Origin of the sequence: Mycolicibacterium austroafricanum, from assembly GCF_902705885.1 — a bacterium.
Taxonomy (GTDB): Bacteria; Actinomycetota; Actinomycetes; order Mycobacteriales; family Mycobacteriaceae; genus Mycobacterium; species Mycobacterium vanbaalenii_A.
In genome coordinates this window covers 54,865-110,864 of the sequence record NZ_CACSIP010000015.1, presented here as the reverse complement: position 1 = coordinate 110,864, position 56,000 = coordinate 54,865, and the positions used below count along the sequence as shown (strand labels likewise).

The 56,000-nt window shown below is 67.3% G+C and carries 55 protein-coding genes and 1 pseudogene (1 of these 56 running past the window's edge); 22 read left to right on the top strand and 34 right to left on the bottom strand.

The features are described 5' to 3' along the window. Nucleotides 1-1,146 (top strand): annotated as a pseudogene (mycP, locus tag BEMPMBAN_RS12255) (type VII secretion-associated serine protease mycosin); its annotated part reaches 66 nt to the left of the window's first position; the annotation flags it as partial. Here mycP and eccB read toward each other — a convergent pair. Both eccB and BEMPMBAN_RS12245 read right to left on the bottom strand, forming a co-directional pair. Next, complete coding sequence (eccB, locus tag BEMPMBAN_RS12250; RefSeq protein WP_159230641.1) at nt 1,099-2,511, bottom strand: type VII secretion protein EccB; 1,413 nt, start codon at nt 2,509-2,511, stop codon at nt 1,099-1,101. The pseudogene mycP and the gene eccB overlap by 48 nt on opposite strands. 49 nt (nt 2,512-2,560) lie before the next feature. Next, the gene (locus BEMPMBAN_RS12245; RefSeq protein WP_159230660.1) at nt 2,561-3,112 is read right to left on the bottom strand and encodes a CGNR zinc finger domain-containing protein; all 552 of its coding nucleotides are present in this window, start codon (nt 3,110-3,112) and stop codon (nt 2,561-2,563) included. Between the two features lie 87 nt (nt 3,113-3,199). On the opposite strand from BEMPMBAN_RS12245, the gene BEMPMBAN_RS12240 reads away from it, so the two are divergent. The 4 genes from BEMPMBAN_RS12240 (at nt 3,200) to BEMPMBAN_RS12225 (ending at nt 6,313) form a co-directional block, all read left to right on the top strand. Beyond that, the gene (locus tag BEMPMBAN_RS12240) at nt 3,200-4,231 is read left to right on the top strand and encodes an EamA family transporter (RefSeq protein WP_159230640.1); all 1,032 of its coding nucleotides are present in this window, start codon (nt 3,200-3,202) and stop codon (nt 4,229-4,231) included. 46 nt (nt 4,232-4,277) lie between these two features. Continuing rightward, on the top strand, nt 4,278-4,877 hold the full coding sequence (locus BEMPMBAN_RS12235) for a cutinase family protein (RefSeq protein ID WP_159230659.1): 600 nt from the start codon (nt 4,278-4,280) through the stop codon (nt 4,875-4,877). Between the two features lie 106 nt (nt 4,878-4,983). After that, nucleotides 4,984-5,568, top strand: coding sequence for a cutinase family protein (locus BEMPMBAN_RS12230; RefSeq protein WP_159230658.1), 585 nt, complete (start codon nt 4,984-4,986; stop codon nt 5,566-5,568). Nucleotides 5,569-5,629: 61 nt separating this feature from the next. Beyond that, nucleotides 5,630-6,313, top strand: coding sequence for a cutinase family protein (locus BEMPMBAN_RS12225; protein WP_159230657.1), 684 nt, complete (start codon nt 5,630-5,632; stop codon nt 6,311-6,313). On the opposite strand, the gene truA is transcribed toward BEMPMBAN_RS12225, so the two are convergent. The 8 genes from truA to infA form a co-directional block, all read right to left on the bottom strand. Then, entirely contained in the window at nt 6,310-7,221 is a 912-nt protein-coding gene (gene truA, locus BEMPMBAN_RS12220; RefSeq protein ID WP_159230656.1) for a tRNA pseudouridine(38-40) synthase TruA, read from the bottom strand. The two genes, BEMPMBAN_RS12225 and truA, sit on opposite strands and share 4 nt — an antisense overlap. A gap of 10 nt (nt 7,222-7,231) precedes the next feature. Then, nucleotides 7,232-7,831 carry a 50S ribosomal protein L17 gene (gene rplQ, locus BEMPMBAN_RS12215; RefSeq protein WP_159230639.1) on the bottom strand — a complete coding sequence of 200 codons (600 nt, stop codon included), beginning with the start codon at nt 7,829-7,831 and terminating at the stop codon, nt 7,232-7,234. Nucleotides 7,832-7,889: 58 nt separating this feature from the next. Continuing rightward, a complete protein-coding gene (locus BEMPMBAN_RS12210; protein ID WP_159230638.1) occupies nt 7,890-8,942 on the bottom strand; it encodes a DNA-directed RNA polymerase subunit alpha in 1,053 nt (350 codons plus the stop codon). Nucleotides 8,943-9,019: 77 nt separating this feature from the next. Then, complete coding sequence (gene rpsD, locus BEMPMBAN_RS12205) at nt 9,020-9,625, bottom strand: 30S ribosomal protein S4 (RefSeq protein ID WP_159230637.1); 606 nt, start codon at nt 9,623-9,625, stop codon at nt 9,020-9,022. A 16-nt stretch (nt 9,626-9,641) separates the two neighbouring features. Beyond that, nucleotides 9,642-10,058 (bottom strand): 30S ribosomal protein S11, encoded by a 417-nt coding sequence (rpsK, locus tag BEMPMBAN_RS12200; RefSeq protein WP_159230636.1) that lies wholly within the window; start codon nt 10,056-10,058, stop codon nt 9,642-9,644. A gap of 6 nt (nt 10,059-10,064) precedes the next feature. Then, entirely contained in the window at nt 10,065-10,439 is a 375-nt protein-coding gene (gene rpsM, locus BEMPMBAN_RS12195; RefSeq protein WP_159230635.1) for a 30S ribosomal protein S13, read from the bottom strand. Nucleotides 10,440-10,622: 183 nt separating this feature from the next. Beyond that, entirely contained in the window at nt 10,623-10,736 is a 114-nt protein-coding gene (gene rpmJ / locus BEMPMBAN_RS12190; RefSeq protein ID WP_003879483.1) for a 50S ribosomal protein L36, read from the bottom strand. 37 nt (nt 10,737-10,773) lie between these two features. Beyond that, nucleotides 10,774-10,995: a translation initiation factor IF-1 gene (infA, locus tag BEMPMBAN_RS12185; protein ID WP_003418601.1), complete on the bottom strand. Its 222-nt coding sequence runs from the start codon at nt 10,993-10,995 to the stop codon at nt 10,774-10,776. Between the two features lie 222 nt (nt 10,996-11,217). Here infA and BEMPMBAN_RS12180 point away from each other — a divergent pair, with 222 nt between their 5' ends. From BEMPMBAN_RS12180 to BEMPMBAN_RS12170, 3 genes are read left to right on the top strand one after another with little or no spacing between them, the layout of a single operon-like run. Then, nucleotides 11,218-11,760 carry a hypothetical protein gene (locus tag BEMPMBAN_RS12180; protein ID WP_159230634.1) on the top strand — a complete coding sequence of 181 codons (543 nt, stop codon included), beginning with the start codon at nt 11,218-11,220 and terminating at the stop codon, nt 11,758-11,760. Between the two features lie 4 nt (nt 11,761-11,764). Continuing rightward, entirely contained in the window at nt 11,765-13,210 is a 1,446-nt protein-coding gene (locus tag BEMPMBAN_RS12175) for a flotillin family protein (protein WP_159230633.1), read from the top strand. After that, nucleotides 13,207-14,079: a universal stress protein gene (locus tag BEMPMBAN_RS12170; protein ID WP_159230632.1), complete on the top strand. Its 873-nt coding sequence runs from the start codon at nt 13,207-13,209 to the stop codon at nt 14,077-14,079. Before BEMPMBAN_RS12175 ends, BEMPMBAN_RS12170 begins: the two co-directional genes overlap by 4 nt. Nucleotides 14,080-14,095: 16 nt before the next feature. Here BEMPMBAN_RS12170 and BEMPMBAN_RS12165 read toward each other — a convergent pair whose 3' ends face one another. Beyond that, nucleotides 14,096-15,715, bottom strand: a complete 1,620-nt coding sequence (locus BEMPMBAN_RS12165; protein WP_234897428.1) for an HAD hydrolase family protein — start codon at nt 15,713-15,715, stop codon at nt 14,096-14,098. Between the two features lie 32 nt (nt 15,716-15,747). Then, the gene (locus BEMPMBAN_RS12160) at nt 15,748-17,019 is read right to left on the bottom strand and encodes an alpha/beta hydrolase family protein (protein ID WP_234897427.1); all 1,272 of its coding nucleotides are present in this window, start codon (nt 17,017-17,019) and stop codon (nt 15,748-15,750) included. A gap of 160 nt (nt 17,020-17,179) precedes the next feature. On the opposite strand from BEMPMBAN_RS12160, the gene BEMPMBAN_RS12155 reads away from it, so the two are divergent. The 6 genes from BEMPMBAN_RS12155 to rfbC all read left to right on the top strand — a co-directional run bounded on the left by BEMPMBAN_RS12155 (nt 17,180) and on the right by rfbC (nt 23,484). Further along, nucleotides 17,180-17,638 carry a DUF5709 domain-containing protein gene (locus tag BEMPMBAN_RS12155; protein ID WP_159230630.1) on the top strand — a complete coding sequence of 153 codons (459 nt, stop codon included), beginning with the start codon at nt 17,180-17,182 and terminating at the stop codon, nt 17,636-17,638. Nucleotides 17,639-17,692: 54 nt separating this feature from the next. Next, nucleotides 17,693-19,357, top strand: coding sequence for an NAD(P)/FAD-dependent oxidoreductase (locus BEMPMBAN_RS12150; protein WP_159230629.1), 1,665 nt, complete (start codon nt 17,693-17,695; stop codon nt 19,355-19,357). Nucleotides 19,358-19,509: 152 nt separating this feature from the next. After that, a complete protein-coding gene (locus tag BEMPMBAN_RS12145) occupies nt 19,510-20,988 on the top strand; it encodes an ATP-binding protein (protein ID WP_159230628.1) in 1,479 nt (492 codons plus the stop codon). 60 nt (nt 20,989-21,048) lie between these two features. Beyond that, complete coding sequence (locus BEMPMBAN_RS12140) at nt 21,049-21,906, top strand: LLM class F420-dependent oxidoreductase (protein WP_159230627.1); 858 nt, start codon at nt 21,049-21,051, stop codon at nt 21,904-21,906. Nucleotides 21,907-21,916: 10 nt separating this feature from the next. Further along, nucleotides 21,917-22,912, top strand: coding sequence for a dTDP-glucose 4,6-dehydratase (rfbB, locus tag BEMPMBAN_RS12135; RefSeq protein ID WP_159230626.1), 996 nt, complete (start codon nt 21,917-21,919; stop codon nt 22,910-22,912). Beyond that, nucleotides 22,909-23,484 (top strand): dTDP-4-dehydrorhamnose 3,5-epimerase, encoded by a 576-nt coding sequence (rfbC, locus tag BEMPMBAN_RS12130; RefSeq protein ID WP_159230625.1) that lies wholly within the window; start codon nt 22,909-22,911, stop codon nt 23,482-23,484. The genes rfbB and rfbC overlap by 4 nt, the downstream gene beginning before the upstream one ends. Before the next feature lie 12 nt (nt 23,485-23,496). Here the strand turns inward: rfbC and BEMPMBAN_RS12125 are convergent, their stop codons facing one another. The 9 genes from BEMPMBAN_RS12125 to BEMPMBAN_RS12085 all read right to left on the bottom strand — a co-directional run bounded on the left by BEMPMBAN_RS12125 (nt 23,497) and on the right by BEMPMBAN_RS12085 (nt 34,025). Continuing rightward, nucleotides 23,497-25,278 carry a dihydroxy-acid dehydratase gene (locus tag BEMPMBAN_RS12125; RefSeq protein ID WP_234897426.1) on the bottom strand — a complete coding sequence of 594 codons (1,782 nt, stop codon included), beginning with the start codon at nt 25,276-25,278 and terminating at the stop codon, nt 23,497-23,499. Continuing rightward, nucleotides 25,275-27,017 carry a phytoene desaturase family protein gene (locus tag BEMPMBAN_RS12120; RefSeq protein ID WP_159230624.1) on the bottom strand — a complete coding sequence of 581 codons (1,743 nt, stop codon included), beginning with the start codon at nt 27,015-27,017 and terminating at the stop codon, nt 25,275-25,277. Before BEMPMBAN_RS12120 ends, BEMPMBAN_RS12125 begins: the two co-directional genes overlap by 4 nt. Beyond that, complete coding sequence (locus BEMPMBAN_RS12115) at nt 27,018-27,344, bottom strand: RedY/HapK family protein (protein ID WP_234897425.1); 327 nt, start codon at nt 27,342-27,344, stop codon at nt 27,018-27,020. A gap of 1 nt (nt 27,345) precedes the next feature. Then, a complete protein-coding gene (locus BEMPMBAN_RS12110) occupies nt 27,346-28,782 on the bottom strand; it encodes an aminobutyraldehyde dehydrogenase (RefSeq protein WP_159230622.1) in 1,437 nt (478 codons plus the stop codon). 31 nt (nt 28,783-28,813) lie between these two features. Next, nucleotides 28,814-29,329 (bottom strand): TetR/AcrR family transcriptional regulator, encoded by a 516-nt coding sequence (locus BEMPMBAN_RS12105; RefSeq protein ID WP_159230621.1) that lies wholly within the window; start codon nt 29,327-29,329, stop codon nt 28,814-28,816. A 151-nt stretch (nt 29,330-29,480) separates the two neighbouring features. Next, entirely contained in the window at nt 29,481-31,028 is a 1,548-nt protein-coding gene (locus BEMPMBAN_RS12100) for an APC family permease (protein ID WP_159230620.1), read from the bottom strand. Between the two features lie 95 nt (nt 31,029-31,123). After that, nucleotides 31,124-32,128, bottom strand: coding sequence for a 4-hydroxy-2-oxovalerate aldolase (dmpG, locus tag BEMPMBAN_RS12095; protein WP_159230619.1), 1,005 nt, complete (start codon nt 32,126-32,128; stop codon nt 31,124-31,126). Beyond that, nucleotides 32,125-33,057, bottom strand: a complete 933-nt coding sequence (locus BEMPMBAN_RS12090; RefSeq protein ID WP_159230618.1) for an acetaldehyde dehydrogenase (acetylating) — start codon at nt 33,055-33,057, stop codon at nt 32,125-32,127. The genes dmpG and BEMPMBAN_RS12090 overlap by 4 nt, the downstream gene beginning before the upstream one ends. Before the next feature lie 5 nt (nt 33,058-33,062). After that, nucleotides 33,063-34,025: a hypothetical protein gene (locus BEMPMBAN_RS12085; RefSeq protein WP_159230617.1), complete on the bottom strand. Its 963-nt coding sequence runs from the start codon at nt 34,023-34,025 to the stop codon at nt 33,063-33,065. Between the two features lie 156 nt (nt 34,026-34,181). On the opposite strand from BEMPMBAN_RS12085, the gene BEMPMBAN_RS12080 reads away from it, so the two are divergent. The 4 genes from BEMPMBAN_RS12080 (at nt 34,182) to mmsB (ending at nt 38,677) form a co-directional block, all read left to right on the top strand. Then, entirely contained in the window at nt 34,182-34,955 is a 774-nt protein-coding gene (locus BEMPMBAN_RS12080) for an IclR family transcriptional regulator (RefSeq protein WP_159230616.1), read from the top strand. 103 nt (nt 34,956-35,058) lie between these two features. Further along, nucleotides 35,059-36,594, top strand: a complete 1,536-nt coding sequence (locus tag BEMPMBAN_RS12075; RefSeq protein ID WP_159230615.1) for a CoA-acylating methylmalonate-semialdehyde dehydrogenase — start codon at nt 35,059-35,061, stop codon at nt 36,592-36,594. A gap of 17 nt (nt 36,595-36,611) precedes the next feature. Continuing rightward, complete coding sequence (locus tag BEMPMBAN_RS12070) at nt 36,612-37,769, top strand: acyl-CoA dehydrogenase family protein (RefSeq protein ID WP_159230653.1); 1,158 nt, start codon at nt 36,612-36,614, stop codon at nt 37,767-37,769. A gap of 26 nt (nt 37,770-37,795) precedes the next feature. Continuing rightward, a complete protein-coding gene (gene mmsB, locus BEMPMBAN_RS12065; RefSeq protein WP_159230614.1) occupies nt 37,796-38,677 on the top strand; it encodes a 3-hydroxyisobutyrate dehydrogenase in 882 nt (293 codons plus the stop codon). Between the two features lie 5 nt (nt 38,678-38,682). Here mmsB and BEMPMBAN_RS12060 read toward each other — a convergent pair whose 3' ends face one another. The 7 genes from BEMPMBAN_RS12060 to BEMPMBAN_RS12030 form a co-directional block, all read right to left on the bottom strand. Next, nucleotides 38,683-39,966: a hypothetical protein gene (locus BEMPMBAN_RS12060; RefSeq protein ID WP_159230613.1), complete on the bottom strand. Its 1,284-nt coding sequence runs from the start codon at nt 39,964-39,966 to the stop codon at nt 38,683-38,685. 39 nt (nt 39,967-40,005) lie between these two features. Next, the gene (locus BEMPMBAN_RS12055; RefSeq protein ID WP_159230612.1) at nt 40,006-41,022 is read right to left on the bottom strand and encodes an NAD(P)/FAD-dependent oxidoreductase; all 1,017 of its coding nucleotides are present in this window, start codon (nt 41,020-41,022) and stop codon (nt 40,006-40,008) included. Further along, entirely contained in the window at nt 41,019-41,528 is a 510-nt protein-coding gene (locus tag BEMPMBAN_RS12050; RefSeq protein WP_159230611.1) for an isoprenylcysteine carboxyl methyltransferase family protein, read from the bottom strand. Before BEMPMBAN_RS12050 ends, BEMPMBAN_RS12055 begins: the two co-directional genes overlap by 4 nt. Nucleotides 41,529-41,544: 16 nt before the next feature. Then, complete coding sequence (locus BEMPMBAN_RS12045; protein ID WP_159230610.1) at nt 41,545-42,606, bottom strand: type III polyketide synthase; 1,062 nt, start codon at nt 42,604-42,606, stop codon at nt 41,545-41,547. 10 nt (nt 42,607-42,616) lie between these two features. Beyond that, entirely contained in the window at nt 42,617-44,836 is a 2,220-nt protein-coding gene (locus BEMPMBAN_RS12040; protein ID WP_159230652.1) for an MMPL family transporter, read from the bottom strand. Nucleotides 44,837-45,001: 165 nt separating this feature from the next. Continuing rightward, on the bottom strand, nt 45,002-45,565 hold the full coding sequence (locus BEMPMBAN_RS12035) for a TetR/AcrR family transcriptional regulator (protein ID WP_159230609.1): 564 nt from the start codon (nt 45,563-45,565) through the stop codon (nt 45,002-45,004). A 51-nt stretch (nt 45,566-45,616) separates the two neighbouring features. Further along, nucleotides 45,617-46,423: an HAD hydrolase-like protein gene (locus tag BEMPMBAN_RS12030; protein ID WP_159230608.1), complete on the bottom strand. Its 807-nt coding sequence runs from the start codon at nt 46,421-46,423 to the stop codon at nt 45,617-45,619. Between the two features lie 59 nt (nt 46,424-46,482). Here BEMPMBAN_RS12030 and BEMPMBAN_RS12025 point away from each other — a divergent pair, with 59 nt between their 5' ends. Together BEMPMBAN_RS12025 and BEMPMBAN_RS12020 are read left to right on the top strand one after the other, a co-directional pair. Beyond that, nucleotides 46,483-47,139, top strand: coding sequence for a response regulator (locus tag BEMPMBAN_RS12025; RefSeq protein ID WP_159230607.1), 657 nt, complete (start codon nt 46,483-46,485; stop codon nt 47,137-47,139). Then, on the top strand, nt 47,136-48,356 hold the full coding sequence (locus BEMPMBAN_RS12020) for a GAF domain-containing sensor histidine kinase (RefSeq protein WP_159230606.1): 1,221 nt from the start codon (nt 47,136-47,138) through the stop codon (nt 48,354-48,356). The genes BEMPMBAN_RS12025 and BEMPMBAN_RS12020 overlap by 4 nt, the downstream gene beginning before the upstream one ends. Nucleotides 48,357-48,440: 84 nt before the next feature. Here the strand turns inward: BEMPMBAN_RS12020 and BEMPMBAN_RS12015 are convergent, their stop codons facing one another. From BEMPMBAN_RS12015 to secY, 4 genes are read right to left on the bottom strand one after another with little or no spacing between them, the layout of a single operon-like run. Then, complete coding sequence (locus BEMPMBAN_RS12015; RefSeq protein ID WP_159230651.1) at nt 48,441-48,950, bottom strand: MarR family transcriptional regulator; 510 nt, start codon at nt 48,948-48,950, stop codon at nt 48,441-48,443. Nucleotides 48,951-48,952: 2 nt separating this feature from the next. Further along, entirely contained in the window at nt 48,953-49,753 is an 801-nt protein-coding gene (gene map / locus BEMPMBAN_RS12010) for a type I methionyl aminopeptidase (RefSeq protein ID WP_159230605.1), read from the bottom strand. A gap of 9 nt (nt 49,754-49,762) precedes the next feature. Then, a complete protein-coding gene (locus BEMPMBAN_RS12005) occupies nt 49,763-50,308 on the bottom strand; it encodes an adenylate kinase (protein WP_159230604.1) in 546 nt (181 codons plus the stop codon). 15 nt (nt 50,309-50,323) lie between these two features. Further along, a complete protein-coding gene (gene secY / locus BEMPMBAN_RS12000) occupies nt 50,324-51,661 on the bottom strand; it encodes a preprotein translocase subunit SecY (protein ID WP_159230650.1) in 1,338 nt (445 codons plus the stop codon). Nucleotides 51,662-51,892: 231 nt separating this feature from the next. Here secY and BEMPMBAN_RS11995 point away from each other — a divergent pair, with 231 nt between their 5' ends. Both BEMPMBAN_RS11995 and BEMPMBAN_RS11990 read left to right on the top strand, forming a co-directional pair. Continuing rightward, a complete protein-coding gene (locus tag BEMPMBAN_RS11995; protein ID WP_159230603.1) occupies nt 51,893-52,810 on the top strand; it encodes a class I SAM-dependent methyltransferase in 918 nt (305 codons plus the stop codon). 8 nt (nt 52,811-52,818) lie between these two features. Beyond that, complete coding sequence (locus tag BEMPMBAN_RS11990) at nt 52,819-53,733, top strand: class I SAM-dependent methyltransferase (RefSeq protein WP_159230602.1); 915 nt, start codon at nt 52,819-52,821, stop codon at nt 53,731-53,733. On the opposite strand, the gene sppA is transcribed toward BEMPMBAN_RS11990, so the two are convergent. Both sppA and BEMPMBAN_RS11980 read right to left on the bottom strand, forming a co-directional pair. Beyond that, nucleotides 53,730-55,508 (bottom strand): signal peptide peptidase SppA, encoded by a 1,779-nt coding sequence (gene sppA, locus BEMPMBAN_RS11985; RefSeq protein ID WP_159230601.1) that lies wholly within the window; start codon nt 55,506-55,508, stop codon nt 53,730-53,732. The genes BEMPMBAN_RS11990 and sppA overlap by 4 nt on opposite strands. A 31-nt stretch (nt 55,509-55,539) precedes the next feature. After that, a complete protein-coding gene (locus tag BEMPMBAN_RS11980) occupies nt 55,540-55,887 on the bottom strand; it encodes a DUF732 domain-containing protein (RefSeq protein ID WP_159230600.1) in 348 nt (115 codons plus the stop codon). Between the last annotated feature and the right edge of the window lie 113 nt (nt 55,888-56,000).

Genomic DNA, 56,000 nt, shown 5'->3' with positions numbered 1-56,000 from the left:
CAACTCGCGGGTACAGATCTCGCCACCGTCTGGGCGTTGACCCGGGGCGCCGGTCAGACGGTCGCGGTGATCGACACCGGCGTGGCCCGCCACCGGCGGTTACCCCATCTGGTCCCCGGGGGTGACTACGTGTCGACGGACGACGGCGCGGCGGATTGTGACGGGCACGGCACGATCGTCGCCGGGATCATCGGCGCCACGGCCGATCCCGCACAACCCGGTGCGTTCACCGGAATCGCTCCCGATGTCACCGTCCTGGCGATCCGGCAGTCCAGCAACAAGTTCCGCGCTGTCGACGACCCGGCCGCTTCGGGATCAGGCGACGTGGAGACCCTGGCCGCGGCGGNGCGCACCGCCGCGGACCTCGGCGCCACCGTCATCAACATCTCCTCGGTGGCGTGCCTGCCCGCCGACGGCGCCCTCGACGACCGGGCGCTGGGCGCGGCCCTGGCCTACGCCGTGGATGTCAGGAACGTCGTCGTCGTGACCGCGGCAGGCAATGTCGTCGGCCCCGGCCAGTGCCCCGGCCAGAATCCGCGCGACACCGCCGGATGGGACGATGTCGCCGTCGTAGCCAGCCCCGCCTGGTACGACGACTACGTGCTCACGGTCGGTTCGGTCGACGGCCACGGCTCCGCGTCGGAGTTCAGCCTCGCCGGGCCGTGGGTGGATGTGGCGGCACCGGGTGAGGACGTCGTCTCACTGGCACCGGCCGGAGAAGGGTTGGTACACACCGTTTCCGACGGGTCACCGATCTCGGGAACCAGCTATGCCGCACCGGTGGTGAGTGCGATCGCGGCGCTGGTTCGTGCGCGCTCCCCCGAACTCACCGCCCGCCAGGTCATGCAGCGCATCGAGGAGACCGCACGGCGCCCGGCAGGCGGATGGGATCCGGCCGTCGGCCACGGCGTCGTCGACGCACTCGCCGCGGTGACCGACACCGGGCCCGCCGCGCCGAGCCCACCCTCCGCGACAGCGCTGACGCGGACGACCCCTATCCCCGCCACCGACCGGTCTGCGGGCGTCACGGCGGTGGGTGCAGCGGCAATCTGCGTGGCGCTGACGGGGATCATCGCGGTCTCGACGGCCGTGGGCCGGTCACGGAGACGCGACGCTGCCATCACGGATCCCGTCCCGCAGGACTGACGCACCGGCCTGACTGAGTTCGGGGCCCCCGGGAAGCGCGGCCAGCACGGCCCACGGAGTGGGCTGTGCGGGGTCGGTCAACCCGAGGCTGGTGGCCACGGTGTCGTCGTGGATTCCGTACCGCACACCAGAATCGGTGACCAGGAACAGTGATCCGGTGCTTCGTCCGCTCCCGGTGAGCCCGACGGAGTGGGCGAACACGCTGCGGCCCGGCGGCAGGAACACCGCATCAACCGCCGGGCCGTCCCCATCGGCCTGCGCCAACGGGACCGGCGTGCCGACGGCCGGGACCGCGTGCCCGGTGAGCACGGCGGTTTCGGACGCGTTGCCGGCCGGCCCTGCACGCCACCGCGCACATACCACGGGGGCCTGGATCACCCCGCCGCGTTCGGGATAGGTCGCGACGGGCAAGGTGTCGACGACGGGCACAGCACCCACCTCGGCCGGTGACACGGTCGGAATCTGTTCGGCGACGAGCGCATCGGTGTAGCGCAGCAGGTCCGCAGCCACTTCGCCGATACGTTGCACGCCGTCGGCGAGGACGGCGAAGAGGTCCTCGCGAGAACCGGGTGCGCCGGCGACGCGGGGCACTCTCACCACGGTGCCCACCGGATGGTCGCGCAGCGTCGACGGGCCGGGCTCGCCGGCCGCGCGAAGGTGCGGGGGCACGATCTGCGGGGCCTCGGGTATCGCCTCCAACACCGCTGCGGCGATCGGCCGCGGCACCACGCCCTCGAGTCGCAGTGCGCGGACCACGGCGTGGTGGCGCAGGTCCACCCGCGCACGCCGGCCCTCGTAGAGCAGGTAGGTGCTGGCCGCACTCGCGCCGCGTGGTGTCACGAGCACGCCGGGTCCCGTCGGGGCCGCGCGGTCGGATATCGGCCCGGCGATGACGGTGGTCACCCCGCGTGGGTCGTCGCACACCGTCCAGCTCGACTCCTCAGGTGTCAGCGGTGCCGAGATCGCCTCCGGCGCCCCGGGGATGCCGATCGACGGTCCACGACGCGCTGTGTCGACCGCCGCCTGACCGACGAGGCGCGGTTCAGCCGGGGTCCCCGCGATCAGCCGCGCGGACGCCAGGTTCGGAACGGGGTGCACGGTGTCGTCGACCCGGACGTACATCGCACCGGTCTCACGCACCACCACGATCGGTGCGTCGCCGAGTTCGCCCGCCGGTCTCACCAATGCCAGCACCGCGCAGGCCGCGACTGCGACCACCGTCAGCACCGCACCGGCCACCAGCGAAAGTGACTGCCCCCGAGGCGGATCATCGAGCATCCGGGTGTCACCCCGCAGCAACGCGTGCTCCATCCGGTGCACCAGGAATCGGTGTCCACTGACGTGTAGGCGCGTGGTCGGTTGCACTGGTCACTCCCCCTCCGGTCAGCCTAACCGCGGCCGCGAGGGGGTCTGATCACTTGTTGGAGCGCCGCTCTCGGTAGGCGGCGACGTGCTGACGGTTGCCGCAGTTGCCGGTGTCACAGAACTTTCCCGACCGGTTCCGCGACAGGTCGACCAGCACGGCCTCGCAGTCGGGGGCCGCGCAGATCTTCAGTCGTCGCAACTCGCCGGAGCGGATCAGGTCGGCCAGCGCCATCGCCATCTCGGCACCCATCCGCTGCCACAGCGGGTCGTGGATCGAGGCGAGGTGCAGATGCCATTCCGGCATCTCGGCATGTCTCGTCAACCAGGGGGCCGCACGGGTGTCACTGAGCAGCGCGTTCACCTGCCCGACCACTCGCTCCTCGTCGTCGGCGCTCTCCCAGATGCGGCCGAGACGGGTCCGCAACTGCTGCACGGCGGCCAGTTCGGCAGCGTCGTGGTCGCGTCGGCCCGTCCAACCGAAGGTGGCCAGATAGTCGTCGAGTGCGGCCAGGTCGGCGAGGCGCTCGCCGTCGACCCGGTCGGTGTTGATCAGCACACACACCGCCCGCAACGTGAGGTCGGTGTCATGGTTGAAAAGCATTTGACTCATGACTCCTTTCCGGGCTAGCGTCATGACCAAAGTTGAGTTTACTCATTACACCCCTATCGACATCTCCGGAGGTGGCCCGTGGCTGCGAACGACACCCACCAGTTTCGGACGGGCCTGCTCTTCGCGATCACCTCGGCACTGGCCTTCGGCTCATCCGGCCCCTTCGCGAAATCGCTGATGGAGGCCGGCTGGAGCCCGACCGCGGCCGTGACCGCCAGGCTGGCCGGTGGCGCGCTGGCGATGGGGGTGTTCGCCTCGCTGATCCGCCCGGGGTGGCTACGCGAAACACGCAGGCACGCCCGCACCGTGGTGTTGTACGGGATCGTGCCGATCGCCGGCGCGCAGTTCTTCTACTACAACGCCGTCTCCCATCTGTCGGTCGGCGTGGCGCTGCTGCTCGAATACACCGCTCCCCTGCTGGTCGTGGCCTGGCTGTGGGCGATCACCCGGAAGCGACCCACCAACCTGACCCTCGGGGGTGTGGTCGTCGCGGTGGTGGGGATCATGCTGGTGCTCGGCGTCCTCGGCGCCGGCGGGCTCGCGGGTGCCGACGTCAACCTCGTCGGTGTCGGATGGGGCCTGGCCGCCGCCGTCTGCGCGGCCTGCTACTTCCTGATGTCGGACAAGGTCGGCGGCCAGGGTCCGGACGGCCAGGCCGGACTGCACCCGATCACCCTGGCCGCCGGGGGGCTCGTCGTCGGCGCGGTCACGGTCGGGCTGATCGGGCTCGCCGGGGTGATGCCGCTGACGTTCACTCAGCACGACGTCGTGATCGCGGGATGGACCACCTCGTGGCTCGTGCCCGTGATCGCGCTGGCGCTGATCCCGACGGCGATCGCGTACACACTCGGGATCGTCGGCATCGCCCGGCTGCGGCCCCGGTTCGCGTCGCTGGTCGGCCTGTCCGAGGTGTTGTTCGCGGTGCTGGCTGCGTGGTTGTTGCTCGGAGAGGCCATCACGCCGACGCAGGCCCTCGGCGGCGCGATCGTGCTCGCCGGTCTGGCGCTGGCCCGACAGGGTGACCGCAGTGAGGAGCTCGCCGCCGTGACCTGGCCGGACGCTCCAGCGGGAGATATCCCGCTAACATCGTCTGGTGACCTTCGATCTTGATGTTCGTCCGCTAGCGGCAGCGGTTGTGGCCGCAGCGGCGCTGCTCATGGCACCGTCCGTCGCGGCCCCGGCAACCGCACCCGTAGCCCACGCCCAGGGCTGCCCCGACATCGAGGTCGTGTTCGCACGCGGCACCGACGAAGCGGCGGGCCTGGGACGGGTCGGCCAGTCGTTCGTGGACTCACTGCGTGGTCGCGTCGGTGGCCGGTCGGTCGGCGCCTACGCCGTCAACTACCCGGCCACCTTCGACTTCCTCCAGGTCGCCGCCGGCGCCAACGACGCCAGCGCTCACATCCAGTACATGATTGCCAACTGCCCGAACACCCGGCTGGTACTCGGCGGGTACTCGCAGGGCGCCGCGGTGGTCGACGTCATCGCCGCCATCCCGGTCCCCGGCGCAGGGTTCACCAACCCGCTACCGCCCAACACCCCGGACTTCGTCGCCGCGATCGCGGTGTTCGGCAACCCCTCGGCGAAGGTGGGCCTTCCCCTGACCACCAGCCCGGTCTGGGGCGCGCGCTCCATCGACCTGTGCAACGCCGGCGATCCGGTGTGCGGGCCCGGCGACGACGTTCCCGCCCACAGCAACTACGTCTCGGCGGGCTTCACCGATCAGGCAGCCGGCTTCGTCGCGGGACTGGTGTAGCCCCGGTGAGATACGGTGTCTTGTGACTTTCGACCGATTGAGCCGCCGAACCCTGGCTGCCCTCTCCGCTGTCGTGGCCGCGCCGCTGGCCTTCTTCGTGTTGCCCATGCCGACAGCCGCCGCGCAACCATGCCCCGACGTGGAGGTGGTGTTCGCCCGCGGCACCAGTGAGCCCGCGGGCGTGGGACGGGTGGGCCAGGCGCTCGCCGACGCACTGCGGCCACAGCTCGGCGGCCGCACGGTCGGCACCTACGGCGTGAACTACCCCGCCAGCTACGACTTCCTCAACACCGCCGCCGGCGCCACCGACGCCGCCAACCGCGTCGCCTTCATGTCCCAGCAGTGCCCCGGCACCCGGATCGTGCTGGGCGGCTATTCGCAGGGTGCGGCCGTCATCGACATGCTGGCCGGGGTGCCGCCGCTGGGCAACAAGGTGGGCAACATCGGTTCGGCCCCACCACTGCCGGGCAGCCTCAACGGCAACGTCGCGGCGGTCGCGGTTTTCGGTAATCCGGCAACGAAGTTCGGCAATCCGGTCTCGGCTGCCGGCTCGTTCGCGGGCAAGGCGATCGATCTGTGCGCCAACGGCGACCCGATTTGCTCAGACGGCCGAAACCCGTTCGCGCACACAAGCTACGAATCCTCACCGTTCATCGCCCAAGCCGCCGGCTTCGCGGCCGGGCGGATCTGACCACCTGACGGGCCGCATCCATCGACAGCCGAACTACGCGACGGGGTCGCCAGCGGTGGCTATGATCGGCGGGGTGATTGGTAAATTGACGCTCACGGTCGCCTTCGCCGTTGCAGGTCTGATCGCCCCAGCGGTGGTACCGGGTGACGCGGCGCCGATTGTGCCCGTCGCCTCCGCGGCCCCCTGCCCCGAGGTCGAGCTGATCTTCGCCCGAGGCCGCATCGAATCGCCCGGTGCCGGGCAGATCGGCAACGCATTGGCCAGTGCGTTGCGGAACAAGACCGGCAAGAACATCGACCTGTACGCGGTGAAGTACCCCGCCGACACCGAGATCGACGTGGGCGCCAATGACATGAGCCAGCGGATCGGGTACATGGCGGCCAACTGTCCCGACACCCGGCTGGTGCTGGGCGGGTACTCACTGGGTGCCGCAGTCACCGATGTCGTGATCGCGGTGCCGATCGCCGCGTTCGGCTTCAAGACTCCGATGCCGGCCGGCGCCGATCGGCACATCGCGGCTGTCACGCTGTTCGGCAACGGCAGCAACTGGGTCGGCCCGATCGCCAACTTCACCAACCCGGCGCTGCGTGACCGAATCATCGAGCTCTGCCACGGCGACGACCCGATCTGCAATCCGACCGCGCCGGAGAACTGGCAGGACTACTGGCCCGCCCATCTGGCGTCCGCCTACATCAGCGGTGGCATGATCAACCAGGCCGCCGACTTCGTCGCGGCCAAAATCTAGCCGATCTCGTCCGCGGTGCGCACATCCCGGGTGACCAGATTGCGTGCGGCGAGTTCACCATCGGGCGGATAGTCCACCCCGACGAGCGTCAGTCCCCGCGCGGGTGCTGCGGCGAAGTCGCTGGACCGCCGCGTCGCGCTGAGCAGCCCTACGCACCACGCCGGGTCCCGACGATGTTCTCCGACCGCCAGCAACGCTCCGACCAGTGAGCGCACCATGTTCCAGCAGAAGGCGTCGGCGCTGACCGTCACCGCGACCCGGTGCCCGTCGCGGGTGCAGTCCAGCCGCTGCAACTCGCGGATGGTCGTCGCGCCGTCCCGGTGCCGGCAGAACGCGGCGAAGTCGTGTAACCCCAACAGCTCCCGCGCCGCGGCGGCCATCGCATCGACATCCAGGTCACGCGGCCACGCCGTCACGAACCGCGCTTCGTGCGGTTCGACGCCGTACGGCGCCGTCGACAACCGGTAGACGTAGCGGCGGCGCAGTGCGGAGAACCGTGCGTCGAAACCGGCTGCCGCACGGGTGATCCCGAGGATGCGGACGTCCTCGGTCAGCAACTTGGCCAGACGGTGCACCAGCGGACCGAACTCGCTGTCGTCCCGGCGCCGGGTGCGCGGGCTGGCGTGGGGCAGTGCGTCGACCGGAATGTCCACGTGGGCAACCTGCCCGCTGGCATGCACCCCGGAATCGGTCCGACCGGCCGCGCGCACCTGCACCGGGACCCGGAACACCGTCGACAGGGCGTCGTCGATGACACCGGCCACGGTTCGGTGCCCGGTCTGCGCTGCCCAGCCGGCGAATTCGGTGCCGTCGTAAGCCACGTCGAGCCGCAGACGGATAACCGGGCGAGCGAAGCGACGGGATAATGAATCATGCCCGCCACCGGAATCGATGGCGGGCATGTTCATCACGTCGTCGCTAGGACTTGGTGTCATCCTCGGCTGAAGTCTCCTCGGCCAAGGCCTCGTCGGTGGCTGAAGTCTCCTCGGTACCCGGGGTCTCGACCTCGGCCTCCTCGGTGATCGGCGTCTCGTCGACCGCCTCAGCCTCCTCGGCCACAGCTGGCCCGTCCGCGGCCTCCGGCTCGACCGCAGCCTGCGGTGCCGCCGCGGCGGCGACCGGCTGGCTCCGGCGGGCCCTATCGGCCTCGGACGTCACGGTCTTCTCCCGCACCAGCTCGATGACCGCCATCGGGGCGTTGTCGCCCTTGCGGTTCTCCACCTTGATGATCCGGGTGTAGCCGCCGCTGCGATCGGAGAAGAACGGGCCGATCTCGGCGAACAGGATGTGCACGATGTCCTTGTCGCGGATCTTCTTCATCACCTCACGCCGGTTGTGCAGCGTGCCCTTCTTGGCGTGGGTGATCAGCTTCTCCGCGTACGGACGCAACGCCCGCGCCTTCGGCTCGGTCGTCTTGATGCGGCCGTGCTCGAAGAGCGACGTGGCCAGGTTGGCCAGCAGCGCCTTCTGGTGCGACGACGACCCGCCGAGGCGAGGACCCTTGGTGGGTTTGGGCATTGCGACTATCTCCTAAATGGGGCCGGCCCCCGTATCAGGTAGGACCGGGACGGGTTGGTTAGAGCTGTTCGGTCTCGGCGAAGTCCTGGTCGGCGTCCAGGTCGTAACCTGCATCGCTGTTCCAGGTGCCGGTGGCGACGTCGTAGCCGGCGACCTCGGACGGGTCGAAGCTGGCCGGGCTGTCCTTGAGCGACAGACCCAACTGGTGCAGCTTGATCTTCACCTCGTCGATGGACTTCTGGCCGAAGTTACGGATGTCCAGCAGATCGGACTCCGTGCGGGCGACGAGCTCGCCCACCGTGTGCACACCCTCGCGCTTGAGGCAGTTGTACGAACGGACGGTCAGGTCCAGATCGTCGATCGGCAGCGCGAAGCTGGCGATGTGGTCGGCCTCGGCAGGCGACGGGCCGATCTCGATGCCCTCGGCTTCGACGTTGAGTTCCCTTGCCAGACCGAACAACTCGACCAGCGTCTTGCCGGCGGATGCCAGCGCGTCGCGAGCGCCGATCGAACTCTTGGTCTCGACGTCGAGGATCAGCTTGTCGAAGTCGGTGCGCTGCTCGACGCGGGTGGCCTCCACCTTGTAGGTGACCTTGAGCACCGGCGAGTAGATGGAATCGACCGGGATGCGGCCGATCTCGGCGCCGGAGGCCTTGTTCTGCACAGCCGGCACGTAGCCGCGACCGCGCTCGACGACCAGCTCCACCTCGAGCTTGCCCTTGTCATTGAGGGTGGCGATGCGCATGTCCGGGTTGTGCACGGTGACACCGGCCGGCGGGACGATGTCGCCCGCGGTGACCTCGCCCGGCCCCTGCTTGCGCAGGTACATCGTGACCGGCTCGTCCTCCTCGGAGGACACGACCAGGCCCTTGAGGTTGAGGATGATGTCGGTGACATCTTCCTTCACCCCGGGGACGGTGGTGAATTCGTGCAGCACACCGTCGATGCGGATGCTGGTGACTGCCGCGCCGGGGATCGACGACAGCAGCGTGCGACGCAGCGAATTGCCAAGGGTATAGCCGAATCCCGGCTCCAGCGGCTCGATGACGAACTGGGACCGGTTCTCGGCGATGACTTCTTCGCTGAGTGTGGGGCGCTGAGAGATCAGCATGTTTTTCTTCTTCTCCTTCTCGGCAACCGCTATTTGATGCCGTTAGGTGATCCGCGACCCGTCCGGGCCGTGGACGTTTACTTCGAGTAGAGCTCGACGATGAGCTGCTCGGTGAGCGGGATGTCGATCTGCGCGCGCTCGGGCAGCTGGTGCACGAGGATGCGCTGACGCTCGCCGACGACCTGAAGCCAGCCGGGGATCGGGCGATCACCCGCGTTGGCCCGAGCGAGCTCGAACGGCAGCGTGTTGATCGACTTGTCCTTGATGTCGATGATGTCGTACTGCGACACCCGGTAACTGGGGATGTCGACCTTCACGCCGTTGACGGTGAAGTGGCCGTGGCTGACCAGCTGACGTGCCATCCGGCGGGTGCGGGCCAGGCCGGCGCGGTAGACGACATTGTCCAGCCGGCTCTCCAGGATGCGCAGCAGGTTGTCACCGGTCTTGCCGGGCTGCCGGTTCGCTTCCTCGTAGTAGCGGCGGAACTGCTTCTCCATCACGCCGTAGGAGAAGCGGGCCTTCTGCTTCTCCTGCAGCTGCTGGCGGTACTCGCTCTCCTTGATCCGCGCGCGGCCGTGCTGGCCGGGCGGGTAGGGACGCTTCTCGAAGGACTGATCTCCACCGACGAGGTCGACGCCGAGGCGACGCGACTTGCGGGTGACGGGTCCGGTGTAACGAGCCATGTCTCTCTAATCTCCTCTAGACCCGGCGCCGCTTGGGCGGGCGGCAACCGTTGTGCGGCTGCGGGGTGACATCGGAAATGGCGCCGACCTCGAGTCCGGCGGCCTGCAACGAACGGATCGCGGTCTCGCGGCCCGAACCCGGACCCTTGACGAACACGTCGACCTTCTTGACGCCGTGCTCCTGCGCCTTGCGGGCGGCGTTCTCGGCGGCCAGCTGCGCGGCGAACGGGGTGGACTTACGCGACCCCTTGAACCCGACGTGACCCGACGATGCCCAGGCGATCACGTTGCCCGCAGGATCGGTGATCGTCACGATCGTGTTGTTGAACGTGCTCTTGATGTGCGCAGCGCCGTGCGGGACGTTCTTCTTTTCCCGACGCCGGGTCTTCTGACCCTTCTTGGCGGCGGTGCCGCCCTTCTTTGCCTGTGCCATCCGGGGTTACCTGGCCTTCTTCTTGCCGGCGATGGTGCGCTTCGGGCCCTTGCGGGTGCGCGCATTGGTCTTGGTCCGCTGGCCGCGCACCGGCAGGCCACGGCGGTGCCGCAGGCCCTGGTAGCAGCCGATCTCGATCTTGCGGCGGATGTCGGCCTGCACCTCGCGGCGCAGATCACCTTCCACCTTGAGGTTGCCCTCGATGTAGTCGCGCAGCTGGGTCACCTGATCGTCGGTCAGGTCCTTGGTGCGCAGCTCCCGGCTGATCCCGGTGGCGTCCAGGATCTCCTGGGAGCGGGTACGGCCGACGCCGTAGATGTAGGTCAGGGCGATCTCCATGCGCTTGTCGCGCGGGAGATCGACGCCCATTAGTCGAGCCATGTGTGCCATTCCTCGTGTTCTGCGGAGGTCTTGTCCCAGTCCGTTCCCACTCGCTGGTGGGGTCCGGCCTCCGTGCCGGACGTGGCGAACAGCCGTATGCCGTTCAGTGGTGCTGGGAGGTCATCATTCAGTTGTGTAATGCGCGGAAGACTCAGCTGTGCTGTCCGGTCTTCGCGCAAGCGCTCATCCTTGCCGCTGCTTGTGGCGCGGATCGGAGCAGATCACCATGACCCGCCCATGCCGGCGGATCACCCTGCACTTGTCGCAGATGGGCTTGACGCTCGGGTTCACCTTCACGGCTCGTTCGATCCTTCTGTGCTTCTCGGATGGGGGGTTACTTGTAGCGGTACACGATGCGGCCGCGGGACAGGTCGTAGGGAGAGAGCTCCACCACGACGCGGTCCTCCGGGAGGATGCGGATGTAGTGCTGCCGCATCTTCCCGCTGATGTGGGCGAGTACCTTGTGTCCGTTCTCCAACTCAATGCGGAACATCGCATTGGGCAGGGGCTCGACCACGCGACCCTCGACCTCGATGGCGCCGTCTTTCTTGGCCATACTGTGTAGCGATCCTTGCTTTCGTTTCGTATCCCGGCCTGCTCGACGCAGCCTTCGTCCGACTTGAGAACGTGAGCCGGATCTGGCTAATTCCCGAAAACTCCAGGACAGAGCACGCAAGAAGTCGGCGCGGAAGCCGCACCGTTGATCCATGTTACTCGCACAGCGGCCCGGCCCAAAATCTGCGCGGACCCGGTGCGAAAGAAGTGCGAAGATCAACTCGTGACCGGGGTTTATCTCGCGGCTTTCGGAGTCGGAGGCGTGGCGGTGCTGACCGCCCTGCTGCTGACCGACCTCGAGGTGGGCGGCGGGTCCGGTCCCGACGGCCTGCCTTTCCTGAGCCTGACGAGCGTGGCCGCGGGCCTGCTCGGCGCCGGCACCGGCGGGTTGATCAGCACCTGGGCCGGATGGGGCACGGCGATCTCGGCCGTCGTGGCCGTCGGCAGCGGCCTGGTCCTCATCGGCGCGCTGCAGGGTCTGCTGCTGCCCTACCTGCGCCGTCAACAGTCGAACTCCCAGCGCGGCCGGGTCTCCTACATCGGCCTGCTCGGCACGGTCACGCTGGAGGTCCCCACCGACGGCTGGGGTGAGGTGGCGTTCGTCGACGTCGACGGAAACCGGGTCCGCGCCCGGGCCGTCACCGCGGAACCCACGGCGCTGTCCAAGGCCACCCCCGTGTACATCGCCGACGTCGACGCCGACTACGTCCACGTGGTGACCATCCCCGGCACGGAAACCGATCCGCCCGCCGTCGAGAGGAACTGAAGAAATGTCCGTTCTGATGATCGTCATCATCGCGGCGATCGCAGCATTTCTGCTGTTCGTCGCGCTGCCGATCGTGTACGTCAAGAACTACATCAAGGTGCCGCCCAACGAGGTGGCGGTGTTCACCGGCCGAGGCACACCGAAGGTCGTCCGGGGCGGCGCCAGATTTCGGGTGCCGGGCATCGAACGCGTCGACATCATGAGCCTGGAGCCGTTCAACGTCAGCATCAACCTGCAGAATGCGTTGTCCAACAACGGTGTTCCGGTCAACGTCGAAGCCGTCGGACTGGTTCGAATCGGCTCGTCCGAAGAGGCCGTGCAGACCGCGGTGCAGCGCTTCCTCACCTCCGACCTCAACGAGTTGGCACGCCAGATCAACGAGATCCTCGCCGGCAGCCTGCGCGGGATCACCGCCACCATGACCGTCGAAGACCTCAACTCCAACCGTGACACCCTGGCCCGCAGCGTCGTCGAGGAGGCAGGCGGAGACCTGGCACGCATCGGCATGGAGGTCGACGTCCTCAAGATCGCCGGTATCTCCGACCGCAACGCCTACCTGGAGTCGCTGGGGCAGCGGCGGATCGCCGAGGTCAAACGCGACGCCGCGATCGGTACCGCCGAGGCCGAACGCGACGCGCAGATCCAGTCGGCCAAGGCCCGGCAGGCGGGCTCGGTCGCCCAGGCCGAGGCCGACACCGCGATCGCCACCGCCAACCAGCGCCGCGATGTCGAACTGGCCCGGTTGCGCGCCCAGACCGAGGCCGAGAACGCGGAGGCCGACCAGGCCGGTCCGCTGGCGAACGCCCGAGCGCAGAAGGACGTCGGCATCGCGACCGAGCAGGCCGAGGCCGCACGGGTAGAGGCCCGCATCGAGGTGGAGCAGCGCCGCAGCGAGCAGGCTAAGGCGGCGCTGCAGGCCGACGTCATCGCCCCGGCCGAGGCGCAGCGCTCGGCCGACATCGCCCGCGCCGAGGGCGAACGCCAGGCAGCGATCCTGGCCGCACAGGCCAAAGCGGAAGCGGCCCGCCAGTCCGGCGAGGCCGATGCCGATGCCCGCAAGGCCGCAGCGGAGGCACTGCGCGTGGAACAACAAGCCGAGGCCGACGGCATCAAGGCCAGGCTGGTGGCCGAAGCCGCCGGAAAGACCGAGATCGCGGTGGCGTTGAACAGCTACTCTCCCGAAGCCGCCCGCCTGCTGACCCTGCCGGACGTGCTGGCCTCGGTGGTCAAGGCCACCGAGGCCGCCGCGATGCCGCTCTCGGAGATCGAGCGGCTGTCCATCATCGGCGGCGCCTCCGACGCCCAGGATGCGATCGGTGGTCTGCTCGGCGTCAGCCCGGTGGCGGTGGCCAAGATCGTCGAGGCGCTGAAGGCCTCAGGGATCGATCTGGCCGCGATGCTCGACCGGCCACCTGCGGTGCAACCTGACAAGCAGGAGGATCTGGCGTGACAGATGCGGCATCTTCGGACATCGTCGTCGGTGTCGACGACTCGACGGCGTCGGGCCCCGCGCTGCGGTGGGCGGCAGCCGAAGCCGCGCTGCGCGACTGCCCGCTGGCCATCCTGTACGCCGTGACCCCGAGCATCGGCAGTTGGTCGGCCGTGCCGGCGCCCACCGGACTGCTGGATCTGCAGCAACAGTTGGGACGGCAGGTTCTCGAAGACGCCGAGCGCACCGCCCGGGACCTCACCCACGGGCGGGTGCAGATCTCGACGGAGTTCGCAGTCTCGTCAGCGACGACGGCGTTGGTCGAACGATCCCAACGGGCGCGGATGGTCGTGGTGGGCAGCCGGGGCCGCGGCGCACTCGCGCGCACCGTCCTCGGATCGGTCAGCACCGGATTGGTGCACCGGGCGCACTGCCCCGTGGCGGTGATCCATGACGAGAACACGTCGGTGCCCGATGCGCAGGCGCCGGTCCTGCTGGGTACCGACGGGTCGGCCGCCGCCGAATCGGCCACCGCGATCGCCTTCGACGCGGCCGCCCTGCGGGGCGTGGAACTCATCGCGCTGCGCGCGTGGTGGTCGCCGGGAGCGTTCGAGCTGCCCGGAATCGACTGGGACGACGTGCGTCCGGAGGTCGAACAAGAACTCCGCGGCCAGCTGACCGAATGGCAGCAGCGCTTCCCGGATGTGACGGTGCGTGCCGAGGTCGTCCAGGACCAACCGGCACGGCGACTGGTGGAGCGCTCAGAATCCGCCCAGTTACTGGTGGTCGGCAGTCACGGCCACGGCGCTGTGGCAAGCGCTCTGCTGGGCTCGGTGAGTTCCGCTGTGGTGCAGGCGGCCCGCGTGCCGGTCATCGTCGCCCGGCAGTGACAGCCGCGCCGGTACCTCACGAATAGCGCTCGTCGACGGCTCTGACTATCCGGTGGCGGATGCGTTCGACCTCGGCGGCCCGGTGGGCAGCGAGTTCGTCCTCCCACGACGCCACGTCCACAGCCAGCTCCTTATCGGAGACGATGCGGTCGAGCCACCGGGCGAAGTCCCCCCGTTCGAGGTGGAACTCCAGGGCTTCGGGATCCAGTCGGCTGACGGCGGCGCGGAATTCGGGCATGGTGGCGGCCGGCGGGAGCGACTGACCGCCTGACGAGCGAAAGTAGAACCGGCGTTCTTTCGGCAGGGCGACCTGGGCGTACTTGTGCCGGTGACGGATGTGCAGCGTGCGACGCCGATCCGGGGTGAACGGTTTGGGTTCACCCCCGGCCACCCGGATCGACGCCCACCGGTCAGGCCCCATCTCGAGGATCACATCGCTGTCGCTCACTTCGTCAGCCGGCAGTTCTGCGTGCACATACGACGACAGCACGTATCCGCCGCGGCGCACCCATCTCGCCTCTTCCTGCGGGCCGAGGAGGTGGGCTTCGTCGTAGATCACCCAGTGCGGGAAACCGTGCGCCTCACGGTGCGCCTCGGCCGCGAACCGGAGCCGATGGACGTAGTCGCCCTTGTGCGGAACCTCGAGCGCGGACAGGTCGACGACCATGCTGGTGTTCGGGTGGAGCATCTCCACCAGTTCGCCGGGCTCGGGCAGGTAGTGCCTGCTGTCGACCAGCACGACGTTGTCGAGTTCCTTGAGCTGAGAGTGATCTCCCTCGGGATCGACGACGAGCACGCTGTATCCGGCGAGGATCCAGCGCTCGGCCATGAGTCCGATCACGTGGCTCTTGCCGGAACCCGACGGCCCGGTCACCACGATTCGGCCCTGACTTCCCGGCACCTTGGTCGGTGTCTTGTCGCCGAAGCTGCCGATGTCGATCCACCGGCGGATCGGACAGTAGCGTCGTGCCCCACTGAGCAGCGGGCCGGTCAACAGACCGGCCACTCCCGCCCCGTCGGGCAGTTGCAGAACCTCGTCGGCGTGGGCGACGACCGACGGGATGGCATTCGCCACCGCGACTCCGAGTTCGGCGACAAGCAGCATCGACACGTCGTTCTCGGCATCACCGACTGCGATGACGTTGTGCGGCGACCGGTTCATCCGCGACAACAACGCGCGCAGACCGCTGCCCTTGGTCACCTCGGCAGGCAGCACCATGACAGCGTCGCGGTTGCGGATGATCTGGCAGTCCAGACCCAGCTGCCCGATCGACTCGACCACGGCGGTCGCGTGCTCACCGTCGGTGGCGAGCAACACCTCGCCGCGCCGAAAGGTGACGCCGTGGGCCGTCAACGCGCCGTCGAGCACCACGTCGACCGGCGGTGCCAGCCTGACCAGCTCACCGTTGAGCATCGCCACGGCACCGTTCTCGAGCACCAGAGCATCGGCGTGGTCGGCGAGCTGCGGGAACTCCGCCATCAGCTCGCTACCGATCCGGCCGGTCACCAATACGATCAGGACACCGTTGTTGCGGGCCTGGTCCAACGCATCCAGCACCTGGTCGGACAACTCGCCTCTCGACGTCAGCGTGCCGTCGATATCAGCGGCGACGATCTGAAAGAAAGCCACAACCATTCGCTTCCGATCGTCGTGTCACAGTCGCGCAGTCATCCCGTCATGGTGCCAGGTCCGCCGGCGGATCGCCCTTCGAGACCGGAGACCAGACCAGACTGCACCAGGGCGCCGGTGACGAAGCGTTGCACCGGCCGCGCTTGGAAGAATCCGGCATGGCCGCCGCGATACCACTCGATGTCGGGCCGCCCCCAGTGCTCCCACAGTCGGTTGACCTGTTCGCGCGGATGCACGACCTGATCGGCCAGTCCTGCGTAGATGAACCGCCCGGCGGGCGGCACCAGTGGGGGCAGCGACAGCGGAGAGATCATCCGGCCCAGTGGCTCGGCGAGGATCATCGTCTCCCGCCGTGGGTCGTCGTCACCGAGGCCGGAGTGGCGGCTGAGCAGCGCGATCAGATCGGCGACGGGCACCCCGAGGATCGCGCAGACCAGGTCCTCGTCGAGGCCGGCGACCAGCGCAGCGATGAAGCCGCCCAGCGACAGACCGTACAAGCCGACGGGGGCCTCGGGCTGTTGCTGCCGAATCCACGCCAGCAGGCTTCGGATGTCCCACACCGCGTGCGCGGTCGCGTGGATGTCGTCGAGCACGTCCTCGCCGGGGAACACCGCTCCCTTCGGCAGGCCTTTCGCCCGCGGACCATGCATGGGCAGCACCGGGAGCACAACGTTCAGACCCAGCTCCTGATGCAGATGCCACGCCCGGAAAACTGCCAAATCGATTGCGGCTCTCCCCATTTCCGTGCCGTGAATGCACACCAGCCACGGTCGCGGCTCATCGTGACGCAGCATCAGGGCGTAGCCGAGGGAAGTCGCCCGATACCCGAGCCAGCGGCTCGCACCGGGCTCTCCGGACAGCGGGCGGTACACACTGTCCCAGCGCAACCGCGAGTACAACCGGTTGCGGCGCTGCACCGGCCGGACCGTCACATCGGCCAGCGGCCCGGGTGCGGCGAAGAATCCCGCGGGTTCCCGCAGCCACCCCCGACTGCCGTAGAACTCGAGGGCTGCGCGCACCTCGTCGTCAATCCGCGCGAAAGCTTGCGGATCACTCACCGGACGGCGCGCCCGCAGGCCGAGCAGCACCACCTCGTCGCGCAGCGCCTCAGCGGTCAGCGCGATCGTCGGCCTGGCGATCGGAACCTGGTGCGGCTCGTCGCCGAGGTAGTCGCTCCACGACTTGGCGTAGTAGCTGCCGGTCCGGGTCAGCGGGCGAACGGCGTTGCGCAGCGCCTCCACTCCGGGAATGCGGTTGATCACGGAGCGTCGCGGCGTTCGATGAGGTTCATCGACATTGCGCGGTTCCATGCCTTCGACGGTAGCGACGGGCCACTTCACCCGCAGGAGGCCTTGGTCACAGCGAGTCACCTCTGTTCTTCGGGCCCAACGTCGCCTCGCGGGAGGCCCAACGGCCCTAGATCGACAACCGGCGGCAGCTGAGGATGGACATCGACATGAGGACATCGTCATGAGCACATCGAATTACGCCACCGGACCTGCGCCGGGCGAATACAGCGTGGACGTCGAGAACCAACTGGAACCCGAGGACACGCTGGTCGACCGCGGCGGCGCCGACCTTCTCGACGAGGGGTACTCGCCGCCGGAGCGTCCGTACGGTCCCGGGGCCTTCGGCCCGCCGGAGAGCATGGACCAGCTCCTTGCCGAGCAGGAGCCGGATCCGGCATCGCGCCTCGGCGTCCTGTACGACGAATCCGACCGACAGTGCGCCGACGAGTCCGAGCGGGAGGCCGAGTTCCCGCGGCGGCGGGAGGTGGGACGGTCTCGAGCAGGTCGACTCCTGGCACCGGACCGGGGATTCGGTGAGGATGCCGAAGCCGATCTGGTGGCCGAGGATGTCGGTGTCGACGGCGGTGCGGCCTCGGCCGAGGAAGCCGCCGTTCACCTCATCGAGGACGAGGACAACTAGCGCCCGCTCTCGTGCCCGGTTATCGACTGGACATCGGGCGCATAATTGAGCGCGATGACCGGCCCCGGCAGTGCCCCAAGAAAACCCGTGATCTTGACCGTCGACGACGACCCCGCGGTGTCCCGTGCCGTCGCCCGCGACCTGCGCCGTCACTACGGTGAGAACTACCGCATCGTACGCGCGGAGTCGGGTCCCGACGCGCTGGAGACACTCAACGAACTGAAGCTGCGCGGCGAGACGGTGGCGGTCTTCGTCGCCGACTACCGGATGCCGCAGATGAGCGGCATCGAGTTCCTCGAAGCCGCGATGGACATCTTCCCGGCCGCCAGGCGGGTGCTGCTCACCGCCTACGCCGACACCCACGCAGCGATCGACGCCATCAACGTCGTTGACCTCGACCACTACTTGCTCAAACCCTGGGACCCCCCGGAGGAGAAGCTCTACCCGGTGATCGACGCGCTGATCGAGGCGTGGCGGGCCAGCGGCGACCGCGCGATCCCGCACACCAAGATCATCGGTCACCCGTGGAACGCGCGTTCCTCCGAGGTGCGCGAGTTCCTGGCCCGAAACAGGTTGTTCTACACATGGTTTCGCTCCGACGAACCAAAAGGCGCCAAGCTGCTCGAGGCTGCCGGACAGGACGGCCTGACGCTGCCGGTGGTGATCACCGAACAGGGTGAGACGCTCATCGACCCCACCGATGCGGACTTGGCGGCGACGCTGGGGCTGACCACCACCCCGGCCGGTGATTTCTACGACCTGGTGGTGATCGGCGGCGGACCCGCAGGCCTGGCGGCGGCGGTCTACGGCGCCTCCGAAGGACTCAAGACCGTGCTCATCGAGCGCACCGCCACCGGCGGTCAGGCCGGGCAGAGCTCGCGCATCGAGAACTACCTCGGCTTCCCGGATGGCCTGTCCGGCTCACAGCTCGCCGAGCGGGCGCGCAGGCAGGCCGAGAAGTTCGAGGCCGAGCTGATCACCGCGGCCGAGGTCACGGGCCTGGAGATCGACGGCGTCGCCCGAACCGTGCACCTGTCCGACGGCCGGTCGATCGGCACCCGCGCGGTGATCCTGGCGATGGGCGTGGAATACCGGCAGCTGACGGCGGAAGGCTGCGCCGGACTGACCGGGGCGGGCGTCTACTACGGGGCCACCACGTCGGTGGCGGCCGACTGCGACGGCGACGAGGTCTACGTCATCGGTGGGGCCAACTCGGCCGGGCAGGCCGCGATGTACCTGTCGCGCACCGCAAAATCGGTGACCATCGTCAGCAGGCGCACCCTCGAGGACTCGATGTCGCACTACCTGATCCAACAGATCAGGGCGCGGGACAACATCAAGGAGCTGCCGCACACTGTGGTGCACGCGGCCAAGGGCAACGGCCACCTCGAGGGCATCTGCCTGGAGAACACCAAGACCGGGATTCGCGAGGAATTCCGGTGCGGGCGAATGTTCATCTTCATCGGCGCCGAACCCCGCACCGAGTGGCTCGACGGCGTGGTGGTGCGGGACGACCACGGGTTCATCCTGTCCGGCCCCGATCTGCGTGACATCAGCGGCTGGACGCTGGAGAGGCCGCCGCACCACCTGGAATCCAGTGTTCCCGGGGTGTTCGTCGCCGGGGATGTGCGCGCCGACTCCGCCAAGCGGGTGGCCGCCGCCGTCGGCGAAGGGTCGATGGCGGTCATGTTGGTCCACCGCTACCTCGCCGAGACATGAGCACCTGCGACGTCGCGGCCCGGATCATCGACAGGCACCGCGGCAGCCTGGGGGCGGAATCAAACCCCGGCGATACGCGTTTCATTACCACGCGTTTCATTACGACACTGCCCCTTACGGTCGAGCCCGCAAGGTCATAGGAAGGACCACGTATGGGCGACAAATGCCTCCCTGACGAGCTGCGCACGCTGTTCCTGTTTGAGGCGTTGACCGACGAACAGCTGCAGACGTTGTGCGACAACGGCCACATCGCGACCTTCCAGCCGGGCCCGATCCACATCGAGGGAGAGCCGGCGACCTGCTTCTACGTGCTGATCGAAGGCGAACTGGTGATGTCGAAACGCTCCGGCGGGGTCGACATCGAGACCAACCGAACGACGCAGCGCGGCGTCTATTGCGGCGCCTGGTCGGCCTACATCCCCGGGGATGAACAGCACGTCTACCAGGCGACGGTGCGAGTGACCCGCCCGTCGAAGTTCTTCGTTCTGGACGCAGACGCGTTCGCCGAGTTCATGAAAAGCCAGTTCCCGATGGCGGTGCACCTGCTGGAGGGCCACATGGTCGGTGGGCTTCGGCAACGCCAGATCCTCGGCCAGCGGGAGAAGCTGCTGGCCCTGGGGCAGCTGTCGGCAGGCCTGACCCACCAGCTCAACAACCCTGCCGGCGCCACCGCGCGCGCGGTGGCCGACCTGCGTGAGGGCGTCGGCAAGATGCGCCACAAGCTCGCGATGCTCGCCGATGGGAAGTTCACGCCGGCCGCGTTGAAAGTACTGGTCAGCATCCAGGACGAGGTGGCCGAGCAGGTGGCCAAGTCGAAGTCGCAGGAACTTTCGGCGCTGGAGACCTCCGACCGGGAGGATCAGATCGGGGACTGGCTCGACGATCACGGGATCGCGGCGGCGTGGGACTACGCACCCACGTTCGTCGAGGCAGGTCTCGACGTGGACTGGCTGGAACGCGTCGAGGCGTCGATCGACGACGTCGACTGTTCGGCGACGCTGCCGGGCGCGATCGGCTGGCTGAAGTACACCATCGACAACGAGTTGCTGATGAACCAGATCGCCGAGGCCAGCAAGCGGATCTCCGCGCTTCTGGCCGGCGCCAAGCAGTACTCGCAGATGGACCGTGCGCCCTACCAGACCGCCGACATCCACGAACTGCTGCACAGCACGCTGATGATGTTCGGCGGCAAGATCGGTAAGGACACCCCCGTCAAGCTCGTCAAGGAGTACGACAAGTCGCTGCCCGAGCTGGGCTGCTACCCGGGTGACCTCAACCAGGTGTGGACCAACATCATCGACAACGCGATCCAGGCGATGGGCGGGCACGGCACCCTGACGATCCGCACCATGCGCGAGAGTGAGAGCACGGTCAGGGTGGAGATCGCTGACGACGGTCCCGGCATCCCGGAGGACATCATCGAGCGGATCTTCACGCCGTTCTTCACCACCAAGCCGTTCGGCGAGGGCACCGGGCTCGGCCTCGATCTGGCATGGCGCATCGTGGTCGAGAAGCACCATGGCAACCTGTCGGTGGAATCGCGGCCCGGGGAAACCAAGTTCATCGTCTGCCTACCGCTGCACGCACCCGCCCCCGCGCTCACGGCCGACGACGTCGAGACCGGTGCGTGACCACGTTCTGCGCTCACCTGACAAGCTGGTACCCGATAAACCGAACCGAAGGGGGCAGACATGAACGCGACCGAAGGGGTGTCGCTCAAGCCGGCCCTGGGCCGTTTCGGAGTGTGGACCGGAGCACCGGTCACCCCGGAGCAGGCCGTCGAGATCGAAAAGCTCGGATACGGGACGGTCTGGGTGGGCGCATCGCCCGCCGCCGACCTGGCATTCGTGGAGCCGATCCTCGAGAAGACCGAGAACCTGCAGGTGGCCACGGGAATCGTGAACATCTGGACCGCGAAGGCGAGCGAAGTCGCCGAGTCCTATCACCGCATCGAGAAGGCCTTCCCCGGCAGATTCGTCCTCGGGGTCGGCGTCGGGCACCCTGAGCACACCCAGGAGTACCGCAAGCCCTACGAGGCGCTGGTCTCTTACCTGGATGCACTGGACGCGGCAAAGGTGCCGACGAGCCGGATGGTGATCGCGGCGCTCGGGCCGAAGGTCCTGCAGCTCGCGGCGCAGCGCAGTGCAGGTGCGCACCCGTACCTGACCACCCCGGTGCACACCGGCCGGTCACGCGAACTGCTGGGCCCGACAGTGCTTCTGGCACCCGAGCACAAGGTGGTTCTGACCGACGACGCCGAGGCGGCCCGCAAGATCGGACGGGAGACCGTGGACTTCTACCTCGATCTGTCGAACTACCTGAACAACTGGAAGCGGTTGGGGTTCACCGACGAGGACCTGATCAAGCCCGGCACCGACCGGTTCATCGACGCGGTCGTCGCGCACGGATCTCCCGACGAGATCGCAGCCCGGTTGCTCGAACACCACGCCGCGGGCGCCGACCATGTCGCCATCCAGGTGCTGGGCGGATCCGACGAACTGCTGTCGACGCTCGAGGAGCTGGCGGGGCCGCTGGGCCTGAGTAGCTAGGGTGCCGGTCATGCGGCTGCTGGTCACCGGCGGCGCCGGTTTCATCGGCGCCAACTTCGTTCACGGTGCGGTGCGTGCGCACCCGGAGGTGACGGTGACGGTGCTCGACGCCATGACCTATGCCGGCAGCCGGGAGTCGCTGGCGCCCGTCGAGCGCGACATCCGGTTGGTGCAGGGTGATGTCACCGACACAGGCCTGGTCGGCAAGCTCGTCGCCGAGTCCGACGCCGTGGTGCATTTCGCCGCCGAGACCCACGTCGACAACGCGCTGGTGGACCCGGAGCCGTTTGTCCGCTCGAACGTCATCGGCACGTTCTCGGTGCTCGAAGCGGTGCGCCACAACAACGTTCGCCTGCACCACGTCTCCACTGACGAGGTGTACGGGGATCTGGCACTCGACGACCCGGCGCGGTTCACCGAGCACACCCCGTACCACCCCTCCAGCCCGTACTCGGCGACCAAGGCGGCCGCCGACATGCTCGTCCGGGCCTGGGTGCGCTCGTATCGTGTGGGGGCGACGATCTCCAACTGCTCGAACAACTACGGGCCCTACCAGCACGTCGAGAAGTTCATCCCGCGCCAGATCACCAACGTGCTGACCGGTCGCCGTCCCCGGCTCTACGGCCGCGGCGCCAATGTCCGCGACTGGATCCATGTCGACGACCACAACAGCGCGGTGTGGCGCATCCTCGCCGACGGTGAGCCCGGGCGCACGTACCTCATCGGCGCCGAAGGTGAACGGGACAACCTGACGGTGATGCGCACAATCCTGCGGTTGATGGACCGCCCCACCGATGATTTCGACCATGTCGTCGATCGGGCCGGTCACGACCTGCGGTACGCGATCGATCCGTCGGCGCTGCGCGACGAGTTGGGCTGGCGTCCGGTACACCTCGACTTCGAGTCAGGACTGCGCGACACCATCGAGTGGTATCGCGAAAACCGATCTTGGTGGGGACCGATGAAGGACCTGGCGGAGGCAAAGTACGAGGAGCGTGGATCGTGAGCGCACGCGAGCTGGCTGTGCCGGGCGCCTGGGAGATCACGCCCCAGATCCACTCGGACGCTCGCGGTGACTTCTTCGAATGGTTCACCGATCCCGGTTTCACCGCATTCGCCGGGCACCGTTTCGATCTGCGGCAGGCGAACTGCTCGGTGTCGGCCACCGGCGTACTGCGCGGCCTGCACTTCGCGCAGGTTCCGCCCGGCCAGGCCAAGTACGTGACGTGCGTCCGTGGCGCCGTCTTCGATGTCGCGGTCGACATCCGTTCGGGATCACCGACATTCGGCCGGTGGGATGCGGTGACGTTGGACGACACCTCGCGCAGGTCAGTGTATCTCGCCGAGGGACTGGCACACGGCTTCGTGGCGCTCGAGGACGATTCGACGGTGATGTACCTGTGCTCGTCGGGCTACGACCCCGCACGCGAACACACCGTCAGCGCGCTGGATCCTGCGTTGGACATCGCGTGGCCGCTGACCGACGCCCAGCTGGTCATGTCCGAGCGTGACCGCGCCGCACCGACTCTCGCGCAGGCGCAGGCCAGCGGACTGCTCCCGAGATGGACCCCGGCGTAGGGCACTGCCGGTTCACCAACCGCCGACCCAGCCGTCGAAGACCGCGTCCGGTTCGTCTGCGGGGTTCTGTGAACGTCCGGCCAGAAAGTCGAAGTCACATCCCTGGTGCGCCTGCAGCACTCGATCGACGTACAAGGCGGCATAACCTCGGACTGGCCGGTTCAGCGCCGGAGGGGCCGGAGCCGCTCGGCGCGCCTCCAGTTCAGCCTCCGACACCAGGACGTCGAGTTTGCCGGCGAACGCGTCGAGTGCGATGACGTCGCCGTCGCGGACCAGACCCAACGGGCCTCCCGCCGCCGATTCCGGGCTGACGTGCAGGACACAGGTCCCGTAGGCGGTTCCGCTCATCCGGGCGTCGGAGATCCGAACCATGTCGGTCACACCCGTTTTCAGCAGCTTGGTCGGAATCGGCAGTTGACCCCATTCGGGCATTCCGGGTGCCCCCCGGGGACCGGCGGAACGGAGGACCAGAACGGAATCCGGTGTCACCTCGAGGTCGGGGTCGTCGAAGCGTGCCAACAGATCTTTCATGTTCTCGAACACCACTGCCGGCCCCCGGTGCACCAGGAGCTCGGGAGTGGCTGCGCTGCATTTGATCACCGCACCGAGGGGTGCGAGATTGCCACGCACCACCGCAAGGCCCTGTGCGGGCTGGAACGGCGAGCTCAGCGGGGCGATGATCGAGGTATCAGCGGCTGCACCGGCGGGCAGGTTCTCGGAGACGGTCTTTCCCGTGACAGTCCGGGCGTCGACGTGCAGCAGCGATTCGATCGATCTCATGACTGCGGGGATACCGCCCGCGTGAAACACCTGCTCGACGAGATGCTGACCGGCGGGCCGCACGTTCACCACAAGTGGGGTGCGGGCGGAGATCTCGTGAAACCGGTCCAGGGACAGAGGAACTCCCACCCGGCCGGCGATCGCCAGCAGGTGCACGATCGCGTTGGTGGAGCCGCCCACGGCGAGCATCAGGGTGATGGCGTTGTCGAAGGCTTCCGTGGTCAGCACATCCGAGGGGCGCAACCCTTCGAGCGCCAACCCGACGGCGCGTGCCCCACATTCCTCAGCGGCCTGCATCCGCCGCGAGTCCATGGCCGGTATCGCCGCCGTGCCGGGCAGGGTCATGCCGAGACCCTCGACGAGGGTCGCCATCGTGGAGGCGGTGCCCATCTCCGGACAGTGTCCTCGTGACGGGCCTGCCGCCGCTTCCAGTCGCTCGTAGTCGACCATCGACATCCGTCCGGCGCGGACGTCGTCGATGTACTCCCACAGGTCCGTGCCCACCCCGAGCTGCTTACCGGCGAACACGGCAGGCGCCGCCGGTCCCCCGGTCAGCACGATCGCCGGGACATCGGCGCTGGCTGCTCCCATCAGCTGCGCGGGCACAGTCTTGTCACACCCGCCCAGCAGAACCACCGAGTCGAACGGGTAGGCGCGAATGGACTCTTCGACGTCCATCGCCATCAGGTTGCGGAACAGCATGGTGGTCGGTTTCATCAACTGTTCACCGAGGGAGATGGTGGGAAACTCCAGAGGGAATCCGCCCGCCGCCAGCACCCCGCGACGTACCGAGTCGGCAAGGCCACGAAAGTGCATGTTGCAATTGACCACTTCGGACCACGAGTTGCAGATGCCGACGATGGGCCGCCCCTCGAACGCCATCCGGGAGAACCCCGACGCGCGCATCGCCGAGCGGTGGACAAATCCGGGAACATCCTTCCCGGCAAACCATTTGGCGCTTCTCAAACCGGGTGGCGGTGCCTGCACGGGCTTCTGTTGTTCGCGGGCCGTCACCGGACGCGCGCAGCGTAAGCGGTGATCTTGCGCAGCGCGGGCTGGCGCGCTGCCTGGTAGCTCACCCACCGACCGGATCTGGTGGACATCAGTGCGCCCACCAGCCGCTGCTGCCACGGCCGGGTGCGGTTGGCCGTCGGCGCCCCTGCGGCCCGCGCCGGTCTCGTGACACCTGCGATGTCGCCGAGGGCGACTTTGGCCGCATTGTGACCGTTGGCCCCCATGACGCCACCGCCCGGGTGGGTTCCGGAGCCGCACAGGTAGTAATTGCGCACGGGGGTGCGGTAGTTCGCCAGCTCCGGGATCGGTCGGGCCCCGAACAGCTGATCGAGCATCATGCTGCCGTGGAAGATGTTGCCGTCGGTGATCAGGTACTCGCTGTCCAGATCGTCCGGCGTGATGATCACCCGGGCCAGGATGTGCTCGCGGAGGTTCGGCGCATAGCTGAAGAGGTCCTCCAGAACCAGATCTGCCCACTTCTCCTTCTCCGCCGCCCAGGTTGTCCCAGTCAGTTCTGACGGAAGCTGCTGTATGCCCAGCGTCATCGTGTGCAGGCCCGCGGGCGCCAGCGAGTCGTCGGTCACCGACTGGGTGACGGCTTCGATGACGAAGGTGCTGGGGAAGGTGCCGCGCCGCTGCGCTTCGGCGGCCTCCTCGAACGCCTCCCGGCTGGGCCCCAACAGTTGGTGCCCGTGGTGCTGCGGTCCGGCGTTGGCGTCGGGGAATGGCAGATACTGCGGCAGTTCGTCGACGAGGAGGTGGATCCTGGCCATCGAGCCACGGGTGTCGATGTTCTCGACGTCGCGGACGAGTCCGGGTGGCAGCACACCGGGTTCGATGAGTCGCAGCAGGGACCGCTTCGGGTCGGCATTGGAGAAGATCTGATGGGCGGTGATCACCGAGCCGTCCGCCAGACGCACTCCGGTGGCAGTACCCCGATCGACGATCACCGTGTCAACAGGGGTCGACGTACGGATCACCGCGCCGTGGTGCCGCGCTCCGGCAGCGAGAGCCTCACTGATTGCCCCCATGCCGCCGCGGGCAAGGCCGAACTGTCCGAAGTTGCCGTTGAACTCACCCCAGGAGTGGTGGCCGTAGGTGTATGCCGTGCCCGGTGTGGACGGCCCGCCGAAGATGGACACCATTCCGAAGAAGGTGAGCATGCTCTTGAGCCGTTCGTCCTCGAAATAGCGGTCCAGGAGGTCGCGGACCGAGAGCAGGGTGAACTCGTCGAACAAGTTCTGCTCGCCGGCGGCCTCGAAGGCAGCAAGGACTTCCGAACGCTCCGGAGGCGATGCGAGCAGGTACGGCGTGACCAGACCGGCGAACCGCTGCAGCCGTACTCCGAAGTCGAGGAACGCGCTGGCATCCTTCTTGTTGATCTTCTCGATCTCACGCAGCGTGCGGTCGGTCTCCTTCCACATCGTGAAGGATGTGCCATCGCGGAACAGACTGAATGACAACGCATCACCCTGGTAGAGGTCCAGGCCGAACCGCTGCAGTTCCAGTTCTTCGATGATCTCAGGTCGCAGCAGCCCGGCGATGAAGGCACATGACGACCACTTCGACCCCGGGATCAGTTCCTCGGTGACACAGGCGCCACCGACGATCGGCCTGGCCTCCAGGACCAGCACGCGCCTTCCGGCACGTGCCAGATAGTTCGCGGTCACCAGGCCGTTGTGGCCCGCGCCGATCACGATGGCGTCGTAGTCCATCGCTGTTGTGAGGGTGGAAGGCATCTAGATCTCCTGGGAGGGTGGCGATTTGCGGGCAAACAGGGTCGAGACGCTGCCGGGTTCGACGAGCTGGTCGAAACGTCGGACGACGGCCTCGAGTTCAGGTGCCTCGTCGCGCACCTTCTCCCATTCCGGCCAGGACGTCACCGTCATGACCTCGATGACATCGACGCCGCTGCTCTCGGTGCTCTCGGTCAGGAAGACCTCGAAACCGACCACGACGTCGAACCCCAGACAGGTGGGACGGTCGAGCTCAACCGAGAACTTCTCGAACTCTTCTGAACTGACCCCGGGTCGCAGGCGGAACATGTTGATCGCGCTGACCGTCATGTCAGGCGCTCTCACGGTTGATCATCACGTGCTTGATCTCGGTGTACTCCTCGAGTGCATACACCGACATGTCCTTTCCGTTTCCTGATTGTTTGAACCCGCCGTGTGGCATCTCGGGGGTCACGGGCAGATGATCGTTGACCCACACCGTGCCGAACTGGAGATCACTGGAGACCGTCATGGCGCGGGCTAGGTCCTTGGTGAAAACTGATGCCGCCAAACCGTACTCGGTGTCATTGGCCCATGCGGTCACGTCGTCGGTGTCACCGAAGCTGGTGACGGACGTGACCGGTCCGAAGACCTCGGTACGAACGATCTCGTCACCGTGGCGTGCCCCGACGACGACGGTGGGCGCGGTGTAGAAGCCGGTGCCGGGATTGTCTCCCTGGATCAGTTCGGTGTGTCCGGTAGCCTTGGCACGAGCCACGAAGCCCTCGACACGATCTCGGTGGGCAGCCGTGATCACCGGCCCCATGGAGGTGTTCTCGTCGGCGATGTCTCCGAGGTCGAGCTCGTTGACCGCCTTCTCGAGGCCGGAGACCAGGTCGTCGTGCACTGCCTCATGGACATACACCCGTGACGCCGCCATACAGTCCTGACCGGAGTTGCAGAACGCGCCCTCCATGATTTTGGCCACGGTCAGGGAGATGTCGGCATCGGCGAACACCAGCACAGGCGCCTTGCCGCCCAGTTCCAGATGCAGTCTCTTGAGGTTGGAGTCGGCCGACGCGCGCATCAACGCCCGTCCGGTGTCCACCGAACCGGTCAGCGAGGACATCCGCACGGTCGGATGAGACACGAGCCTGGCCCCGACGTCGGCACCGTCGCCGGTGACGACGTTGAACACACCGGAAGGAAACAGGTCCTGGGCGAGCTCGGCCAGCCGCAGAACCGAGAACGGAGTGTGCTCAGAAGGCTTGAGGACGAGGGTGTTTCCGGTGAGCAGCGCCGGCGAGATCTTCCAGATCGCCATCAACAGCGGATAGTTCCACGGGGCCACCGAACCGACGACGCCCAACGGGTCCCGACGCAGGATGCTCGTCTTGCCACGGACGAACTCGGTGGCTGCGCGCCCTTCCATCGTGCGGGCGCCACCGGCGAAAAAACGCAGATGATCGGCGATCATCTCCATCTCTTCGAGCGCCAGGGAGATCGGCTTGCCGACGTTGCGGGACTCGATCTCGGCGAGCGTGCGCTGGTCGTCCTCGACGCGGTCGGCGAGCTTCAGAAACGCCCGGGCCCGTTCGCCGACGGGCGTTGCCGCCCAGCCGGGAAACGCGGCGTGGGCGGCCGCCACCGCCCTGTCGACATCGGCGACGGTGCCGTGCGCGATCTCGGCGAACGTCTCTCCGCTTGCGGGCGCAGGGACTTGGTCGACGGCACCGTCGGACGAGTCGGTCCAGCTGCCGTCGATGAACATCTTGCTGTGAAAGGTCATGTCGACTCCGTTCAGGGTTTGCGAAGGGTGTTCAGGTGACCGCGGTACCGGCATTGGCAGCCGTGGTCAGTAGGGCTCGCACGGCGTCGTGCGAAATCGGTTGTTGGGCAATGGACAGATGCACCATCAAGCCTTCGATGACAACGTCCAACAGGCGTGCGGTGGCGCGGTCGAAGTGTTGTGCCAGGGCATTTTCGGCCCGCTCCATCCACGCCTGGGTGATGCGCTTGTTGTCGTCCCTGCGCACCGCGTCGCCGTACAGTTCGTAGGTCACGGCCAGTTCGTTGGGGTTGGCGGCAAGATCGTCGGTGATCGCCAGCACGATGCAGTCGATGAGATCGGCTTGCGACTCGCAGGCCGCCAGTCGCTCCTCGAAGCGGGTCGCCAACCTTTCGACGTGAGTCTGGAACGCCAGTTTGACGATGTCGTCCAGCGTCGCGAAGTGATACGTGATCGAACCGAGGGGCACGTCGGCTGCTTTTCCGATCGCACGATGAGTGATGCCGGCGACACCGTCGCGGGCGAGCACACTCAGCGCCGATTCCACGATGAGCTCCTTCCTGTTCGGATCATGACGACGTGCGCGCCGGGGTGCCGAGGCCATGCGGAACCTTTCGTTAGGTACGTTTGTACGTATCGGTACGTACAAACGTACCTAACGATCGGCATGTGTGCTGGACTTTCGCGTTGCCAGGCGCTCACACCGCTTCGGGCGCCGGCTCTTCCAGTTCCCGCTCGTTGAGGGCCTTGCCCACGAGCGCGTACTTCGCCGGTACGAAGAACCGCAGGTACAGGCCGTAGCCCATGCCCGCCAGCAATGCCAGGAAGACCAGCGAGAGCATCAGCACCGCCGCGGCGCCATGCACACCCAACAGAACGTCAAGGCTGGTCAACGTCAGCACGAAGAAGGCGCCCAGTCCGATGATCGCGAGGATCGGTGCGACAACCGTGTTCCACGGACGTTTGTCGACCTCGGACCGACGGAAGAACACGAAGATCGCAATCCCGGCCACCAGCTGCGAGAAGATCACAGCGATGGTGCCGATCCCCGTCGCCCAGGTGAACAGCGTCGCGAAGGGGTCCTGACCGGCGATGGCGAACGCGGCGACGACGATTGCGACGGTGCCGCTCTGGACGATCGAAGCCACCCACGGCGTCTGGCGTCGTGGCAACGTCCACCCCAGCGGTTTCCACACCAATGTCTGACGTCCGAGGGAGAACAAGTACCGCGAGACGTTGTTGTGGAAGGTCACGATGGCCGCGAAAGTCGCTGTGACGATCAGGAGTTGGAACAGCAGCGAGATGTTGTGCCCGATGATGGTGTCGCTGGCGACGAAGATGAAGTTGCCGCCGGTGTCGGTGGCGATCGCGACCACGTTGTTCAGCCCCAGTGCGTTCATGATCAGCCAGCCCGACACTGCGTACAGAATCCCCATGAAGGCGATCGACAGGTAGGTGGCGCGGGGGATCGTTCGTGCCGGATCATGGGCTTCTTCGCCGTAGATGGCCGAGCCCTCGAACCCGATGAACGATGCGTGGGCGAACATCAGCGCGACCCCGAACGCGCCGCCGAGCACGACGCTGGGGTTGAACGGCTCCAATGAGAAGTCGGATACCGGAACTGCGTCACCGAAGACACTGAACACGCTGAGGACCGTGATCATCAGGACTTCCAATGTCAGGAAGACGCCCAGCACCTTGGCTCCGGAGTGCACCCCCTGCACGCCGACCCCCAGACAGAGGATCAGTCCGGCAAATGCGTAGGCCCACCACGGGATGCTCAGCCCGAGTGCCGGGTTGAGCAATTCGGCTGCGTAGTAGCCGAAGCCGCCGTACAGGCCCGCCTGAATGGCGTTGTACGCAAAAATCGCCAGCGAGGCCGACCCGAGCCCGGGGATTCTTCCGAGCCCGAGCGTGACGTAGGCGTAGAACGCGCCGGCATTGGTGACGTGACGACTCATCGCCACGTAGCCGACTGCGAAGATCATCAACACCACCGCTGCGATGACGAACGCGCCCGGCATGCCGATGCCGTTGCCGGCTCCGATGATGATCGGGAACAACGCCACCACGACCGTCAGCGGGGATGCGGCGGCGATGATGTAGAAGAAGATGCTGGGGACTCCCAGCGTGTTGGCTTTCAGGCCGTGATTTCGCCGCCCGCCGCTAGGGGTGGTTGCGGCGGGCGGTGCCGACGGGGTCTCTACCGGCCGCCGTGGTGGTAATGATCGAGTGACATTCTCCATAGTCGTTCATCTCTCGTGGATTGTGATGTTCGTGGGGGGAACTGCGTGTCCACGTGCTCGGCAACCGTCCAGGAGCACACAGGCGAAAAGAATGTTCACCTCCTCATATCGAGCGCGAGATCGATGAGCAGGTCCTCTTGACCGCCGACCATCGACCGGCGGCCGGCTTCGACGAGCAGTTCGCGGGCGCCGATGCCCACCTCGGTGGCGATGCGCTCGGCGTGGAGCAGAAAGCTGGAGTAGACGCCGGCGTAACCGAGTGTGAGTGTCTCGCGGTCCACCCGTACGGGTCGCTGCTGCAACGGACGGACGATATCCTCGGCGGCGTCCATCAGACCGAACAGATCGCAGCCGTGTGACCAACCGTTGAGCTCGGCTATCGCAATGAAGACCTCCAGCGGGCAGTTCCCCGCCCCCGCGCCCAGGCCGGTGAGGGACGCGTCCACCCGGTAGGCGCCCTCCTCTACCGCGGTGATCGAATTGGCCACTCCGAGGGCGAGGTTGTGATGGGCGTGGACCCCGATCGTGGTGGCGGGATCGAGGTGCGCACGGTATGCCCGCACCCGGTCGCGCATGTCGGACATCGTGAGGCGGCCGCCTGAGTCGGTGACGTAGACGCACTGCGCGCCGGCGTCTTCCATGATCTTGGCCTGTACTGCCAACTGGTCCGGCCCGGCGAGATGAGCCATCATCAGGAAACCGGCCACATCGAGCCCCAGGGTTCGCGCGGTGGAGATGTGCTGGCGGGCGATGTCGGCCTCGGTGCAGTGTGTCGCGATCCGCACCGAGGTGACGCCGACGTCGACGGCCGCGCGCAGGTCGTCCACGGTGCCGATGCCGGGGATCAACAGCGTGGTCAGACGGGCATTCCGGATAACGTCCGCGGCTGCGGCGATCCACTCGGCGTCACTGTGGGCGCCTGCTCCGTAAGTGAGTCCGCCCCCCGCGAGGCCGTCTCCGTGGGCGACCTCGATGGCCGAGACCCCCGCTGCATCGAGGGCGCGCGCGATGCGTGTGATGTCGGACAGGGAGAACGAGTGACCGACCGCGTGCATGCCGTCTCGGAGCGTGACGTCCTGGACGTAGATCTCGACGGTCACTGCGCCGCCTCCGCGACCCGGACCGCGGCGGCGGTCATGATGTCGAGGTTGCCGGCGTAGGCGGGCAGGTAGTCACCGGCACCTTCCACCTCGAGGAAGACCGTCACCTGTGCGAGGTCGGCGTCCTGCCCGACGTCTCCGACGAGCCTGCGTCGCGGATCCTGTTGGGGCACCGACGAGATCATCACCTGCTGCCGGAGCCGGTAGCCGGGGACGTACTGCGCGACCTCGGCGACCCTGGCGACCACGGCGCCGGTGATCACCGACTCGTCCGTGGCCGAAATGAGCGCGGACACGGTGTCGCGCATGATCATCGGGGGGTCTGCCGGATTGAGCACGATGATCGCCTTCCCGCGGTCCGCCCCGCCCACGGTCTCGATGGCCCTTGCCGTGGTGTTGGTGAATTCGTCGATGCTGGCCCGGGTCCCCGGGCCAGCCGAGCGGGATGAGATCGAAGCGACGATCTCGGCGTAGTGCACGTGAGCTGTTGCCGAGAGCGCCCCGACGATCGGGATGGTGGCCTGACCGCCGCACGTCACCATGTTGAGGTTCCGCTCGCCCGCCAACCCGGCCAGGTTGACCGCCGGAACGACGAAGGGTCCGAGGGCAGCGGGAGTGAGGTCGATGACAAGCCGGCCGGTGGGCTCGAGCCTGGCGTAGTTCATGCGATGCGCCGCAGCGCTGGTCGCGTCGAAGATCACGTCGATGTCATCGAAGTCGCTCCGCTCGACGAGCCCGTCCACCCCCGCAGCCGTCACTGCCACGTCCAGCGCGGAGGCTCTGGCGAGACCGTCACTCGCGGGGTCGATTCCGACCATGACGGCCACGTCCAGCAGCGCCGACCGCCGCAGCTTGTGCATCAGATCGGTACCGATGTTCCCCGAGCCGATGATGGCCGTGCGCCGAGGCTGCGTCCTGGGGGCAGTCATCGGTGTCAGTTGGTGAGGGCGGGGGTGGCCGTGCGGGGACGAGGGGACACCGCCACATCCGGGGCGCTGGTGCGGGCCAGCTCGTTGAGGATCGCAGCGTGGCGCACCTTGTGCCGGATGAGTTCCTCGTGGAATTCCGGCCGGACCCAGCCGTTGTACATGACGGCTTCGGATTCACCCGGCTCGATCTTGAAGTACACCGGCCCCGCCACGCGCGCGATGTCGCCGGCTTCCCACAGCCTGTTCATCCCGCCGAAGGACTCGAAGGTCTCCGCCCAGACATCCAGCGGGATGTCCACCGCACGCCTGATGGCGGCGAGCATCGGCCGGCTCAGATCGCCCACGGGGTTGACACTGTCGGCACCGAGATCCTGCAGAATCCTGATGGACGCAGGGTTGGCGTGTCCGGCGTACACCGAGATCTTGAACTTCGCATCGGCGGGGATGTGTCCGGCGTCGCGCGCCTTGTTCAGGATGTCGAGAACTCCCTCGTCCCAAACGAGTACGCCGCGGATACCCGTCGAGAACACCCGCAGATAGTCGTCGAGAAGATACCGGACGTTGTCCAGTCCCCGCACCCGGCGCCCACCTGCCTGCCCCTCGGTGCTCAACGCCTGGCGGCCGAGATCCCATCCGGTCCGGGGACCGGGAACGGCGATCAGCTCGATGTCGTTCTCCGAAGCGAGTTCGGCGACGTCGCTGAGCTCACCGGTGCCCAACAACGTGGTCCCGCCGCCGAACGCGATGACCCGGTGGATGAAGACGCCCTGCTTGCCCGCCTCGTCCAGCAGCACCTCGAGGGTCGAAAGGCGTTCAACTCCAGAGATTTCCAGCCGGTATCCGCCGCCGTCGTCGAATGCCTTCGTGGACGGCCTGAGGGTGTAGTCGTCGGCCGACAACAGGCCTTGTGAAGCCAGAATGCTGGCCCCGTCGACCTTTGATATACGGCTGTCGGCTGCGGTGGGCATCGCGTCTCCTTCGAGGGACTCAAGCTGTTTTTCATTCAGTGATATTGCACTTCGCTGAGTGAAATCTAGAAGACGGTGCGGGGTGTGTCAACCGGAAGCCGAACTTTGATGACGGCGCCAGGGACGCCCTCACTGCGTACTGGTAACCTTCACTGGGTGAAAACCGACGCACGGACGGACAAGGGCTCGAATCTGATCGGCGTCGAACGCACCGCCCGGATCCTGAGCGCAGTAGCAGAAGCCGAAGGCGGCAACCTCACTGAAATCGCAAGGCGCACAGAGCTCAACGAGGCCACGGTGTCGCGATACCTGACCAGCCTTGCGGCGTTGGGCTACGTAGAGCGATACAACGCGGCGCAATACCGCCTCGGATGGGAGATCTTCCGGCTGGGACAACGTGCTTTCGCCGGCCAGGTGCCCTCCGACGCGGTACTGCCCACCATGGAACGGCTGATGCTCGAGTTCAACGAGACGGTGAACTTCGCGATGCACAAAGAGCGCAGTGTGGTCATTCTCGAAGTTGTCGAGAGCCGCCGGGCGGTGAAAAAGGTCAGCGACGTCGGGCAGACCGACCCCTGGCATGCGTCGGCATTGGGCAAGTCACTCATGGCGAGCATGCCCGACAGCGTCTGGCGGGGCATTGTGGCGTCCACGGGTCTGCCGGCGCTGACCCCCCACACGATCACGTCGATGAAACAGATGGCAGCCGAGATCGAGGACATCCGAGAGCAGGGCTTCGCAGTCGATCGGGAAGAGGCAGCCGAAGAACTCACCTGCGTGGCCGCGGCCGTGCCCACTGCCGACGGCGGAGGTTCACGGTACGCGCTCAGTATCAGCTTCCTCACCCATCGGCTGACCCCCGAGAATCTCGAACATGCTGGCGCACAGGTGGTTACGGCTGCCAAGGAGATCGCACGCAAGCTTCCATGAAGGTCGGGGCCCGGGCCGTTCACAGCTAACGCAGGGCGCCTCTTGCGAACACGCTCCCCGCATTACTAGGATATCCAAGTATCTAGGCGAGAGGAACGCACCAATGACTTCAACGACGGCAGCCACCCGGATCCCCCACTTCATCGAGGGCAAGCGCACCGAACTGCAGTCCAGCCGTACCGCCGATGTGCTCAATCCCAGCACCGGCGAAGTGCAGGCGCAGGTCGTGCTGGCGAGCGCAGCTGACGTCGACACCGCGGTGGCCACGGCCGTGGAAGCGCAGAAGGAGTGGGCCGCCTGGAATCCGCAGCGCCGGGCCCGGGTGATGATGAAGTTCATCGACCTCGTCAACCAGAACGTCGAGGAGCTGGCCGAACTCCTCTCCCTGGAACACGGGAAGACGGTCCCGGACTCCAAGGGCGACATTCAACGCGGCATCGAGGTCATCGAGTTCGCCATCGGCATCCCGCACCTGCTCAAGGGCGAGTTCACCGAGGGAGCCGGCGGCGGCATCGACGTGTACTCCATCCGTCAGCCGCTGGGCGTCGTCGCCGGCATCACGCCGTTCAACTTTCCGGCGATGATCCCGTTGTGGAAGGCCGGCCCGGCGCTGGCGTGCGGGAACGCGTTCATCCTCAAGCCCTCCGAGCGCGACCCGTCGGTGCCGGTCCGCCTTGCCGAGTTGTTCCTCAAGGCCGGCCTGCCTGCCGGAGTCTTCCAGGTCGTCCAAGGCGACAAGGAGGCCGTCGACGCGATCCTGACCCACCCCGACATCCAGGCCGTCGGCTTCGTCGGCTCCTCCGACATCGCGCAGTACATCTATTCCACCGCCGCAGCCCACGGGAAACGCTCCCAGTGCTTCGGCGGCGCCAAGAACCACATGATCGTGATGCCCGACGCGGACCTCGACCAGGCCGTCGATGCGCTGATCGGCGCCGGCTACGGCAGCGCGGGCGAGCGGTGTATGGCTATCAGCGTCGCTGTCCCGGTGGGCGAGGAAACAGCCCAACGACTCCGCAACCGGCTCGTCGAGCGGGTCAAACAGCTACGGGTCGGCCACAGCCTCGACCCCAAGGCCGACTACGGGCCGCTGGTCACGGGGGCGGCGCTGGAACGGGTCCGCGACTACATCGGCCAAGGCGTGGCGGCCGGTGCCGAGCTCGTCGTGGACGGCCGCGAGCGCAGCACCGACGAACTCACCTTCGACGATGCCAGCCTGGAGAAGGGCTTCTTCATCGGGCCCACCCTGTTCGACCATGTCACCCCCGACATGTCGATCTACACCGACGAGATCTTCGGCCCGGTGCTGTGCATCGTCCGCGCCGCCGATTACGAAGACGCGCTGGCGCTCCCCTCTCAGCACGAGTACGGCAACGGGGTGGCGATCTTCACCCGTGACGGCGACGCCGCGCGGGACTTCGTGTCCCGCGTCCAGGTCGGCATGGTGGGCGTCAACGTTCCGATCCCGGTTCCGGTGGCATACCACACCTTCGGCGGCTGGAAGCGCTCCGGCTTCGGCGACCTCAACCAGCACGGCCCGGCGTCGATTCAGTTCTATACCAAGGTCAAAACCGTCACCGAACGCTGGCCGTCGGGCATCAAGGATGGCGCCGAGTTCGTCATCCCCACCATGAAGTAGCCACGGTGGCCTCCGTTTTGTTCGAGTTGGACGACGACGAGCGTGTCATCGTCGACACCGCGGCCGCCTTCGCCGCCAAACACCTTGCGCCCCATGCGCTTGACTGGGACACCGACAAGCACTTCCCCGTCGACGTGCTGTGTGCCTCCGCTGAGCTCGGGATCGCCGCGATCTACTGCTCGGAGGAGGTCGGCGGCAGCGGGCTGCGTCGCCTCGATGCGGCGCGGATCTTCGAAGAACTCGCCGCCGCCGACCCGACGATCGCGTCGTTCATCTCGATCCACAACATGTGCGCCTGGATGGTCGACAGCTACGGCACGCCGGAGCAACGCAAGACCTGGGTGCCCCAGCTCGCCACGATGGAGTCGATCGCCAGCTACTGCCTGACCGAGCCCGGCGCGGGCTCGGACGCCTCAGCGCTACGCACCCGCGCGGTCCGCGACGGATCAGACTGGGTGCTCGACGGGGTCAAGCAGTTCATCTCCGGCGCGGGCGTCTCCGACGTCTATGTGGTGATGGCCCGTACCGGCGCCGAGGGGCCCAGGGGCATCTCCGCGTTCATCGTCGAAAAGGGCACGCCAGGACTCAGTTTCGGTATCAACGAAGCCAAGATGGGCTGGAGCGCACAGCCCACCGCCCAAGTCGTCTTCGACAAGGTCCGGGTGCCCGCCGATGCGTTGCTCGGCGGCCCGGAGGGCGAGGGCACCGGTTTCGGGATCGCGATGAACGGGCTCAACGGCGGCAGAATCAACATCGCCGCGTGCTCGCTCGGTGGCGCGCGGGCTGCCTACGACAAGGCCACGCAGTACCTGTGCGACCGGGAGGCTTTCGGCGGGCCGCTGATCGACGAGCCCACCATCCGGTTCACCCTCGCCGATATGGCCACATCGTTGGAGACCTCGCGAATCATGTTGTGGCGAGCCGCTTCCGCGCTCGACACCGACGCCGCTGACAAAGTGGAGCTGTGCGCGATGGCCAAGCGCTATGTCACCGACGTCTGTTATGAGGTGGCCGACCAGGCTCTGCAGTTGCACGGCGGCTACGGCTACCTCAAGGAGTACGGGCTGGAGAAGATCGTCCGGGATCTGCGGGTGCACCGAATCCTGGAGGGCACCAACGAAATCATGCGCGTGGTGATCGGGCGGGGAATCGCAAGCCGAGCCCGCGCGCTCTAACGGAGGATGTCAAAGATATGCCAACGATGACGACGGTCGCATTTCTGGGGTTGGGCAATATGGGTGGTCCGATGGCCGCCAATCTGGTAGCCGCAGGGCACACCGTGCGGGCCTTCGACCCAGTGAACACGCTGCGTGACGCCGCCGCCGAGAAGGGCGCGGCGGTCTACAGCAGCGGCGCTGAGGCAGTGGCCGACGCCGACGTGGTGATCACCTCGCTGCCCAACGGGGCAGTGGTGAAGTCCTGTTATGCCGAGATCCTGCCCACCGTCCGCAAGGGTGCGCTGCTGATCGACACGTCGACCATCTCGGTCGACGACGCCCGCGAGATCCACCAACAGGCGGTGGCGGCCGGGCTGAACCAGATCGACGCCCCGGTCTCCGGCGGCATCAAGGGCGCGACCGCAGGGACGCTGGCGTTCATGGTCGGTGGTGAGGCGGCCGACGTCGAAAAGGCGCGCCCCACTCTGGACCCGATGGCGGGCAAGGTGATTCACTGCGGCGCACCCGGCGCCGGGCAGGCCGCAAAGCTGTGCAACAACATGGTGCTGGCGGTTCAGCAGATCGCGATAGGCGAGGCTTTTGTGCTCGCCGAGAAGCTCGGTCTGCCCGCGCAGTCGCTGTTCGACGTGATCACCGGGGCCACCGGCAACTGCTGGGCGGTACACACGAACTGCCCGGTGCCGGGTCCGGTTCCTACGTCGCCGGCCAACAACGACTTCAAACCCGGTTTCGCGACGGCGTTGATGAACAAGGATCTCGGTCTGGCGATGGCCGCGGTGGCGTCGACGGGCTCCTCCGCGCCGCTGGGCACCCACGCGGCCGAGATCTACGGGAAGTTCGCCGAGTCCGACAAGATCAACGCCACACTGGACTTCAGCGCCGTCATCGAGTTGTTACGCGGCTGACCCGGTCACTGCAGACCGTCGCCACTGCCACCATCGCTGTCGCCGGTGTCCGCGCCCTCGTCGGCGCGCTCTTTGTCATCGTCATCGGCTGGTTCATCGGCCACCTCCGCAGCGACTTCATCGTCGACCGCCCCGACCGCCCCGACGGCCTCGTCCACCTCGTCCACCTCGACGGCCTCGACGGCCTCGTCGGCCTCGACCACCTCGACGGCCTCGTCGACCTCGTCGGCTTGGGTGGCCTCGACGCCCGTCTCCTCGGTGGCCACGCTCCCGTCGTCCACCGGCTCCGTAGGCTCCGCGTCATCGGTGACCTTCGCCGTGGTCGACGTGGCGGACGTGGACTGGACCTCAGCGGTCCCCAACCCGTCGTCGAAGGGTGAATCCTCCGGACGGGCATCGGTGGCGGGAAGCTCCGGTACCTGCGGCGGATCAACGATCGTCCTCGCCGTTTCGAGCACCAGGTCGAACCCCGCATTGGCGGTCGTCAGAACGGTTTCGCCGAGCGCTGCGCCGAAGTTGAAGACGGCAAGCGCCGGAGCGAGAACAAGGTCCTGCACCGCTCGAAAGAACACCTCGACGACGGGAACCCCAGAGGCGTCACCGAGCTGAGTGAGCAGGGCATTGACTCCCCCGACCAGGTTGTTGAGTTGAAAGCTCACCTCCCCGAGGGCTATCCCCACTACATCGAACCCCGCATCACCGATGGTTTGAATCACGTGCAGCCCATTGCCCACCAGCAGCCGCCCACTGGCGATTCCGGCGTTGAACACCCCGGCATAGCTGTCGAACGACAGCGGATTCTCGACCACATTCGTCACCGCAGTCAGCATGTTCTGCACTGACCCGGTGAGCGCAGCCCACACCAGCTTTGCAACCTGTTCGGTGGTCGTCGTGAGGACCGGATTGATCAAACCCAGGTTCTCGTGCAGTTTTGCGAAAGCGTCGACGGACAGTGTCTTCAGAATCGTCAGTGACGCCGCGGCGGTCGGATCGGCCGTCACGTCGATCAACCCGGAGAACCCGGTGTCAATGAGAGTGACGATCGTCTCGACGACCTTTATCAGACCCTCGCCCGGTAATCCCACCAGCTCCGCTAGCACCGCGATGGCAGCTTCGATGTCGTTGGGGGCGGCAGCGAGTCGCAACCCGGGGACCGAAACATGCTGGATGACAGCCGGGATCGTCGCAGTGTGATGGTTCGCCGGGATCACCAGCGGCGTGAAAGCGACAGCTGCGGCGGCGGTGAACGCCATGCCGGCGTTGAGGGACGAACGGGCCGAGAGCTCCATGAGTCTGATCTCCTTGGGTTGAGTGGTTGTCGGTGCCGGTCAAGCCGCGAGCTGGTTGACCAGGCCGGCGAACACCATGGGAAGTGCCCGTGCGGCGGGCACGATGCGCGAGCGAATGGTCGACACCGACCCGGCTCCCACGAGACCGGCGGTCAGCCATCTGTAGCGGCGGGTCAGTGCGCGCCATTGCCGGTCGTAGTCGTCGGTACGTCCTGCGACAACACATTTCACAAGTTTTTCGGCAGCGCCGAACGCCAGGCCCATGCCCTCCCCCGTCAGGGCGTCGATGTAGCCGGCGGCATCACCGACGAGCAGGACTCGGCCGGCTGCCCGGCTACGCGCCTTCTGCCGCAACGGGCCTGCGGCTCGGTCCTGGCCGTGGGCATGGCCGCGGATCCGGTCCGCCAGGGCGGGAAACGCTCTCAGCTGTTGATCGAACCCACCGCGGGACGATGTGAGGACAGCGATGCCGACGCAGTCCTCGGCCACCGGCGTCACGTACGCCTCGCTCCCCGGGGCCCACCGCACTTCGACGCGGTCGCTCCACGGAGCCATCTGCACGTGACGGCGAATCCCCCACCGTCGCCGATCCTGACAGGGCTGGGACAGGCCGAGCGCGGTGCGGATCGGTGAATGCAGACCGTCCGCGGCCGCAAGGTAGCGGGCCCGCAGTCCACCTGCGAAGACGGATTCGGCGTCCTGGCCGACCGTGCCGATATCGCCGTGTACCGTTCGCACGCCCATCGTCTCGGCCAGGTCCGCCAGTGCGGTGTGCAGCACGGTCCTGCGCACCCCGCGACCTGTGCCCGTCCGAAACGTCGCGTCAGCTCGACCGTCACCGTCGAGGTAGGAGATGCCGCGCAGCGGCATACCGAGCGGCGCCACACCGAGGCGCTCGAGGTGTGCCACGGTGTGCGGCATCATGCCTTCGCCGCAGGCCTTGTCCAGCGTGCCGGGCCGCCGCTCGACAACCACGACTTCGAGCCCGGCCTTGGCCCCGTGGATGGCGGTGGCCAATCCTGCCGGACCGCCGCCGGCGACGAGCAGATCGATCATCGCAACCCCGCGAGCGCAGCGTTCTCGACGTCGATCCGGGTCTTCAGCAGAGCTGCGTTGAGGACGGTGAACAGCAGGGCGGTGAGCCACGCGCTGTGGACCAGCGGAAGCGCGATGCCCTCGACGATCACCGCGACGTAGTTGGGATGCCGGATCAGCCGGTAGGGGCCGCCGGTGATCCGTGTGGCCCCGGGAACGACGATCACCCTGGTGTTCCACTGGCGCCCGAGAGTGGTGATACACCACCACCGCAGCCCCTGTGCCGCCAGCACCAGCACCAGCATGGAGAAACCGAGCATCGGCAGGAACGGCCGGTGCAGCGCGGCCACCTCGAGCAGACAGCCGACGAGCAGGCCGGTGTGCAGCACCACCATCACCGGATAGTGGCCCGCACCTGCCTCGATGCCGCCTCGCATCCGGCTCCATCGGCGATTGCGTTCGGCGACAACAAGTTCGAACAGTCGCTCGGCGGCTACCGCAGCGACCAGGAGGGTGTACCAGACCATGAGGTGATTCGTCCCGTCAGCGCCAGCGCAACAGCACGAGTTCGGAGCAGAACCCCGGCCCCATGGCCATCATGAGGCCCGGTGTGCCCGCAGGTGGACGCTTGGCGATGGTGTCGCGGAGCACGTGCAGCACCGACGCCGACGACAGGTTGCCCACCTCGGCAAGAGAGCGCCACGTCAGTTCCAGTGCATCGTCCGGTAATTCGAGGGTTTCGGTGATCGCCTCGATGACCTTGGGGCCGCCGGGATGGCTCACCCAGGTGTCGATGTCCTCGACGCCGAGTCCGTGGGTGTGCAGGAAGCCCACCACATCCTCACCGAGGTGGCGTTCGACCACCCGGGGCACGTCCGGGGACAGCACGAGTCGAAAGCCGCTCGCGTCGACGTCCCAACCCATCGTGCGCAGCGAGTCGGGATAGAGGTGGCTGCGTGAATCGATGACCTCGGGTCCCGGTACAGATGACATGTGGTCGGCGCGCCGGTCACCGACCATCACGACCGCCGCGGCGCCATCGCCGAACAGGCTGCTGCCCACCACCGTCGCCATCGTCGGTTCCGTCTTGGAAACCAGCGAGCACAGTTCCACCGCGAGCAACACCGCTACCCCGCTGGGGTTGCCGCGCAGGTAGTCGTGCACGCGGGCCACACCCGCCGCACCCGCCACGCAGCCCAACCCGAACATCGGAACGCGCCGAACGTCGGGTCGCAGACCCACTCGGGCGGCGATGCGGGCATCCAACGACGGCACGGCCACCCCGGTGACGGTGGTGGTCATGACCATGTCGACGTCGGCGGCGTCGAGGCCGGCGTCCTCCAGTGCACCGGCCAGCGCAGCGCTGCCGAGTTCTGCCGCGTGTTCGACGAAGACGTCATTGGCCTGGCCGAAGTCGGTGAGGCCGGCGTAGTCGGCAAGCGGCAACACGAAATGCCGCGTGTCCACTCTGGCGCTCTTGTGCAGCGCACGGATGCTGTCCGCATACGCGTGATAACCCGGCATCGCGATCAGCGCTTCGGTCACCTCGGCCTGGGCGTAGCGGTGGGGTGGCACCTCCCCGCGCACAGCTGCAACAACGCTCATGATCTCTCCCTTACTTGTTCAGTACGTCGACGGGCGTGACATCACACGCCGAGGAATCGGCGAGGTGGGCGGGCGCTCGCGGCAGTTCGCCGTCGCGCAGACCGATGCGGTGGTGAATCCGGGTCATCCACGCAGGCGCCCACCAGTTCCACTCGCCGAGCAGATGCATGAAGGCGGGCATCAGGATCAGCCGGACCAGCGTCGCATCCGCGAGCACAGCGAGGGTCAGGCCGAGGCCGAACATCCGCATGAACGACACGTCGGAGGCGATGAGCGCGGCGAAGGAGATCGACATCACCAAAGCTGCCGCGGTGACGACGCGACCGGTGCGCGCGATCCCGAGCGCGACACTCGTGTTGTTGGCTTCCTTTTTCTGCGTTGTCATCCGCGACGCCAGCCAGAACTCGCGGATGCGGGACACGAGGAACACCTCGTAGTCCATCGACAGGCCGAAAGCGATGCAGAACAGCAGCACCGGAATGTTCGCGACCAGTGTCCCGGTGGGCGTGGTGCCCAGACCGCCCAGGTGGCCGTCCTGGAAGATCCAGACCATCGCGCCGAACGCCGCGGTCAGTGAAAGAACGTTGAGTACGAGCGCTTTGAGTGGAATCGCGACGCTGCCGGTGAGCAGGAACAGCAGGACGAACATGATCGCGGCGATGAGCCCCAGCACCACCGGCAGTCGCGATGTGATGGCGGCGACGCTGTCACGGTTGGTCTGCGCGGTGCCGGTGAGCAGGATCTCACGGCCAGCGGGGCCCGCAGTTTCGTGCAGGCGGTTCAGTTGCGCTTCAGAGCTTTCCGAGAACAACGGCGCCGTGCTGGACACGGTGAGGAAACCGCTGTCACCCGCGATGGTGGGCGAGGAGACGGCAGCGACGTCGGGTACCTCGTACAGCCGAGCGCGGTATCCCTCGATGTCGGCCTGAGTCAGGCCCTTGACATCGGGGATGACGACGGTGACCGCGGTCGCGGAGGTGTTGACGAACTCGTCTCGTAACTGGTCGCCGACCTGACGTGCCGAGGCCTCAGCGGGCAACACGCGGTCGTCGGGAAACCCCCAGTTCACTCCCGCGAACGGAGCGCCGAGGAGCAGCAGCAACACCACGACCGCCAGCGCGAACGGCGTGGCCCGCCGCATGACCATTGTTGTCCAGCGGTACAGGGCCTGTTGCTGCACGGGGGGTGTAGACCGAATCGTCCGAAACCGGGAGTGACTCAGTCGGTTTCCGAACAACATGATCGCAGCCGGGGTGACGACCAGAGCGGCCAACGCGGCCAAGCCCACTGTCGCGACTCCCGCGTAGGCGAACGACTTGAGGAAGTGCATCGGGAACAGCACCATCACCGCCATCGACAACGCCACGATGGTGGCCGAGAACACCACGGTGCGGCCGGCAGTCATCATCATCGTGATGACGGCATCCTCCTGGCGAGCGCCTTCGGCCACCTCATCGCGGAACCTGCTGATCAGCAACAGCGTGTAGTCGATCGCCAGTGCAAGACCCAGTGCGGCGCTGAGGTTCAGGGCGAAGATCGACACGTCGGTGACGAGAGTTACCGCGCGCAGTACCGCGAGGGCGCCGAGAATCGCCATCGCTCCGACCGCGACAGGAATCGCCGCTGCCAGGAGTCCGCCGAACACCCACACCAGCACCACGAAGCTCAGTGGGATCGCCAGGGACTCCATCAGCAGCAGGTCGCGCTGGGACTGCTCGGTGATCTGGACGTCGACCATCGCTGAGCCGCCCGCCCGGACGGTGACGCCACCGCGATCGTGCACCAGCTGGTCCGCCAACTCCCTTGCACGCTGCTGCATCTCGGACTCCGGGCCGGTGAGCCCTGCCACGATCAGCCCAGAGCGATCGTCCCGACTCACCAGCTCGGGGGCGACCTGAGGCGTCGCCGACCACGCCGAGACGACGGTGGCCACATACGGGGACCGGGCGAGGGCTTCGGTGATCTCCTCGCCGGCTTGACGCGCGGGATCACTGCGGTACCCCTCCGGCGCGGAGACGATGATCAGCAGCTGTGATTCGCCCTGGCCGAACTCGTCGGTGAGCAGTGCGGCCGCCCTGGCCGATTCCGCTGCGGGGTCTTCGAATCCGCAGGCGCACAGGGATTTCGCCACGGGAATGCCGAACACGCCCGCTGCCACCGTCACCAGGATCGCCAGCAGCAGATACCGCCGCGGCGCGTTGCCGGCCGAGCGCCCCACGCGGGCCAGCACCGAGCGTTCGATTGCTGTCCGGGTCACAACGGCTCCCCTCGGCTGCGCTATGTCAACAGTTGGTGACTTGCTGACCGTAAGCCGCCGCCGGCACCTTGTCAACAGTTGGTGACTTGTGGACTGCGCACACCGCGCTGCCCGCCGGATGGGGGGCCGGCCGCAGGGTCAGCCCGGGATCGGGCCGAGCAGGAGTTGCCGGATGACGGGGCGGGCGATTCGGATCAATTCCTCGTGGCTGAGGTTGGCGACCGCGGGATTGGCGAGCACATAGCGGGTGGTGGCCAAGCCGATCACGAACGCCCCCATCAAACCGGCGCGTTGCCCGGGATGGTCCGGCGTGATGCTGGTGAGGGCGGGCGCCACCTGAGTGGCGAACACGTGCCGGAGCGCATCCGCGGCAGATTCGCTGGTCATCGCCGCCCGCAGCAGGGCGAGGAATGTGGTGTCCTGTTCCCAGACGGCGAAGAAGCGCGACAGCAGAACATCGGCGACGTCGTCGGCGTGGACCGTTCTCAGGTCGGGCAGGTCGATCCTGAATTCCGCCGCCTCGGCGAAGAGCTCCTGTTTACTTCCGAAGTACCGGATGATCAGGGCCGGATCCACACCGACGTCGGCAGCCACCGTACGCAGCGTGGTGCGCTGATAGCCGTCGGCCCCGAAGCGGCGCCGGGCCGCCACGAGAATGTCGGCGCGCGTTTGTGTTGCGTTGCGCGCTCGACTCGTACTCATTCGGTGAAGGATAGGCGGTGCCGGCGCCGGACCCGCTGGTCCGGGACCCGACTACGCAGCCGAGGGCCGCGGGGACTCCTGCCACCTGTCGTGCGCCCGTCGGCAGTCGGCCACCCGCAGCGGCGCGTTCGCCGTGTTGTCGCCGTCGATGAGCACCGTGGGCAGACCGGCGGCCATCGCCATGCGCTGATTCGCCGGCGACCCCGCGAACACGAGCGAATCCTGCGCCGAGACCCCGAGGTCGGCCAGGGCGGCCGAATAGAGGTTCGCGCCCGGCGTGTCGGCAACATCGGCGGCGGTAACGACGGTGCCCACCAGCCCTTCGCCGACCAGTTGGCGCACCAGCGGCTCGACCCAGGTGTGCCGGCCGCGGCTGACGATCGCGATCCCGATGCCTGCCCCGAACGCCTCGGCGATCAGGTCCACCAGACCGGCCGTCGGTGCGATGTCGGCGTCCAGGATCGTCTCATCGAGGATCATCTCCTTCGCTGAACAGATCTCGTCGACCAGCAGCTCGGCCAGCACGTCACACTCGGTGCGCACGCCCCGCTTGCGCAGCTCGGCGGCGACGCGGCGTCGCTCGTCGGGTAGCGCCTGCAGCTGCCGGTACCGCGCGGCCGACCACTCGATGTCCAGCCCGAGTTGGGCGAACGCGGCGTTGAACGCCGCGCGATGGCCCGCGCTGTCGACGTCGGCGAGCGCCTCGAGGTCGAAGACCAGCGCGCGCAGTGGTTGCACTGTGGAATCACTGGGCTGGGGCCAATCCCACCAGAATCGACCGGCTCTCCATGCTTTCTGCGATGTGGGCTGCACGAATGAATGGTGTCCCAGATCACACCTCGGGCGCCTCCCCCACATGGGGGATTCGACGCGCCAAGTTGGGCTGGCCCGGTGGCCACCGGCTCTAAGGTGGGGAAATGCCCTCGCCGGTGCGCATCGTCCTGGTCGACGACCACGAAATGGTCATCGAAGGGCTCAAGGCAATGCTGGCCGCCTTCGACAGCCGCGTCACGGTGGTCGGACAAGCGGTCGGCCCCGACCACGTGGTCAGTGTCGTCGGCGACCTCGACCCCGACATCGTGCTGTGTGACGTGCGGATGCAGGGGTCGAGCGGCCTGGACGTGTGCCGGCAGCTGCGGGAGCGCGACCCGGACCGCAAGGTGGTGATGCTGTCGGTCTACGACGACGAGCAGTACCTGTTCCAGGCGTTCCGGGTCGGGGCCGCCGGCTATCTGCTCAAGAGCATCAGCAGCGAGGAACTGGTTCGTCAGCTGGAGTTCGTGCACAGCGGCGAGACCGCGATCGACCCTGGGATGGCGGCCCGGGCGGTCGACACCGCGGCCCGGCTGCAGCGCGATGAGTTCTGGCCCGGCGCCCGTCAGGGCCTCACTCAGCGGGAAAGCGAGATCCTGTCGTTTGTCGTCAACGGTCTGTCCAACCGCGCCATCGCCACCAAGCTGGTGATCGGCGACGAGACCGTCAAAACCCATCTCAGCTCGATCTACCGCAAGCTCGGCGTCAGTGACCGCACCGGCGCAGTGGCGACCGCGCTACGCGAAGGGATCTACCAGTGACCTCGGCGTCGCGGCCGGTGCTGACGGCCGATCGGGAGCTGGCCCTGCTCCGGGAACTGATCCAGGCTGCGTCCAGTGGGCCCGGCGTCGAACCGTTGGCCGCGGCGGCGGCACGGATCATCACCGCCGCCACCGACAGCGACGTGTGTTTTGTGCACGTTCTCGACGACACCGAGCGGTCGCTGACGCTGGCAGGGGCGACGCCGCCGTTCGACGCCGAGGTCGGCAAGATCCGGCTACCGCTGGGGCAGGGCATCTCGGGGTGGGTGGCCAGCAACCGGGAACCGGTGGTGATCCGCAACGACAAGGAGTCCGACCCGCGGTACCTGCCGTTCCAATCACTACGCGGCCGCGACTTCACGTCGATGGTGTCCGTGCCGATGGAGACAGACCCCGGTGGGCTGGTCGGGGTGCTCAACGTGCACACCGTGGCCCAGCGCCAGTTCGAGGACCGCGATGTCGAGCTGCTGCTGGTCATCGGCCGGCTGATCGCCGGGGCCATGCACCAGGCGCGTCTGCACCGCCAGCTGGTGTCTCGCGAACGCGCGCACGAGAACTTCGTCGAGCAGGTCATCGAGGCCCAGGAGCTCGAGCGGCGGCGGCTGGCCAGCGACATCCACGACGGCATCTCCCAGCGTCTGGTCACACTGTCCTACCGCCTCGACGCGGCCGCCCAGGCCGTCGACGACCGCGTCGCACTGACCGAGCAACTCGACCGCGCGCGCGAGCTGGCCGACCTGACGCTGCAGGAGGCGCGAGCCGCGATCAGCGGGCTCAGGCCACCGGTGCTGGATGATCTCGGGTTGTCGGGCGGGCTCGCGAGCCTGGCGCGTTCGATCCCGCAGGTCCACATAGACCTGAAAATCGACACCGAGCTGGCCGACGAGCGGCTGCCCGACCACATCGAGCTCGCGTTGTACCGCATCGCCCAGGAATGCCTGCAGAACGTCGTCAAACACGCCAGGGCCAGCCGGGCCCGGCTCACCTTCACGATGTCCCGGGGTGATCAGGGTGAGGTCGCCAGGCTCGAGATCGTCGACGACGGAGTCGGTTTCGACACGCTGGAGCATCCGCTGGGAAGCGACGAGATGGGCGGCTACGGGCTACTGTCGATGGCCGAACGGGCCGAGATCGTCGGCGGCAGGCTGAACATCCGGTCGCGGCCCGGCACCGGAACCACCGTCACCGCGACGATCCCTGTGCCGTCCGCTCGTTGAGCTGCGGACTTCCGCGAAATATCATTCCAGGTCGCAAATCCGCCGGGATGACAGCCCGGAATGATATTTCGCGGGCCAGGCCCGCTAGAAGTCGCCCGCGCTGCGGCGCAACGTCTGGATCGACTGCGCCAGCGCCGTCGACTCGACGGGTGACATGCCGATGTCGGCGAACACGTCGTTGTTCAGTGTCACGGTGGCATCCTCGACGGTCGAGCGCCCCAGCTCGGTGATCTGCACCAGCGTGGTGCGGCCATCGGTCGGGTGCGGCACCCGCTGGACCAGTCCGTCCGATTCCAGCCGCCGGATCGCGTGCGTGACGCTGGTGACGTGCACCTGCAGACGGTCGGAGGCTTTGGTGATCGGCAGCGCGCCGGTGCGGCTGAACGCCAGCAATCGCAGCAGCTCGAAGCGGGAGAAGCTCAGATCGTAGGGGCGCAGCGCGGTCTCGACGCGGGCCAGCAAGATCTGGTGTGCACGCATCACCGAGGTCACCGCGACCATGCCGTCGGCGACCTCACCCCAGCCGGAGCGCTCCCAGTTGGCACGCGCCGCGGCGATCGGGTCGCGCTTGGCCGGGGGCGGGTCGGGGGCCACGCTCACCCAGCGGTCAGGATCCGGGGTCCGTCGTCGGTGACGGCAACGGTGTGCTCCCAGTGCGCGGCGCGGGTGCCGTCGGCGGTGACGACGGTCCACTCGTCGGAGAGCACAACGGTCTTGGTCGTGCCCAGCGTCAGCATGGGTTCGATCGCCAGCACCGAACCGGCGGCCAGATACGGCCCGCGTCCCGGCGCGCCCTCGTTGGGCAGGAACGGGTCCATGTGCATGCTGCGTCCGATACCGTGCCCGCCGTAGCCCGCGACGATGCCGAACTTGCGGTCGTAACGCGCCTCTGCGGACCGGGTCCCGAGCTCGATGGCGTGGGAGATGTCGGTCAGGCGGTTCCCCGGCACCATGGCCGCGATGCCGGCCTCCATGGATTCGCGCGTGGCGCGGGACAAGATGTCGTCGGCGGGGATCAGCTGACCCACCCCGAAGGTGAAGGCCGAGTCACCGTGCCAGCCGTCGAGAATGGCACCGCAGTCGATGGACACCAGGTCCCCGGCGGCCAGCGCCTCGGTGGCCGACGGGATGCCGTGTACGACGCGGTCGTTGACCGACGAGCAGATGCTGGCCGGGAAGCCATGGTAGCCCTTGAAGGACGGGATGCCGCCGCCGTCGCGGATCACCGACTCGGCGACCTGGTCGAGGTCGTGGGTGGAGACACCGGGCGCGGCGGCCTGGTGCACCGCACGCAGGGCGGCGGCGACGAGCGCGCCCGCGGCCGCCATCGCGTCCAGTTCACCGGCGGTGCGCTGGGCGACCACTTTGCGGCCACGCAGGCCAGGGAGAGAAACCATGGGTGAGCGTCAGCGCCCGAGGGCCTTCAACGCGCGGCCGAACACCTCGTCGAGGTCGCCGACGGCGTCCACGGTGGTCAGCGTCTCGCTGTAGTAGTCGAGCAGCGGCGCGGTCTCGTCGCGGTACACCTTGAACCGGTTGCGGATGACGTCCTCGGTGTCGTCGGCGCGACCTCGGCCCTTGAGCCGGGAGACGAGTTCGTCCTCGGGCACCCGAAACTCCAGCACGGCATCCAGCGACAGACTGCGCTTCTCGAGCATCCCGTCGAGGGCTTTGGCCTGCTCGACCGATCGCGGGTACCCGTCGAGAATAAATCCAGCGGCCGCGTCCTCGTCGTTGAGCCGGTCGTCGACCAGCGCGTTGGTCAACGTGGCCGGGACCAGGTCGCCGGCGTCGAGGTACTTCTTGGCTTCCAGCCCCAGGTCGGTGCCGTTGCTGATGTTGTACCGGAACAGGTCGCCCGTGGAGATCTGCGGAACCCCGAGCTCGTCGGCCAGCTTCTGCGCCTGCGTACCCTTGCCCGCGCCGGGCGGCCCCAGCAAAACGATTCTCAACTTAAGAACCCTCTCTCACTTCAAAAAACCCTCGTAGTTGCGCTGCATCAGCTGGCTTTCGATCTGTTTCACGGTGTCCAGGCCGACACCCACCATGATCAGCACCGCGGTGCCGCCGAACGGCAGGTTCTGCACTGCGCCGGTGTTGCCGATCTGCAGGAACATGTTCGGGAGGACAGCGATGACACCGAGGTAGACCGAGCCCGGCAGCGTGATCCTGGATAGCACGAACCGCAGATAGTCGGCGGTCGGTTTACCCGGCCGGATGCCCGGGATGAAGCCGCCGTACTTCTTCATCTCGTCGGCGCGTTCGTCGGGGTTGAACGTGATCGACACATAGAAGTACGTGAAGAAGATGATCAGGCCGAAGTAGATCGCGATGTAGACCGGGCTGCTCGGGTCGGTCAGGTACTCGGCGACGAACGTCTGCCACCAGCCGGTGTTCGGGTTGGCGCTGCCGCTGTCGATCAGCTGCGTGATCAGGTGCGGGATGTAGATCAGCGACGAGGCGAAGATGACCGGGATGACGCCTGCCTGGTTGACCTTCAGCGGCAGGTAGGTGGAGGTGCCGCCGTACATCCGCCGGCCCACCATCCGCTTGGCGTACTGGACCGGGATGCGCCGCTGGCCCTGCTCGACGAAGACCACGCCGATGATGATCAGCAGTGCCGCCAGGCAGACGAACGTGAAGACCATGCCGCCGCGGCTGTCCAGGATGCTCTTGCCCTCGCCGGGGATCGCGGAGGCGATGCTGGCGAAGATCAGCAGGGACATGCCGTTGCCGACGCCGCGCTCGGTCGCCAGCTCGCCCATCCACATGACCAGCGCCGCGCCGGCGGTCATCACGATGACCATGACGGCCAGCGTGGTGATGTTCAGGCCCTCGCTCTGGCCCTGGATGATGTCGAGCGAGCAGCCCTGCAGCAGCCCGCCGTTGGCAGCCAGCGCCACGATGCTGGTGGCCTGCAGGATCGCCAGCGCGATCGCCAGGTACCGGGTGTACTGCGTCATCTTGGTCTGGCCGGCCTGGCCTTCCTTGCGCAACTGCTCGAAGCGCGGGATGACGACGGTCAGCAGCTGGACGATGATGCTGGCGGTGATGTAGGGCATGATGCCCACCGCGAACACCGACAGCTGCAGCAGGGCACCGCCGGAGAACAAGTTGATCAGCGAGTAGATCTGCCCCGACTCACCGCCGCTGACCTGGGCGATGCACTGCTGGACGTTCGGGTAGTTGACACCGGGGGACGGTATCGAGGCGCCCACGCGGTAGAGAACGACGATGCCCAGGGTGAACAGGATCTTTCGTCTCAGGTCCGGTGTTCTGAGCGAAGAGATGAAAGCCGAGAGCACTCTTTCCTCCTGCACGGCCTGATGATCGCGGCGTGCTCATGTGGCTGGCGTGACCAGCGTTCGGTTAAGTCGTGCGCGCGACGGCACGAGCAGGCATACGGCCTGCGCAAGTCACGCGTTCAAACAGTCTACGAGACTAACAGGAGCATGTTGCCCCACCCGAATCCGCTCGCGGTCGGCGTACAGTCGACGGTGGTTCATTATTACACCTAATTAGTTGGGGAGCAGACGATGCCACGCACCGACGGTGACACCTGGGACCTCGCCTCCAGCGTCGGCGCCACCGCGACGATGGTCGCGGCTGCCCGCGCCGTCGCCAGTCGGGCCCGCAACCCGGTGATCGACGACCCTTACGCCGCCCCCCTGGTGCTGGCGGTCGGCGTCGACTTCTTCACCAAGCTGGCCACCGGGGAGCTGTCGCCTGAGGATCTCCACAGCAACGACTCCCCCGTCGGCATTCGCCGGTTCGCCGACGGAATGGCCGCCCGAACCCGCTTCTTCGACGACTTCTTCGCCGACGCCACCACAACGGGGATCCGCCAGGCCGTCATCCTGGCCTCCGGCCTGGACGCCCGGGCCTACCGGCTGAACTGGCCGCAGGACATGGTGGTCTTCGAGATCGACCAGGCCGAGGTGATCGAGTTCAAGACCACGACATTGGCAGGTCTCGGCGCCACACCGAGTGCGGAGCTGCGGCCGGTCGGGGTCGATCTGCGTCACGACTGGCCCGCCGCGCTCGCCGACGCCGGCTTCGACGCGGCCAAGCCGACGGCGTGGATCGCCGAGGGGTTGTTCGGATACCTCCCGCCCGACGCCCAGGACCGGCTGCTCGACCGGATCACCGAACTCAGCGCCGAGGGCAGCCGACTGGCCGCCGAAGGCGTGCCCCCGCACCGCGCCGAGGACGACGAGCAGGTCCGCAACCGCATGCAGAGCAACTCAGGGCGGTGGCGCGACCACGGGTTCGACATCGACTTCTCGGAGTTGGTGTTCCTCGGCGACCGCGCAGAGGTCGCCGACTACCTGCAGGGTCACGGTTGGCGCACCACCTCGGCGCCCGCCAACGACCTGCTCGTCAGGTACGGGATGGCACCGCTCGACGACGACGAGGGCTTCGCCGAGATCCGCTACATCACCGCGGTCAGGTAGGACGGACGATGACCCGCAGCGACGGCGACACCTGGGATCTTGCCTCCAGCGTCGGCGCCACGGCGACGATGGTCGCCGCCGGGCGGGCGATCGCGTCCGCCGATCCGCGCGGGCTGATCGACGATCCGTTCGCCGCTCCCCTGGTCCGGGCGGTGGGTCTGCACTTCTTCACCAGCATGCTCGACGGCGAGCTCGACCTGTCGCAGATCCCGGGCAGCTCACCCGAACGCATGCAGAAGATGATCGACGCGATGGCGGTGCGCACCAGGTTCTTCGACGACTACCTGACCGCGGCGACCGCCGATGGGGTGCGCCAGGTGGTCATCCTGGCTTCCGGGCTCGACGCACGGGCCTACCGGTTGCCGTGGCCGGACGGCACCGTGGTCTACGAGATCGACCAACCCGACGTGATCGCCTTCAAGTCACAGACGTTGGCCGACCTCGGCGCCGAACCGACCGCGACACGGCGGACGGTGTCGATCGATCTGCGTGACGATTGGCCGACTGCGTTGCAGGACGCGGGATTCGACGCATCACAACCGACCGCCTGGCTCGCCGAGGGGTTGCTCATCTACCTGCCTCCCGAAGCCCAGGACCGGTTGTTCGACCTGATCACCGGCCTGTCTGCGGCGGGCAGCACGGTCGGCACCGAGTACGCGCCGGGCATCCTGGATTTTGATGCCGAGAAGGCCCGCGAGATGACGGCGCCGCTGGCCGACCACGGTCTCGAGATCGACATGGCCTCGCTGGTGTACGCAGGCCGACGCAGCCACGTGATGGAATACCTGCGCGAAAGCGGTTGGCAGGTAACCGGTTCACCGCGCGACGAGTTGTTGCGACACTTCGGACTCGCCGTGCCGACCACCGAGGACGACGACGTTCTCGGCGAGATCGTCTACGTCAGCGCGCGGCTGGCGACTTAGAACCGCCAGCCGCCGAGCCACAGTGCGTTGGTGCCGCTCAGCGAGCGTTGGGTGCCGTCGACCGCCCCGGCCACCGACGCCACCAGCAGCGCCCCGACCGCGTCGGGCAGCGACGCCGCGGCGGGCTGCGAGGAGGGCTTGGGCCGCAACATGTCCCGCAACGAAGAACCCGGCAGGTTCATGACGGTCACCTTCTCGTCGGGGTCCACCCCGGCGAGGACCTTGGCACGGCGGATCGCGGTGCGCAGGCCGCCGAGCTCGTCGACCAGACCGCGCTCGGCCGCGTCGGCTCCGGTCCACACCCGGCCCCTGGCCACCCCTTCGACCTCCTCGACGGTCAGGTCCCGGCCGTCGGCCACCCGCTGCACGAAGTCGGTGTAGAACAGGTCCGCCTCGGCCACCACCTGTGCGTGCTGTTCGTCGGTGAACGGTGCGTCGACCGACCAGGCATCGGCGTTGGCGTTGGTGCGCACGCTGTCGGACCCGACCCCGAGGCGCCCCTTGAGCTCACGGGCGACGAGCTTGCCGGTGACCACACCGATGGAACCGGTGAGGGTGCCGGGGTTGGCGACGATCTTGTCCGCGGCCATCGAGACGTAGTAGCCCCCGGAAGCGGCGACCGCCCCCATCGACGCCACCACGGGCTTCCCGGCGGCCCGGGCACGGACGACTTCCCGCCACACGGTCTCCGACCCGGTCACCGAACCACCGGGGCTGTCCACCCGCAGCACGATCGCCGAGACGTCCTCATCGGCCACCGCTTCGCGCAGCGCGGCGGCGATGGTGTCGCCACCGGCGCTGGGCGAGCCCAACGGAGACATCTGCCGGCCCCGCCCGCTGACGATGGGACCGGCCAACGTGACGACCGCGATCGTCGGCCGCCCCTTGAGGCCCGGCAGCGACACCGACGGCCCCTTGGACTTCGCGTAGCGCGCCAGAAACAGCCTCGGTGGCGCATCGTCACCTTCGGCATCGGACGCGGCATCGGATCCCGCGTCGCCCCCACCGAGCTGCGCGATCCGCGCATAGGCCTCGTCGCGGAACCCGATGCGGTCGACCAGCCCCCCGGTCACCGCAGCGTCGCGCAGCAGTGGCGCCTTGTCGGCCAGTGCGTCCAGCGCGGCGGTCTCGATACCCCGCGAGGCCGCCACCGCCTCCCACACCTGTGCGTGCAGGCTCTCGACCAGGCGGCTGTCCGCCTCCCGGTGCGAGTCGGTGTAGCCGTCCTGGGTGAAAACGTTTGCCGCCGACTTGTATTCGCCACGGGCGACGAACTGCGCCTCGACGCCGGCCTTGGCCAGGGCGTCGCGCAGGAACAGTGCGCTGGTGGCGAACCCGACCAGCCCGACGGTGCCCGAGGGCTGCATCCACACCTCGCCGAAAGCCGATGCCAGGTAGTAGGACAACGTGCCCGGGTAGGTCTCGGCCCAGGCGACCGACGGCTTGCGGGCGGTGAACGCCACGATCGCCTCGCGCAGTTCCTGAACCGGTCCGGGTGAGGCCGCCGGGATCTGGATCCGGGCGATCAGGCCGGCGACCCGCGGGTCTTCGGCAGCGCGATGGATGGCCTCGACGGTCTCCCGCAGCAGCAGCGGCCTGCCGGAGGCATTGATCAGCATCAGCGGGTCGAATCCGCCGGTCTCCTGGGGCACCGACTGCAGATCGAGTTCGAGGATGCAGCCGTCCGGCACACCGTGGTGGCGGGCGGTGTCGACCTTGCGGGCCAGCGCCCGCACGTCGTCGAGCCCAGGTACGTCGGTCAGGAAGGAGAACATGGATCGAGCCTACCGACGCGGCGTCGCTCCCCTAACGTCCGATGAACCGCGCGTACTGCGGGCAGTAGATGCCGACCGAGGCCCGCATCAGACCAACCGCCTGGTCACGGTTGATTCCGCTGTCCTGCAGCGTGGTCACGACACCGCGCACCGCCGGCACCGGGTTCACACTGGTCACCACCTGGGACGCGAACATCCCGCACACCTGCTTGCCCACCGCCGGGAGGTCGGTGTCGGGTGCCACCTGGATGCCCAGGGTGTTCACCGCCTGGGTGAACCGTTCATCGGGGGTGTCGGCATGGGCGGGGGCTGCGGCGACGAACAGGGAGAATCCTGCGGCGACCATCGCTGCGGCGACGGCACGTCGGTCACTGATCATTGGGGGTTCTCCTCGATGGGTGTACGCAGAGTCTAATCGCGCCGGACGCGCGACGCGTTACGGCGGCTGATGCAAAGAACCCCCGCCGAAGCGGGGGTTCTCTGTAGGAGCAG

What these genes read in the sequence shown, in the direction of transcription:
- BEMPMBAN_RS12245 (WP_159230660.1), bottom strand. Translation starts at nt 3,112, where the DNA reads ATGCTTTTCAACCATGACACCGACCTCACGTTGCGGGCGGTGTGTGTG.
- rplQ (WP_159230639.1), bottom strand. Translation starts at nt 7,831, where the DNA reads ATGCCCAAACCCACCAAGGGTCCTCGCCTCGGCGGGTCGTCGTCGCAC.
- BEMPMBAN_RS12235 (WP_159230659.1), top strand. Translation starts at nt 4,278, where the DNA reads ATGGCACCGTCCGTCGCGGCCCCGGCAACCGCACCCGTAGCCCACGCC.
- BEMPMBAN_RS12055 (WP_159230612.1), bottom strand. Translation starts at nt 41,022, where the DNA reads ATGATCGATCTGCTCGTCGCCGGCGGCGGTCCGGCAGGATTGGCCACC.
- BEMPMBAN_RS12060 (WP_159230613.1), bottom strand. Translation starts at nt 39,966, where the DNA reads ATGGAGCTCTCGGCCCGTTCGTCCCTCAACGCCGGCATGGCGTTCACC.
- BEMPMBAN_RS12145 (WP_159230628.1), top strand. Translation starts at nt 19,510, where the DNA reads ATGGGCGACAAATGCCTCCCTGACGAGCTGCGCACGCTGTTCCTGTTT.
- BEMPMBAN_RS12210 (WP_159230638.1), bottom strand. Translation starts at nt 8,942, where the DNA reads ATGCTGATCTCTCAGCGCCCCACACTCAGCGAAGAAGTCATCGCCGAG.
- rfbB (WP_159230626.1), top strand. Translation starts at nt 21,917, where the DNA reads ATGCGGCTGCTGGTCACCGGCGGCGCCGGTTTCATCGGCGCCAACTTC.
- truA (WP_159230656.1), bottom strand. Translation starts at nt 7,221, where the DNA reads ATGAACATGCCCGCCATCGATTCCGGTGGCGGGCATGATTCATTATCC.
- BEMPMBAN_RS11980 (WP_159230600.1), bottom strand. Translation starts at nt 55,887, where the DNA reads ATGATCAGTGACCGACGTGCCGTCGCCGCAGCGATGGTCGCCGCAGGA.
- BEMPMBAN_RS12050 (WP_159230611.1), bottom strand. Translation starts at nt 41,528, where the DNA reads ATGGTCTGGTACACCCTCCTGGTCGCTGCGGTAGCCGCCGAGCGACTG.
- BEMPMBAN_RS12025 (WP_159230607.1), top strand. Translation starts at nt 46,483, where the DNA reads ATGCCCTCGCCGGTGCGCATCGTCCTGGTCGACGACCACGAAATGGTC.
- sppA (WP_159230601.1), bottom strand. Translation starts at nt 55,508, where the DNA reads ATGTTCTCCTTCCTGACCGACGTACCTGGGCTCGACGACGTGCGGGCG.
- BEMPMBAN_RS11990 (WP_159230602.1), top strand. Translation starts at nt 52,819, where the DNA reads ATGACCCGCAGCGACGGCGACACCTGGGATCTTGCCTCCAGCGTCGGC.
- BEMPMBAN_RS12075 (WP_159230615.1), top strand. Translation starts at nt 35,059, where the DNA reads ATGACTTCAACGACGGCAGCCACCCGGATCCCCCACTTCATCGAGGGC.
- BEMPMBAN_RS12160 (WP_234897427.1), bottom strand. Translation starts at nt 17,019, where the DNA reads ATGGAACCGCGCAATGTCGATGAACCTCATCGAACGCCGCGACGCTCC.
- BEMPMBAN_RS12175 (WP_159230633.1), top strand. Translation starts at nt 11,765, where the DNA reads ATGTCCGTTCTGATGATCGTCATCATCGCGGCGATCGCAGCATTTCTG.
- BEMPMBAN_RS12140 (WP_159230627.1), top strand. Translation starts at nt 21,049, where the DNA reads ATGAACGCGACCGAAGGGGTGTCGCTCAAGCCGGCCCTGGGCCGTTTC.
- BEMPMBAN_RS12110 (WP_159230622.1), bottom strand. Translation starts at nt 28,782, where the DNA reads ATGACCTTTCACAGCAAGATGTTCATCGACGGCAGCTGGACCGACTCG.
- BEMPMBAN_RS12165 (WP_234897428.1), bottom strand. Translation starts at nt 15,715, where the DNA reads ATGGTTGTGGCTTTCTTTCAGATCGTCGCCGCTGATATCGACGGCACG.
- rpsK (WP_159230636.1), bottom strand. Translation starts at nt 10,058, where the DNA reads ATGGCACAGGCAAAGAAGGGCGGCACCGCCGCCAAGAAGGGTCAGAAG.
- BEMPMBAN_RS12120 (WP_159230624.1), bottom strand. Translation starts at nt 27,017, where the DNA reads ATGCCTTCCACCCTCACAACAGCGATGGACTACGACGCCATCGTGATC.
- BEMPMBAN_RS12085 (WP_159230617.1), bottom strand. Translation starts at nt 34,025, where the DNA reads ATGCCCACCGCAGCCGACAGCCGTATATCAAAGGTCGACGGGGCCAGC.
- BEMPMBAN_RS12225 (WP_159230657.1), top strand. Translation starts at nt 5,630, where the DNA reads ATGATCGGCGGGGTGATTGGTAAATTGACGCTCACGGTCGCCTTCGCC.
- map (WP_159230605.1), bottom strand. Translation starts at nt 49,753, where the DNA reads ATGGTTTCTCTCCCTGGCCTGCGTGGCCGCAAAGTGGTCGCCCAGCGC.
- rpsD (WP_159230637.1), bottom strand. Translation starts at nt 9,625, where the DNA reads ATGGCTCGTTACACCGGACCCGTCACCCGCAAGTCGCGTCGCCTCGGC.
- BEMPMBAN_RS12100 (WP_159230620.1), bottom strand. Translation starts at nt 31,028, where the DNA reads ATGGAGAATGTCACTCGATCATTACCACCACGGCGGCCGGTAGAGACC.
- BEMPMBAN_RS12035 (WP_159230609.1), bottom strand. Translation starts at nt 45,565, where the DNA reads ATGAGTACGAGTCGAGCGCGCAACGCAACACAAACGCGCGCCGACATT.
- BEMPMBAN_RS12090 (WP_159230618.1), bottom strand. Translation starts at nt 33,057, where the DNA reads ATGACTGCCCCCAGGACGCAGCCTCGGCGCACGGCCATCATCGGCTCG.
- BEMPMBAN_RS12030 (WP_159230608.1), bottom strand. Translation starts at nt 46,423, where the DNA reads ATGTGGGGGAGGCGCCCGAGGTGTGATCTGGGACACCATTCATTCGTG.
- BEMPMBAN_RS12115 (WP_234897425.1), bottom strand. Translation starts at nt 27,344, where the DNA reads ATGACGGTCAGCGCGATCAACATGTTCCGCCTGCGACCCGGGGTCAGT.
- infA (WP_003418601.1), bottom strand. Translation starts at nt 10,995, where the DNA reads ATGGCCAAGAAAGACGGCGCCATCGAGGTCGAGGGTCGCGTGGTCGAG.
- BEMPMBAN_RS12150 (WP_159230629.1), top strand. Translation starts at nt 17,693, where the DNA reads ATGACCGGCCCCGGCAGTGCCCCAAGAAAACCCGTGATCTTGACCGTC.
- rpsM (WP_159230635.1), bottom strand. Translation starts at nt 10,439, where the DNA reads ATGGCTCGACTAATGGGCGTCGATCTCCCGCGCGACAAGCGCATGGAG.
- BEMPMBAN_RS12045 (WP_159230610.1), bottom strand. Translation starts at nt 42,606, where the DNA reads ATGAGCGTTGTTGCAGCTGTGCGCGGGGAGGTGCCACCCCACCGCTAC.
- mmsB (WP_159230614.1), top strand. Translation starts at nt 37,796, where the DNA reads ATGACGACGGTCGCATTTCTGGGGTTGGGCAATATGGGTGGTCCGATG.
- BEMPMBAN_RS12230 (WP_159230658.1), top strand. Translation starts at nt 4,984, where the DNA reads ATGCCGACAGCCGCCGCGCAACCATGCCCCGACGTGGAGGTGGTGTTC.
- BEMPMBAN_RS11995 (WP_159230603.1), top strand. Translation starts at nt 51,893, where the DNA reads ATGCCACGCACCGACGGTGACACCTGGGACCTCGCCTCCAGCGTCGGC.
- BEMPMBAN_RS12155 (WP_159230630.1), top strand. Translation starts at nt 17,180, where the DNA reads ATGAGCACATCGAATTACGCCACCGGACCTGCGCCGGGCGAATACAGC.